A 53,089-nucleotide genomic window follows, 5' to 3' on the forward strand; every position below is an offset into this window, starting at 1 on the left:
CGCGCCCAGCGTGTCGGCGATACCCGCCCGCACGCTGAGCCCCAGATCGGTGCAATCGAGCGAAACCTGGTCGAGCAGCGCCGCCTCGCCGCCGAACAGATGCGCGCAGCCGGTCAGGTCGATCACCAGCGCGTCCGGCTCCTCGCGCGCGACCCAGGGTGAAAACTTGCCCGCCCAGCGGTGCAGCACCCCCAGGAACGCCGCCTCGCGGTGCGGATTGGCCAGCCGGGTCAGCAGATCGGCGGTGGCGGCATGGGCGTCGCGCAGCGGCTGGCCGGGATAGAGCCCCGCGGCGCTGGCCCGCAGCGACAGCGCCCCCAGCACCTGCGCATTGCCAAGATCGCGCACGGTGGCAAACGGCAGATCGCCCAGAAGCGGGTCTTGGCGGATCAGCCGTTCGGCCCCCAGCCGGGGAAACCAGAGGGAAAGGATGCGTCGGTTGGGCATGCGGGCAGCAGCTTTTTGTTCGCTATTTGTTCTATCTTTCGGTCTGCGCGGAGTCGAGTCTGCCCGCGCGGATGTCGCGAAAGACATTGCGTCCGGAAGTGGCCTCGGCCACCCTCGTGCGAAACCGCGACAACCCGGAGGAAGATGATGAAAACCCGTGCAGCCGTGGCGCTCGAGGCCGGCAAACCGCTTGAAGTGATGGATGTGAACCTCGACGGTCCCAAGGCGGGCGAGGTTCTGGTCGAGATCAAGGCAACCGGCATCTGCCATACGGACGAATTCACCCGCTCGGGTGCCGATCCCGAGGGCATCTTTCCGGCGATTCTGGGCCATGAAGGCGCGGGCGTGGTGATGGAGGTGGGCGCGGGTGTCACCAGCCTCAAGCCGGGCGATCACGTCATCCCGCTTTACACGCCCGAATGCCGCGAATGCGCGTCGTGCCTGTCGGGCAAGACCAACCTCTGCACCCGTATCCGCGCGACGCAGGGCAAGGGCCTGATGCCCGACGGCACGACGCGCTTTTCGATGCTGGATGGCACGCCGATCCATCACTACATGGGCTGCTCGACCTTCGCCAATCACACCGTCCTGCCCGAGATCGCGCTGGCCAAGGTCCGGCAGGACGCGCCGTTCGACAAGATCTGCTATATCGGCTGCGGCGTGACCACGGGCATCGGCGCGGTGATCAACACCGCGGGCGTCGAGATCGGATCGACGGCGGCGGTCTTCGGGCTGGGCGGGATCGGGTTGAACGTGATCCAGGGCCTGCGGCTTGCGGGTGCGGACAAGATCATCGGGGTCGACGTCAACAACGCCAAGAAACCGATGGCCGAGCATTTCGGCATGACGCATTTCGTCAACCCCAAGGAAATCCAGGGCTCGGTGGTGGACGAGATCGTCACCCTCACCAAGACGGATTTCGACCAGATCGGCGGGGTGGATTATTCCTTCGATGCCACCGGCAACGTGCAGGTGATGCGCGATGCGCTGGAATGCACGCATCGCGGCTGGGGGCAGTCGATCATCATCGGCGTGGCGCCCGCCGGGGCCGAGATTTCGACCCGGCCGTTCCAGCTGGTCACGGGCCGGGTCTGGAAGGGCACGGCTTTCGGCGGCGCCAGGGGGCGCACGGATGTGCCAAAGATCGTGGACTGGTATATGGACGGCAAGATCGAGATCGACCCGATGATCACCCATGTGCTGTCCCTCGACGAGATCAATCATGGCTTCGATCTGATGCATGAGGGCAAATCGATCCGCGCCGTCGTCACGTTCTGAGGGCTGCGCCGAGGTCCCGGATTTGATCCGGGACCTGCGGTTGGAAAGGGGGATGCCCGTGGTCCATGATACGACAGGCAGGAGTTGACATGACATACCGTTCGATCGGTCTGATCGCGGGGCTGGGCCTTGCCACCGCGCTTGCGGCGCATGAAGGCGTCAAAGACCCCGTCGTGGTCAAGCGTATGGCGCTGATGACGGACATCAAGGAAGACACCGCGGTCCTCGGGGGCATGGTCAAGGGGCGCGTTGATTTCGACGCCGCTCTGGCAGCCGAAATCAAGGCCGCGCTGGTCGATCATGCCCGGCTCATCCCGGAACATTTCGAGCCCAGGGCCGACGACCCGAAATCCGAGGCCATGCCGGATATCTGGCGCGACTGGAAGGATTTCGAGGACAAGTCCGAAGCAATGCGCATCGCTGCCGAGGAGCTGGATACCACGGGGTCGGAGGCGCTGCGTGCAAGCTTCGGGCAATTCGCCAGGTCCTGTCGGGCGTGCCACGAGAATTACCGAAGCGATGAATGAGCCTGCGCGCGCTGGCAACCTGTGCGTATGAGGCACCCAAGGGCACCTGCCCGCGCCACCGTGCAAGGCGTCCCCGGGGCGCATCCCGGCGCGACCATGGCCCGACCGCCAAAGCGCTGTATGGCGGCACAGGGTTTGACATCGCGGGTCGACTGCCTCAGGCGTATCCGGGCGCGACCTGCCCGCACGCCGTGTCTTATCCTGTGCGGGTGATGCGGTATGCGGCCTCTGCCAACCACGCCCGACAACCCAGCGAGAAAGGATAAGACCCCATGGCAAATTCCGAGCGTTCGACCCTTCTGGCGGTGTTGATCGACGCCGACAACACGTCGCCGAAATACGCCCGCGCCCTGTTCGAGGAAATCGCGACATTGGGCGAGGCCGCAGTGCGCAGGCTGTACGGCGATTTTTCCAGCCACCACATGACCGGCTGGTCCAAGGTCGCGGCAGAGCTTGGCCTCGTGCCGCACCATCAGCCCGCCAATACCGTCGGCAAGAACGCGTCGGATATCGCGCTGGTGATCGACGGGATGGACCTGATGCATTCGGGCCGGTTTGACGGCTTTGTCCTGGTCTCCTCGGACAGCGACTTCACGCGCCTTGCCTCGCGTCTGCGCGAACAGGGGCTCGAGGTCTACGGCATGGGCATGCAGAAAACCCCCGATGCCTTCCGCAAGGCCTGCAAGCGGTTCATCTACCTTGAAAATATCGGCGGAGTTGCAGAGGCGGCCAAAGGCGGTGCCCGCGAACCGGTGGCGCGCGGCAATCTGGAAGAGGCCCGCAACCTGATCTTCAATGCGATGGACGCGATCGAGCAGGACGACGAATGGTATACGCTGGGCCAGCTGGGTCAGTACCTGACGGCCTCGAACCCGGATTTCGACACCCGCACCTATGGCAAACGCAAGCTGTCGGACCTGATCTCGGACCTCAAGGTGTTCGAGACCAAGCGGTCGTCGGGCAACCAGATGCTTGTGCGACGCCTGGACTGACCGCGCGCCCGGTCAGCCCCCGGTCAACCCCCGGTCAGACCCGGGCCAGGACCCGGCCAGATTTCAGGCGGAAATCGCAGCGCCCGGCGCTGCCGTCGCGGGCAAGCGTCTTAGCGCCGGACGCCATATCGCGCCATGAAGACCTGCGTGGCCTCCCGGGCGTTCTGAAGCTTTTCGTCTTCGCTGACGCTGCCGCGGATGTTGAACAGGCGCGGCATGTGCAGGCCGGACTTGCACAGGTCCCCGAACTGGTAGGCCGCCCGTTCACGCTGCGCCTCGGGGATCGCGATATCCCCCCGGGCAATGGCCAGGTCGAACAGGATGAAGATGCCGTCGCGAAATCTCAGCGGGCCGCAGCGCCAGAATTCCTCGGCGAGGTCCGGAAAGCGGGTGGCTTCGGACACGCACATGCGGAAATTCTCGATCGCCATGGGCGAGAACGCGATATCGAGAAAGGCCTTGCCGGCATTGACGAACAGGTCCTCGGTGTCCAGCGACCGGTCGAGATGCATGATCGCCTCGTCCGCCTGTTCCTGGCACTGCTTGCGCGCGACCTCCATGAACAGAAGCTGCTTGTCGGGAAAGTACGAATAAAGCGTCGCCTTCGACACTCCGGCGGCGCGCGCGATATCGTCCACGCTCGCGCCGTCGAATCCGTCGCGCAGGAACACGTCACGCGCGCCATCGATCACCTGTTCGTATTTCCGACCCTTGCGGATCTTGTCGACCGACGCGTCCATGATTTCTCCCCGCGGTATGGAGGGGAGTATATGCCGTGCTGCCCGGTTTCCACAATCAGCACCGGGCGATCATCGGGTCTGTGCGGGTGTGACGTCGGGTTGCGGCACCGTCGGGGTGCCGGTCTCGGGGAACCAGAGGTTGGGAAGCTGCGGGGCGGCAATACCGGCGCTGACGGCGCTGGCCAGGGTTGCGGTCAGGATCAGGGGAAGAACGAAGCGCATGATATGTCTCCTTGTTTTCACACTCTTCAATCTAAACCGTTCAGTTCATTTTGCAATACTAATTTGAACCACTCAGTTTATTTTTGTGAATTATCGGGCTTGCAGCCGCACGCCGATGGCTTAAATTAGAATCGTTCTAAAACATGAGGGCCGTCATGCGCTTCATTCCCAACCGCCGCCGCTTTTCCGACCTGTCCGAGCAGGAAATCCTCGCGCTAGCGATCTCGTCCGAGGAAGACGACGGTCGCATCTACCGGATGTACGCCGAAACCCTGCGCGCGGATTATCCGGGCACGGCGCGGGTGTTCGATGGCATGGCACAAGAGGAAGACGGGCACCGCCAGGCGCTGATCGAGCTGCACCGAAAACGCTTTGGCGAGGTCATTCCCCTGATCCGGCGCGAACACGTCGCGGGATTTTACGCCCGCCGCCCGGTCTGGCTGGTGGAAAACCTCGGGCTCGAGCGTATCCGCTCCGAGGCGCGCCAGATGGAGCGGGACGCCGAGCGGTTCTACCACGAGGCCGCCAGCCGCACGCAGGACGCCGATACCCGCAAGCTTCTGGGCGATCTTGCGGCCGCCGAGGCGGGCCATCAGGTCAAGGCCGACACGCTCGAGCAGGAGCACCTGCCGGACGACGCCCGCGCCGCCGAGGATGACGGGGCCAAGCGGCAGTTTCTTCTGACCTGGATCCAGCCGGGGCTGGCGGGGCTGATGGACGGGTCGGTGTCGACGCTGGCACCGATCTTTGCCACGGCGTTTGCCACCCAGGACACCTGGACCACCTTCCTTGTGGGTCTGGCCGCAAGCGTCGGCGCGGGTATCTCGATGGGCTTTACCGAGGCCGCGTCGGACGATGGCGAGTTGTCGGGTCGCGGCTCTCCGGTCAAGCGGGGTATCTCGTCGGGGGTGATGACGACCGTGGGCGGGCTGGGGCACGCGCTGCCCTACCTGATCCCGAATTTCCAGATCGCGACAATCACCGCGATCATCGTCGTCTTCGTCGAGCTATGGGCGATAGCCTGGATCCAGAACAAGTTCATGGAGACGCCGTTTCTGCGCGCGGCCTTCCAGGTCGTTCTGGGTGGTGCGCTGGTCTTTGCCGCCGGTGCGCTGATCGGCTCTGGCTGAGGCTTGTTGACGCTGGCGGGTGCGGGTGGTCTCGTTCCGCACGAGAGGAGATCACCCCATGCCCCGCCCCGACCCGCCTGCCTACATGCCGCTGCCCTTGCCGGATCGGGTGCAGTTGCCCCCCGGCAAGGCCATCGCGGCGGCAGAAGCCTTTCGCGACTACATGAAGAAGCGCCATTCGGTGCGGGACTATTCCGACCGGTCGGTGCCGGGTGCGGTGATCACCGCCTGCATCGAGGCCGCGGCATCCGCGCCGTCCGGGGCCAACCGCCAGCCCTGGCACTTCGTGGCGATCAGCGATCCGGCGATGAAGGCCCGCATCCGCGCAGGCGCCGAGGACGAAGAGAGGCAGTTCTATGATGGCGGTGCCGGGGATGCCTGGCTGCAGGCGCTGGAACCCATCGGCACCGGTGTCGACAAGCCGCACCTGACGACCGCACCCTGGCTGATCGCGGTCTTCGCCGAGCGTTGGGGCGTCGATGCGGACGGCACGCGCCACAAGAACTACTACGTGCCCGAAAGCGTCGGCATCGCCACGGGCATGTTGATCACGGCGATCCATCACGCCGGTCTGGTCTGCCTTGAGCACACGCCCAATCCGATGAAATTCCTCAACGCGCTGTGCAACCGCCCGGAACGGGAAAAGCCGGTGATGATCCTGCCCGTCGGCTATCCGTCCGATGACGCGACGGTGCCCCGGGCGGCCAAGCGCAAGAAGGCTCTGGACCGGGTCATGACGGTTTTCAGCGACACCGCTTCGGGCGAAGTCGCAACCCGCGATTGACCCCGTTGGCCTGAGCGCCCAGAAAGAGCGGATGCTGGCCATCTTCCTCAAGACACTGCCGTTCTTCGCGCTGATCGGGCTTGGCTACGGGGCGGCGAGGACGCGTTTTTTCACCGAAGCGGCCAGCGCTGCCCTGACCAGGTTCGTGTTCTACTTCGCGCTCTCGGCGATGTTGTTCCGGTTCTCGGCGAACCTGTCCATCGCCGAGATTTTCGACGCCTGGCTTGCGGTGGCCTATCTGTGGGGCACCGCCTTCGTCTACGGGATTGCGCTGCTGGTGGCGTTCTGGCGCGGCGCCAAGGTCGAGACGGCGGCCATCGAGGCGCAATGCGCGGCCATCGGCAACACCGGTTTTCTGGGCGTGCCCATGCTGGCGCTGCTTTTGGGCGAGGCGGCGGTGGGGCCGATCATCCTGATCCTGTCCATCGACCTCATTGTGTTCTCCTCGGCGCTGGTAATCCTGATCGAGGGGTCGCGCGACGGGCGCATGAGCATCGGCGTGCTGCGCACCATCGGCCTGGGGCTGCTGCGCAACCCGATGATCGTGTCGATCACGCTGGGGCTTTGCGTCGCGGCGTCGGGGCTGGGGCTGCCGGGGCCGGTCAACGAGTTCATGGCGGTGCTCGGCAATGCCGCGACGCCCGGCGCGCTGTTTGCCATCGGGGCCTCGCTGGCGTCGAAATCCGCCGAGCGGCTGGTGATCGCGGGATGGCTCAGCTTTGCCAAGCTGATCCTGCATCCGCTGCTGGTCGCCGTGGCGGCGCTGCTGATCTTCCCGGTCGAGCCCTATGCCGCCATCGTCGCGGTCTCGGCGGCGTCGTTGCCGGTGGCGGGCAACGTGTTCATCCTGGCGCAGCATTACGGCACCTCGCCGCAGCGGGTCTCGGCGTCGATCCTGATCTCGACGGCGGCCAGCATCCTGACCGTGTCGGCGTGGATCGCCTGGGTCTCGGGCTGAATGTCCTTGCCGCCCGCCGCCCCGTCACGCTAGCCCTTGGGCCGAAGCAAAGAGGAGTGACGCGATGGACACGAAATCCGAGAACCGGTGCTACGAGGGCATGCAAGGCGTCTATTCCCATGCGTCAAAGGCCTGCGGCGGCGACATGACCTTCGGCCTCTTTCTGCCCGAAGAGTCCGCCGAGGCCCCGGTGCCGCTGCTGTGGTATCTGTCGGGCCTGACTTGCACCCACGAGAACGCCATGACCAAGGCAAGCGCGCAGGCTTGGGCCGCCGAGCAGGGCATCGCGCTGTGTTTCCCCGACACCTCGCCCCGGGGCGAGGACGTGGCCGATGACGAGGCCTTCGATCTGGGCCAGGGCGCCGGGTTCTACGTCAACGCGACGCAGGCCCCCTGGTCCGCGCATTACCGGATGTGGGACTATATCACCGACGAGCTGCCGACGCTTCTGGGTCGCAACTTCGCGCTCGACATGGAGCGGCAGGCGATCTGCGGTCATTCCATGGGCGGGCACGGCGCGCTGACCATCGCGATGCAGCATCCGGGCCGCTTCCGGTCGGTGTCGGCTTTTGCGCCCATCGCACATCCAACCGAAAGCGACTGGGGCAGGAAACAGTTCAGCGCCTATCTGGGCGACGACAAGGCCGCATGGCAGGCGCATGACGCGACACTTCTGATGCGCGAACGGGGCTTTGACGGGCCGGTGCTGATCGATCAGGGCACCGATGACGCCTTCCTCGACCTGCTGATGCCAGAGGCTCTGGCCGGGGCGATGGCCGCGCGCAGGCAGGACGGGACCTTTCGCATGCGAAAGGGTTATGACCACAGCTACTTCTTCATCTCGACCTTCATGGAAGACCATGTCGCCTTCCACGCCGAGGCGCTGTATCGGTGACGGTGCTTTACGTCGATGCCGATGCCTGCCCGGTCAAGGACGAGGCCGAACGGGTGGCGACGCGCCACAAGGTCGCGATGAAGCTGGTGTCGAACGGCGGTTTGCGGATGTCGCGCAATCCGCTGGTCGATGTGGTGATCGTGCCCGATGGTCCCGACATCGCCGACATGTGGATCGCCGACCGCGCGACGCGGGGCGATGTGGTGGTCACCGGGGACATTCCGCTGGCGGCGCGCGCCGTGGCCTCGGGCGCGCGGGTGCTGTCGCATAACGGCGAGGCCTATACCGAGGCCAATATCGGCCCGCGACTGGCACAGCGCGACCTGATGGCCGACCTGCGCGCCGCCGATCCGTTCCGACAGGGGGGCGGGCGGCCCTTTTCAAAGGCCGACCGCGCGCGGTTTCTGGACGCGCTCGAGCGCGAGATGCGTACGGCGCTGCGGGAGGGGGCGCAATGACGATACAGGCGGTCGTGTTCGACATCGGCAACGTGCTGATCGAGTGGCAGCCCGAGCGCTACTTCGATGCGCGGATCGGCCAGGACCGTCGCGAACGCCTGTTTGCCGAGGTCGACCTGCATCACACCAATGCGCTGATCGACCTCGGGCACGACTTTCGCGCGACGGTCTATGCGGCCGCGGCGGCGCATCCCGACTGGTCCGACGAGATCCGGCTCTGGCACGATGACTGGCACCGGATCGCGGGGCCCGAGATCCCGCATTCGCTGCGTCTGTTGCGGGCGCTGCGCAAAGGCGGTGTGCCGTGTTTCGCGCTGTCGAATTTCGGTGTCGGAACCTTCGAGGTGGGGCTCAGGGAATGGCCCTTCCTGGCCGAGTTCGATCAAAGCTATATCTCGGGGCACATGAAGATGGCCAAGCCCGACGCGGCGATCTACGCTGCGGTCGAGGACGCTTGCGGTATCGCGCCCGGGGCGCTGCTGTTCACCGATGATCGTGCGGAAAACATCGCGGCGGCCGATGCACGGGGCTGGCAGACGCATCTGTTCGACGGCCCCGCCGCCTTCGCGAACAGGCTGGTCCGCGAGGGATTGCTCGATCCGGAGGATGCCCGATGACAACACCGCTGGTCATTCCATTTGCCGAAGGCGAGGCGCGGCTCGACTGGCTGGGATTGTGCGCCGCTTTCGAGGCCGGGCATCGACTGCCCCGCGCCGAGATCGCCGATACGTTTCTTTATCGCGGCGGTGACACGCTGCTGAACCGCGCCGCCTGGATCGACGGGCTGGGAATCGCGGTCAAGGCGGCGACGATCTTTCCGGGCAATGCCGAAGCGGGTAAACCGGCGGTGAACGGTGCGGTCAACCTGATGTCGGACGGCGACGGCACGCTTGAGGCGCTGATCGACTTTCACCTCGTGACCAAGTGGAAAACCGCCGGAGACAGCCTGTTCGGCGCGCTGAAACTGGCGCGCCCCGACAGCCGCGACATCCTGATCGTGGGGGCGGGCACGGTGGCGCGGTCATTGATCGAGGCCTATGGCGCGGGCTTTCCCGGGGCGCGCTTCACGCTCTGGAACCGCTCTGCCGCCCGGGCCGAGGAAATGGCCGCCGAGGTCCCGGGCCTGCGCGTGGCCACCGACCTCGAAGCGGCGGTCGCGCGGGCCGATATCATCGCGTCGGCGACGATGGCGACCGCACCTGTGATCCGGGGCGACTGGCTGCAACCCGGCCAGCACCTCGATCTGATCGGGGCCTACCGCCCGGACATGCGCGAAGTGGACGATGCGGCGCTGCGGCGCGCGCGGATCTTCGTTGACAGCTTCGAGACCACGCTGGGCCATATCGGCGAGTTGAAGATTCCGCTGGAGGCCGGGGTGATCGCGCGCGACGACGTGCTGGCGGATTACTATTCGCCCTCGGCCTTCACCCGCGCCGAGGATGACATCACCCTCCTCAAGAACGGCGGCGGCGCGCATCTGGACCTGATGTGCGCGCGCTACATCCTCGATGCGTGGCGGGCGGGATGATCTGGTTTCTGCTGGTCGTCGGGGGATGTCTGGCCACTATCCCGGCGATCCTCGAACACCGGCGGCAGTCGATGGACGATGCCGCGCGCGCCGGTGCCCCGGGCGAGATCGTGACGCTGAGCCAGGGCGACACCCATTGCCAGTGGTTGGGGCGGGCACGGGGGCCGGTCGCGGTTTGTGTGCACGGGCTGACCACGCCGTCGCCCGCCTGGCACGGGCTGGCGCCCGAACTTGACCGGGCCGGGTTCCGGGTTCTGGTCTATGACCTCTACGGGCGCGGGTATTCCGATGCACCGAAAGGCCAGCAGAGCCCGCGCTTTTTCGTGCAGCAGTTGCGCGATGTGCTGGACCATTACGGGCTGGACGCGGATGTAACGCTGGTCGGCTATTCCATGGGGGGTGTCATCGTCACCGCCATGGCCGCAGAAGAGCCGGGCCGCTTCCGGCAGGTCGCCCTGGTGGCCCCGGCGGGCATGGGGACGGTGTCGACGCGGCTGCAACGCTTCTGTGTCGAGTGGCCGTGGATCGGCGACTGGCTGTTCAAGCTGGCCTTCCCCGAGGTGCATGCCAGAGGTATCGCGGACAGCGACGCCCCCGACGACATCCGCGCGATACAGCACGCCGAACTCGGGCGCCGGGGCTTCGTGCCCGCGGTGCTGTCGAGCTTGCGCCATTCGCTGCGCAAGCCCGCGCAGCACCTGCACCAGACGCTTGCCCGGTCCCGTGTGCCGGTGCTGGCGGTCTGGGGCGGGGCGGACCGGGTGATCCCGCTGAGCGGACCGGGGCAGTTGTCGCAGTGGAATCGCGATGCGCGCCAGGAGGTAATCGAGGATGCCGATCACGGCCTGCCCTTCACCCATCCGCAGGCACTGGGCACGGCGCTGGTGCGGCTGATGGCCGAGGCCCGGCTCAGCCCGCCGGAGTGATGACCGGGCGGCGGCTTTCGCGCACCGGCAGATGCACGATGGCCGACAGCGCGCCGACCCCGACACCGACCCACCAGACCATGGTGTAATCGCCTGTCAGGTCATACATCCGCCCGCCCAGCCAGACCCCGATGAAGCTGCCAAGCTGATGGCTGAAGAAGACGATACCATAGAGCGTGCCCATGTAGCGCAGCCCGTAGATATGCGCGATCAGCCCCGAGGTCAGCGGCACCGTCGCGAGCCACAGCGACCCCATCACCACCGAGAAGACGATGACCGTGGTCGGCGTGATCGGCAGCATGATGAAGGCCGCCGCCGCGATGGTGCGCCCCACATAGATGCCCGCCAGCAGGTATTTCTTGGGAAAGTGATTGCCAAGCCAGCCCGCGGTCAGGGTGCCCGCGATATTGGCCAGCCCGATGAGCGAAATCGCCACCGCCCCCAGCGCCGAGGTCGTGGTGATGCCGATGGCATGCAGCACGCCGCCCTGCAGGATCGGGCCGCACATTTCTGTCACCAGCGCGGGAAAATGCGCGGTGACGAAGGCCAGTTGATACCCGCAAGAGAAAAAGCCGATGAAGATCAGCGAAAAGGACGGATCGCGAAAGGCCCGGCCCAGGATCTGGCCCATGGTCTCCTCAAGCTCGGTGCGCGAGGCTTCGGGGGCGCGGATCATCGGCAGAAAGGCCAGGACGCACAGGATCATTGCTGCGAAGACCAGAAACACCGTCTGCCAGGCCAAAAACCCCAGCATCCATTCGGCCAGCGGCGCGCCGAACACCTGGCCCGCGCTACCGGCGGCGGTGGCGATGGCCAGCGACATCGACCGGTGCCTGTCGGACGCAGCGCGGCCCACCACCGCGAGGATCACGCCGAAGCCGGTACCCGCGATGCCGAAGCCGACCAGCACCTCCAGCGCCTGAAGGGTCTCGGGTGTGGTGGCATAGGACGACAGCACCAGCCCGATCGCATAGAGCACAGCCCCCAGCACGATGGCGCGCCGGTCGCCCAGCTTTTCCGCGAAGGCCCCGAACAGTGGCTGACCGATGCCCCAGGCGAGGTTCTGGATCGCGATGGCAAGAGAGAACTCGGTGCGCAGCCAGCCAAACTCGGCCGCGATGGGGATCTGGAAGACGCCAAAGCTGGCCCGGATCGCAAACGACACGAGGATGATGATGCAGCCCGCGATCAGGACGGGGCTGACAAGGGGGGCCTGGCGATCCATGGCCGCGAATCTACGGCGCGCACGCCATAGCGCAAGCAGGGTATTGTACCATTCGCGCGGCGATCAGGCCCGCAGGTGACGCGCCCGTGCGCCACGTTCGATGGCGGCGGCGTGCAGGCGGTCGATGTTCAGCTCGTAGCGGACTTCCTCGAGGAGGCGCAGTTCGGCATCCGAAAGGGTGCCATCGGCGGCAGCCACGTCGCAGGACAGCGCATAGGCGGTTTCGTGCAAGCGTTCGGGCAGCGCATCACGCATCAGGCCGAACAAAGCGTCCAGCCCGTCTTCCTGGTCGAACAGGTCGAAGACGGTTTGCGAAACGGTCTTTATCCGGTCCGAGTCGTAGTCCTGAAAAACCGGCAGGGTGTTCACGATGGTCTGGATCTTCACCAGTTCCGACGTCCGGATGTTTTCGTCCGAGGCGGAAACCGCCACCATCAGCGCGACAAGCGCGTCCTGGGGGGACATGGAGTGTTCGATGCTGTTGGCCATTCTTGATCCTCGTGGGGTTCCGCCTGTCTCTAGGTGAATATTGACCCCACCCCGCCCCCGCAATAGGAACCAGCGCTTGACGCACCGGGGTAATTCCGGCCGCGCTGACGAGGAGCAAGACTGATGTCCGATTTTCGCGATGCCGCGATGCATTCGAAGGCCTGGCCGTTCGAAGAGGCACGCCGTCTGCTCAAACGTCACGAGGCCGACAAGAGCGGCAAGGATTACGTGCTGTTCGAAACCGGCTATGGCCCCTCGGGCCTGCCGCATATCGGCACCTTCGGAGAGGTCGCGCGGACCACAATGATCCGCCGCGCCTTCGAGGCGATCTCGGACGTGCCGACGCGGCTGATCTGTTTTTCGGACGATCTCGACGGGATGCGCAAGGTGCCCGACAACGTGCCCGACCCGGAGGCGCTGAAAGAGCATCTGCAAAAGCCGCTGACCTCGGTGCCCGACCCGTTCGGCACGCATGACAGCTTTGGCGATCACAACAACGCCATGCTGCGGCGGTTTCTCGATACCTTCGGCTTCGAGTACGAGTTCTACTCGGCCACGGAATACTACCGGTCGGGCGCGTTCGACGCGGTGCTGTTGCGGGCCTGCGAACGCTATGACGACATCATGGCGGTGATGCTGAAATCGCTACGCGAAGAGCGGCGGCAGACCTATTCGATCTTTTTGCCGATGCATCCCGAAACCGGGCGCGTGCTGTATGTGCCGATCAAGCATGTGGATGCGGGCAAGGGCGAGATCACCTTTGACGACGAGGATGGCCGCGAATGGACGCTGCCAGTGACGGGCGGCAACGTGAAGTTCCAATGGAAGCCCGATTTCGGCGCGCGCTGGGCGGCGCTGGGCGTCGATTTCGAGATGTACGGCAAGGATCATTCCACCAATACGCCGATCTACGACCGCATCTGCGAGATCCTTGGCGGCAGGAAACCCGAGCATTTCACCTATGAGCTGTTCCTCGATCAGGGCGGTGAGAAAATCTCGAAGTCGAAGGGCAACGGGCTGTCGATCGACGAATGGCTGACCTATGCCTCGACCGAAAGCCTGTCCTATTACATGTTCCTCAAGCCCAAGACCGCCAAGCGGCTGAGCTGGGACGTGATTCCCAAGGCGGTGGACGAATATCACCAGCAATTGCGTGCCTTTCCGGGGCAGGACGCCAAGGGGCAGGCCGCCAACCCGGTCTGGCATGTTCACGGCGGCGATGTCCCGGCGTCCACCATGGTGGTGCCGTTCTCGATGCTGCTGAACCTGGTGTCAGTATCGGGCGCAGAGACCAAAGAAACGCTTTGGGGCTTTATCGCGCGCTATGCGCCCGATGCCTCGCCCGAACACAATCCCGACCTCGATCAGGCGGCGGGCTTTGCGATCCGCTATTTCCACGACTTCGTCAAACCCGGAAAGGTGTTCCGCGCACCGGATGAAAGGGAAGATGCGGCGCTGCGCGATCTGGCGGCGCGGTTGCAGGCGCATGACGGGCCGACGGATGACGAGACGCTGCAAAGCCTCGTCTTTGCGGTTGGCAAGGAGCACGGGTTCGAGCCGCTGCGCGACTGGTTCAAGGCGCTTTACGAGGTGCTGCTGGGCGCGTCGCAAGGCCCGCGCTTTGGCGGGTTCATCGCGCTTTATGGCATCGACGAGACGGTGCAGCTGATCGAACGCGGTCTGCGCGGCGAACTGGGCTAGGGGCGCCTTTCGGGTGGCGGGTGAAACTTTTCGCCCCACGCTTGCGTGATTTTGTGCATGGCAAGGGCGCGCTACCTTGTCTTTCGCTGACACAGGAGATGCCCCATGCCCGCCCGTATCCTTGCCGCTTTCGTTGCCCTTTTTCTTGCGCTGCCGGTCTGGGCGCAGGATGTCGTGGCCCCGGTCCCCGGGATCGAGGCCACCATATCGAACCAGATGCAGGCGTTTCGCGACCGCGATGTCGATGCGGCCTTCGGTTACGCCAGCCCGATGATCAAGGGTATCTTCCAGACCCCGCAGAACTTCGGTGTGATGGTCGAGCAGGGCTATCCCATGGTCTGGACACCGTCGGAGGTGGATTTCGGCGATCTGCGGCGCGAGGATGGCGCGCTTTTCCAGAATGTCATCGTCACCGATCGGGCGGGCCGGGTGCATGTGCTGGCCTACAAGATGATCGAGACCGACAGCGGCTGGCTGATCGACGGTGTGCAACTGTTGCGCCAGCAGGGCTTCGCCGCCTGAGACCCGCGCGGGTGGCCTGACGCGGCGCAACGCGCGCCCCTCCAAGCCCGCGTTAAGACCCTTGCCGCTACCCCTTGTCGCGAAATGCGGCCTGCACACCGTTGGGTCGCGCACGCGGAAAGGGACAGCGATGAACAAGGCGATAACCGATGGCGTGGTGCTGATGCCGACCCCCTTCTCGGAGGGGCTGAACGTCTGGTCGAGCGGGGATGGCACACCCGGCTCGGACACCTATGCCAGCACGGCCACGGCCTCATTCGTCGCGGCGGATCAGGACTTCGCGGGCTGCCTTGAGTTGCTCAAGACCGCGTCCACCCAGAAGATCCGTTACATGGGCGAGGTGCCGATCGAGCCGGGTTGCTACCTGCGGGTGACGGCGCGGGTCAAGGCGATCTCGGGCAGTCTGCCGTCGGTGCGGATCGCCGCTTGGGCCGGCAACAGCAGCGGCAACGCGGTCACCGGCATCGATCTGGTGGCCGACGAGGTGGCGATCCCGACCTATGGCCAGATCGTCGAGGTCAGCGCGATCATCGGGTCGGGCAATCGCGGCGGTGTCGACATGGTCTGGGGTCGCACGCCCACCTACGGCCATTTCGGACTGGATTTCACCGGCGCGTCGGGCGGTCTGCTGCGGGTCGATGACATCGTGATCGAGGATGTCACCTCGGTCTTTCTGCGCGAGATGCTGGGCTATGTGGACGTGCGCGATTACGGCGCGCGGGGCGATGGCGTGACCGATGACAGCGCGGCCTTCATCGCCGCCGATCAGGTCACCGGCGGGCGCACGCTGTTCGTGTCGCAGGGCAACTATTTCCTGGCCGAGGATGTCATTCTCAACAGCGAGGTGATCTTCGAGGGCACGGTCAGCATGCCCAGCAATCGCCGCCTGTCGCTGACCAAGAATTTCAGCCTGCCGTCCTATATCGACGCGTTCGGCGACGAAGAGGTGGCGCTGAAGAAGGCGTTGCAGGCGCTGATGAATGATGCCGACCATGAAAGTCTCGACATGGGCGGGCGTCGGGTGACGCTGTCCGGGCCGCTCGATGTGCAGGCGGCGGTGGCCAACCGCACCAGCTATGCGCAGCGCCGGGTGCTGCGGAACGGGCAGTTGCAGGCGACCGAGACGGGCGACTGGACCGAAACGGTCGTCACCAGCCAGGCCAGCTATTCGCCGTCCAACCAGTTTCGCCTGACCAACGTGACCAACATCGCCAACATCAAGGTCGGCAGCCTTGTCGAGGGGGCGGGTGTGGGCCGCGAGATCTATGTGAAGTCGATCAACGTGGGGGCCGGAGACCTGACCCTGTCGCAGCCCCTGTCGGATGCCACGGGGACGCAGACCTACACCTTCACGCGGTTCAAATACATGCTCGACTTTTCGGGCTTCGACCGACTCGACGTGTTCCAGGTCGAGGATATCGAGTTTCAGTGCTCGATCGAGGCGAACGGCATCCTGCTGGCCCCGGAAGGCACCATCATGGTGGTGCGCGAATGCGTGTTCAACCGGCCGAAGTTCCGCGGCATCTCGAGCCCCGGGGAGGGCTGTCAGGGCATGCTGATCGAGCATTGCCAGTTCATCAGCCACGAGGGCGGAGAGCTGACCCAGAACCGCCGGTCGGTGGCGATCAACGTCAACGCCAACGACGTCAAGGTCCGCGATTGCCGGGCGTCGCAGTTCCGGCATTTCCTTGTCGCGTCGGGCGCGCAGAACATCATCACCGGCAACCACTTCTTTCAGGGCGACACCGCGTCGAACGGCATTCGCAGCGCGGGCATCGTGATGGCGCTGCGGGCCTGCAACAGCCAGATCTCGCACAACTACATCGACAACTGCTTTGTCGAGTGGACCAACGAGCGCGAGCCGGAGCCGGATTTCACCGGCGGGTTCGGGTTTGCGGGCCTGTCGATCACCAACAACGTGTTCCTGTGCTCGAACGTCGCGACGACCTTTTCCTACATCGTGGTAAAGCCCTATGGCACCGGGCATTTCCTCAACGGGTTCAACGTGTCGGGCAACACCTTCCGGGCGTCCTCGGGCAAGATCGACCGGGTCGAACGGGTGGATACATCGTTTGCCAATCTAGAATACGGCAACATGAAGCGGGTCACCTTTTCAAACAACACCTACGCCAACATCGAGAAGGCATCGCAGAACCCGCTGATCGTGCGGCATGACCAGAACAGCCATTCCGACACCTGGGTGGTCGAGACCGGCGGTGAGTTGCCGTTCGACGGCTGGGCACAGGAGGTGGACGCGGTCACGCATATGTCGCGGCTGCGCAACAGCGCCAATGTCAGCGAATGGCAGATGCCCTATTGCTCGGTCCGCGAGGGCGGGCAGAACAATCGCGTGCATCTGATCTACGGAACGCCGGTGCTGGGCGATGCGAACGTGACGATCCGCATGGACTGAATGTCCCTTGTGGAACGTGGGGGCCGTCCGGACATGCCGGGCGGCCCGATGTGCTGTCAGGCGGTCAGATCCCGCGCCGTGAGGCGGAAGGCCTTGCCGAAGCCGCCGTTCAGGTAGGCGGCATGCACCGCGAAGCGCAGCAGCGAGAAATCGGCGAACCCGATATAGAGCTTCGCCTTGGGCGCGTGGCGCAGGTAATGCGCCGCAAGATCAGGATGGTCCGGGTGGTCATGCGGAATGAACGCCGCGCGGGCCTGAAGCGTCAGGCGCGGATGGGTCAGCGGATCCCCCCTTGGGCCAGGCTCGCCCAGAAGCACCGAGCAGACCGGATTGGCCCGCAGCGCCCGGGAATGGGCAGACAGGTCCGACACGAGGCTGAGCGGCAGTGCGTCCGGGCCGGGCACCAGCGCGATGCGCGTGACCATCGGCGCGCCGGTTTCGACCTCGATCGTGCCAAGCGCGCCGAACCGCGCCGCCGCGATCAGATCACGGGCCAATGCGCGGGCGGTGTCGTCGGTGGGGCGGATCGGATCGATTTTGTCGGCACACATGGGGGCAGCCTAGGGGGCGGTCAGAACTGCGTCCAGACGCCCAGTTTCAGACCCATGCTTTCGTCGCCGACAACGCCATAGGTGGCCCCGACCTCAAGCTCGACCTGTCGCCAAAGCGGCGTGACGACGGATGGCACGACCCGCAGGAACGGATCGTCACCGGCCTGCCGGCCTGCCTGAAGCTGCAGCATGACCTTGTGCCGCCGGACCGTGCGGCCATAGGTCATGTCGAGCTTCACGTCGGTTTCGCCCGCGTCGAAGTAGCGCTCGGCGTTGAGATCGGCGTTGAACCAGCCGCCGTCCCAGCCATGACCCAGGCTCAGGCCCGGACGTATCACCGCCCGGCCCGCGATCTCGCCCAGTCCCAGTTCGCCCGCGATCTTCAGCCAGGCCTCGGGCCGGGACAGCGGACGCCGCACGAACGCCACGAGTTTCGCATCCCCCGACACCGACCGCCCCATGTCGAGCCCGATGGTCCAGCGCGGGGTCGCGCCGTATTCGACATAAAGCGTGTCATAGCGCGATTGCGGCGCAAGGGTGTAGGGCCCGACCGGCCTTTGCGGCCAGGACAGATAGCTGACTGAAGACAGGAAGACGGTACCGACCTCGCGCGGCCAGGCGCCGGCCAGCAGCGGACCGGGCAGCAGCAGCACAAGGGTCAGGCAAAGCGTACGCAACATGGCCTTACCCTGCGGATCGAGGGTTAATGGCGCGTTAATCACGCATTAACGCCGGGTTTCAGGCCCGTGGTGGCCATTCCAAAACGGCAAGTGCAATGTGTCGGCGGAATTCCGTCTGGGGGACGATTCGCAATGACCGGCTCGATCATTACCGTGGCGCAGCAAAAAGGCGGCTCGGGCAAGACGACGCTCACGGCCAATCTGGCGGTGGGCTTTCTGAGGCAGGGCAAGACCGTGGCGCTTGTCGACACCGATCCGCAGGGCAGCCTCGGGCGGTGGTTCATGACCCGCCTCGAGATGCATCCCGAAGCGGCAGAGGGCCTTGAGTTTGCGACGTCCTCGGCCTGGGGGATCACCTATGAGACCCGCAAGCTCGCGGCCATGTGCGACGTGGTGATCGTCGATACGCCGCCCAAGGCCGACAGCGACCTGCGCCCGGCGCTGCGGGTGGCCGATGTGGTGCTGGTGCCCGTGGCCATGAGTCACGTGGACCTCTGGGCCACCGAAGGCGTGCTCGATCTGGCCCGCCGCGAGAACAAGGAAGCGCTGGTGGTGATGAACCGCACGCGCGCCCGCACCCGTCTTGCGGGCGAGGTGGCCGAAGCGGCCGCGGCGCTTGACGCTGTGATGGCCGGGGCGCAGCTTGCCAACCGTACGATCTATGCCGAGGCGATGGGTCAGGGCCTGTCGGGTGCCGAGGGCCGCAAGACGCCCGCCCGCGCCGAGGTCGACGCGCTGGCCCTTGAGGTGGCGGAGCTTCTGGCAAAGGGGTAAACCGAGCCACGCGCTGACTTCACCGGAGTGACCATGACCGACCTTGCCGCCCTTGCCGATCTGATCCGCGCCGACACCGCGACGCGCGGCAAGGCGATCTCGAAGCTCGGGTATTTCTGCGCCCCGTTCCAGCCACCTTCGGGGCCATTCTCGGACCGGGTGATCAAGGTCTATCGCGGCGCGGCGGACGCGGCGCAACTGGACCGGCTGGCGCGGGCGCATGACGACTACGTGCGGGTGCTGCGGCAATGCGAGGTGCCGCTGCCCGACACCGAGTTCCACCTTGTCGATCTGGACGGCACCGGGGCCAGGACGCCGGTGATCGTGCAGGAGGCCTTGCCGCTCGACAGTCTGATGCGGCCGCGGATGCGCGACGGCAGCAAGGCAGACACGCTGGCGATGATGCAGGCGGCGGGCGAGGTCATCGCGACCTTCTGGTCCCGCGCCGAGGCGGTTGATGCGCGCGTCGGTTTCCACCCGTCGATCCGCAACTTCGCGATCCGCGACGGGCGCGCGATCTTTTTCGACACCTTCCCGCCGCTGATCGACTACAGCCGCGACGAGATGGGCAAGTTGCTGCTGCAGTTTTCCGACAAGTGGCTGATGCGGTTTGTCGGGCCGCTGCTGCAAGGCAAGGTGACCGGCATTCAGGACGAATGGTATTCGCCGCCCGAAACCCTTGTGGGGCTGGTCGGATCGGCCTGCCGCCTGAGACCGGAATACGCCGAGGACTACCTGGAATGGGGCCGCGCCTTTGCCCGCAGCCACATGGCGCAATGGGCCGATACGGCGATCGAGGGCCTGGACGGACCACCGCAGCTGCCCGGCTATTGGACCGGCTTCCGCAAGCTTCTGGGCCTTCAGGGCGAACCCAATGTCTGACAGCCTGACGGCGCTTTACGAGGCGCGGCTGGCCTCGGGGGCGTTGCATGAGGACGCCGCGCAGCGCGACGTGCTGCCCGAGTTCGACCGCATCGCCGAGGCGCTGAACACGCCGGAAAAGAAGGGCCTGTTCCGCAAGCCGCCACCGCCGCCGAAGGGCCTTTACCTTTGGGGTGGGGTCGGGCGCGGCAAGTCCATGCTGATGGACCTGTTCATCGAAAGCCTCGATGTGCCCGCCCGCCGCGTGCATTTCCACGCCTTCATGCAGGAGGTGCAGAACGGCGTTCACGCCGAGCGCAAGAAGGGCACCGAAGACCCCATAGCACCGGTGGCCAAGGCCGTGTCGGACAGCGTCAAGGTGCTGGCCTTCGACGAGATGCAGATCACCGATATCGCCGATGCGATGATCGTCGGGCGCCTGTTCGAAAAGCTGTTCGCGGCGGGATGCGTGGTGGTCACGACCTCGAACAGGGTGCCGGACGATCTTTACAAGAACGGGCTGAACCGGCAGCTTTTCCTGCCCTTCATCGCGCTTCTGAAAGAGCGGATGGTGGTGCACGAACTGGTCGCGCACCGGGATTACCGGCAGGACCGGCTGCAGGGCACGGACACCTATTTCACCCCCAACGACGCCGCGGCCCGCGCCGCGATCGACGCGCTGTGGGACCGGCTGTCGGGCGGGTCCGAGCAAGAGCTGGTGTTGCACGTCAAGGGCCGGGAGTTGCACTTGCCGAAATATGCCAACGGGGTGGCCCGGGCGCGCTTTTTCGACCTCTGCGGCAAACCGCTGGGGCCTGCGGACTACCTCAAGCTGGCCGAAACGGTGCGGGTGCTGATCCTTGAAAACGTGCCGCAGCTTGGCCGGTCGAACTTCAACGAGGCGCGGCGTTTCGTGACCCTGATCGACGCGCTTTACGAGGCGAAGACAAAGCTGATCCTGTCCGCCGCGGCCCTGCCGGAATACCTTTATGTCGAGGGTACGGGTGCCTTCGAGTTCGAACGCACCGCAAGTCGGCTGCGCGAGATGCAGTCGCAAGACTGGGGTCTGCCCGAGGAGCAGTGAGGCGCGCACGGGCACAAAAAAAGGGGTCCCGAAGGACCCCAGATGCTGCTGCTCGACTCGGCTTTTCGACCGCCTGTTCTTGTCGTCGGACATGGGGCTCCGGGCGTCCGACCGCGACAACGCGGGCGGGTCGATCTGTTCCGGTGGTTCGATGTCCTGTCCCTCGGGGTTGATCGTCTGATGGTCGCGATCTGGGCCCCCTGTATGTCACGAATCATAGCGTGAGTTTTATGCAACCGTCAACATATAGTATCACCGTCAAGGGGTCGTTTTTGACAATCCTGCGATATCAACAGGTTGTGTCTTTGTGGTCCTACCGTTCCGGCAGGAACAGCACCTGGCCGGGGCTGAGATCGCGCGGATCGTCCAGCTGGTCGGCGTTCGCGGCATAGAGCGGACCGGTCATGTTGGCGTCGCCATAGATCGCGCGGGCGATGCTGACGAGGCTGTCGCCCTCCAGCACCACGTATTGCCGCTGACCGGTCTCGGCAGCGGCGGGGCTGGCGGGCGACGCCGTGGGGGCGAGCGACTTCTGCACCACCGCGTGCAGCAGGCTTCCGGGGCGGCCAGGGGCGACGTTGCGCCCGGTGGCCGCGTTGATCCGCGCGATGGCGGTCCAGGTGAGCTGCCGCATGTCGTCCGGGGCAACCGCGCCGGTCGGCGGCAGGGCCGTCGGTGCGAAAGAGCCATCGTTGCGGGACACGGTGCCGCTTGCGACGGGGGCGGGCGGTGCCTGCGCGATCGGCGCGGGCTGCGGGATCTGCGCGGCGGGCGCAGGTGGCGCGGTCGCGGCGATCCGGTTCGAAGGGGTCGCGCCCGGCTGCATCAGGATCAGAATCGCCGTGATGGCGAGAAACCCCGAGATATAAAGCGCGACGCGGATCATCCTAGCTTCCCGATCCCGCTGACAGGCCAAGACCGGTCCAGACGTCGAGACCGCCGCGATAATAGTGCATCGCGGATGCCGGGTAGCCGGCTTCGAACAGGGCGCGGACCGCCGCCACCGGGGCCGGATCGAGCGGCCCCTGACCGAAGATCACCAGCGCATACGTGGTCTCCTGCCCCGGCGCGAGGCCGAGAGCTGCCAGCAATTCGACGCGATAGGGGTTGTCGGCGCGCAGGGTTGCGGCGGGCAGGCTGATCGCGCCGGGCAGGGTGCCCTGGCCGTAAGCCTCGGGCGTGCGCGCGTCGATCAGCAGACCGGTCATCTCGGTTGCGGGCCCGGCAAGGAAGGCGATCAGCTCAGCCTCGCCCATGGGGGCGACGCCGGGGGCGGCCTCGATCGGTTGCAGGCAGGCGGGCGGACAGGCCGGACCGGTGCGTGCGACCGTCACGGACAGGCCCGCGATTTCGGTGTCAAGGCGGGGCAGCGTCGGGGTCAATCCAGCGTCCTGCGCAAGAACCGGATGCGCAAGGCAGGCAAGGGCTGCGGCACGGGCAGCGGCAGGGATAAAACGCATGGACCAAACCTTTCGGGAGAAGAACGTCACCCGACACTGGGAAATTACCACCGGATATAGACGAAGGGCATCCCTTGCGTCAACAAATAGTGATTCGGTCGATCTGTTGTGGGCTAGCTGTGTTCCCGCAGGATCGCACCGGCCAGATAGAGCGAGCCGCAGATCAGGATGCGCGCTTGCGGCGTGACTTTGACGATCGCGGCCACCGCTTCGGCGGGGCTGGTGGCGATCTCGACGGGCAGACCCGCGCGGGTTGCGTGGGCGGCGGTGTCCTCGGCGCTGAGGGTGTTGGCCTCGCCGGGGATCGCCACCGCCTGCACGCCCCGGACCTGCCCGTCGAAGGCGCGCAGATAGCCGGTCACGTCCTTGGTATTGAGCATGCCGCAGACTAGGTAGGTGGGCCGCGCGCCAAGCTGCGACAGGTGTTCGGCCAGCGCCGCGCCCGCCGCCGGGTTGTGGCCGCCATCGAGCCAAAGCTCGGCGGTGCCCGCCAGCGTGACCAGCGGGCCATGCCGCAGACGCTGCATCCGGGCGGGCCATTCGGCGCGGGTCACCGCCGCCTCGAAAGCGGCCTCACCGCAGCCAAGGTGCCGCAACGCCGCAAGGGCCGCACCGGCATTGTCGAACTGGTGGCGTCCGGGCAGGACCGGAGGCGGCAGGTCAAGCAGACCGGTTTCGTCCTGAAACACCAGTCGGCCATGTTCTTCGGTGACGTGCCAGTGCTGGCCATGGGCAAGCAACGGCGCGCCCAGCGCCGCGGCCCGTGCCTCGATCACCTCGGCGGCGGCGTCCTCTTGCGGGCCGACCACGCAGGTCACGCCGCGCTTGATGATCCCGGCCTTCTCGCCCGCGATCCTGGCCAGCGTGTCGCCCAGATAGCTTTCGTGGTCCATCGACACCGGCGTGATCACCGTCAGCGCGGGCCGGTCGACGACGTTGGTCGCATCGAGCCTGCCGCCCAGTCCGGTCTCGAGCAGCACGTATTCGGCGGGGGTGCGCGAAAACGCCAGCAGGGCGGCGCAGGTGGTGATCTCGAAATAGGTGATCGGGTCGCCGCCATTGACGGCGTAGACCTCGTCCAGAAGATCGGTCAGCGCGTCTTCGGTGATCAGCGTGCCTGCAAGGCGGATGCGTTCATGAAAGCGCGCAAGATGCGGCGAGGTATAGGCGTGTACGCGCTGCCCCTCGGCCTCGAGCCCGGCGCGGATCATCGCCTGGGTCGAGCCTTTGCCATTGGTCCCGGCAAGATGAATGACCGGCGGCAGGTCGCGTTCGGGATGGCCAAGCTTTGCCAGCAGGGCCCAGACCCGATCCAGCACCAGATCCATGTATTTGGGGTGCAGCGCCATCATGCGCTGCAGGATGTGATCCGACGCGCCGTCGGTCATCCCCGCCGCGACTCGGGGGCCTTGCCGGTGGTCGAGGCGTTGGCGGCGGCATCGGCATCGGTCGCAGGGTCTGCGGGCGGCGGCAATTCGCCCCAGATCGGCGGTGTCATCTGCATCAGCATGCGCAGGATCGTCACCAACTCCTCGCGCAGCTTGCGGCGGTCGGTAACCCGGTCGAGCATGCCATGCTCGAGCAGGTATTCGGCGCGCTGGAAGCCTTCGGGCAGCTTTTCGCGGATGGTCTGTTCGATCACGCGCGGACCCGCAAAGCAGATCAGCGCATTGGGTTCGGCGATCTGGATGTCGCCCAGCATGGCGTAGGACGCGGTGACGCCGCCGGTCGTCGGATGGGTCAGCACGACGATGTAGGGCAGGCCCGCCTCGCGCAGCATCTGGATCGCAACGGTGGTGCGCGGCATCTGCATCAGCGACAGGATGCCTTCCTGCATGCGCGCGCCACCGGCAGCCGAGAACAGCACCAGCGGTCGGTGCAGGCGCACGGCCTCCTGGGCAGCGGCGATGATGGCGTTGCCCACATACATCCCCATGGAGCCACCCATGAAGCTGAAATCCTGGGCGGCGGCGACGATGGGCGTGCGCCCGACCTCGCCGCTGGCGACAAGCATCGCCTCTTTTTCGCCGGTGGCCTTCTGCGCCGCGCGCATCCGGTCGGGGTATTTCTTCTGGTCGCGGAAATGCAGCGGATCATGCACCGGTTCTGGGACCTTCACCTCGGTGAAGTTGCCGGTGTCGAACAGCGCCCGAAAGCGGTCGCGCGGCGTGATGTTCATGTGATGACCGCAGGTGGCGCAGACATGAAGGTTGTCCGCCAACTCGCGGTGAAACAGCATGGTGCCGCATTCGTCGCACTTGGTCCAAAGGTTCTCGGGCACTTCGCGCCGCGAGAAGATGGAGTTGATCCGCGGGCGGACGTAGTTGGTGATCCAGTTCATAAAACGGCTCTGGCGCTGCGTCGGTCGCTTTCGACTTATGACGTGGGCGGGGGAATTGCAATCGCGGCGGGTCTGGCGGACGTCAGAGCCGCAATGCCAGCCGCGCCGCGAGCCAGGTCACGATCAGCCCGGCGAAGTCCACCGGCAGGGCGGCGGCGATGGCGTCCTCGTCCCCGGGCGCGAAGGGCAGCGTGAACAGCGACAGGCCCGACAGCATCCCGTCGAGCGAGATGATCAGGATCGCCATGACGTTGTTGGCGAAATGCAGCGCGATGGCCGGGCCAAGGGTGCCGCTGCGGGCGGTCAGATCACCCGCCAGCGCGCCGAACAGCCCCGCCCAGAGCGCAATGCCCAGCGCATTGTCACCGAAGGTCCCGGCGGCATAGTGGCCCAGCGCAAAGAGCGCCGCCTGAGGGCCGATCCACAACAGCGGCGAACGGAACCGGGCGGCAAGCTGGCTCTGGATATAGCCGCGAAACAGCACCTCTTCGGCACCGGTCTGGATCAGCACGCCCAAAAGCCCCAGCGGCAACAGCATCAGCCAGGCGCCCGGGGCCATGTTCAGGGTGATGTCGCCGGTGATACCCCAGTTCAACATGGCCAGCAGCAGCGCCTGGACAAGGATGATGGCCACGACGGCCCGTCCGCCCTGACGCAGCGCCAGACCGTAGGGTCCGATCACGCTGGCCGGGCTGCGCCCGTGCAGCAAGCGCGCGGCGACCAGCGTACCGAGCGCCATGGTGCCCATGGCAACAAACAGCATCATCAGCCCGGCGGGGGTGGAGCCGGTCACGATGGTCGTGACAAAATCCGGCCCCGCCATCGCGACCGCGCCCAGAAGCAGCATCTGGCTGGCCAGCATGGCGATCACGGCGGTCAGGATCAGCCCGGCCAACAGCCGCCAAAGCTGCGGCCTGGCGCGGGCATCCGCGATCATGGGGGCGTAGGCGGCGTAATTCATCGGGTAATTCTCAAACTGATCGGTTGCGCGCGGCGCGCAAGGGCTGTCCGCAGCGCATCGCCGCATGTTGGCAATTCGCCCATCCGGGCACAACCGGCAAGCGCCCGGCGGCAAGATCATGCGGGCGGGGCGGGCGTCGTTTGGCCAAAAGCGGTGGTGCGCCTTGGGATCGCGGCGATGCGTGCTAGTCTTGAACCATGCGCACACCCGACCTGCACCTTGTCGCCTGGGATTTCGACGGCGTCCTCAACGATGGCATCCGCGATGGCCGCTTCGTCTGGGCCGACCGGTTCGAGGCCGATTTCGGGCATCCGCTGGCGTCCTTCCGGGCGCTTTTCAGTGCTGCGCGCTTCGATGCGGTTGTCACCGGGCGCGAGGACCTGCGCGATGCGGTGCAGGACTGGGCCGATCAGGTGGGTTATCCGCACGGGCCGGATCCGGTGCTGCGCTACTGGTTCGAGAAGGATGTGCATCCGGTGCCCGCGATGCTGGCGCGGCTCGGTGCGCTGAAGGCGCGCGGCGTCCGGCAGGTCATCGCCACCAACAACGAGGCGCGGCGCGCGCGCTTCATCGAACAGGACATGGGCTATGGCGAAAGGGTCGAGCGGATCTTCGCGTCGGGCCACATCGGCGTGCGCAAGCCGTTCGACGGGTTCTATCACCACATCGCAGAGGCGACCGGGGTGGACCCGGCGCGGATCCTTCTGGTCGATGACATGGCGGAAAACGTCGCGGCCGCGCGCAGGCTGGGCTGGCAGGCCTTTCATCTGACCGACATCCACGACCCCGCCCTGGACGATGCGCTGGGCCTGTGACCGTGCTGCGACCGGGGCGCGGGGCGACGGGCAAGGGGCTGACGACTCCGTCCCGAGCTGGCGCGCAGCCGCGCCTCTCTGCCGCCGTGCTGCCTTCTTTCTTGTGAAGCCTCCGGCGCTTTTGTATGCCCAATCCCAAGCCGCGAAACATCCGCCCCGGGAGACCACCATGCTCAAGCGCCCCTTCGACAAGTCAAAATTGCCCAGCCGCCATGTCACCGAAGGCCCCGAGCGGGCGCCGCATCGGTCCTACTATTACGCGATGGGCATGTCCGAGGCCGAGATCCACCAGCCTCTGGTTGGCGTCGCGACCTGCTGGAACGAAGCGGCCCCCTGCAACATCGCGCTGTCGCGTCAGGCGCAGGCGGTGAAGATGGGCGTGAAAGCCGCCGCCGGCACCCCGCGCGAGTTCACCACCATCACCGTCACCGACGGCATCGCCATGGGCCACGAGGGCATGCGGTCGTCGCTGGCCAGCCGCGAGGCGATCGCCGACACGGTCGAGCTGACCATGCGGGGCCATTGCTATGACGCGCTTGTGGGTCTTGCGGGCTGCGACAAGTCGCTGCCGGGCATGATGATGGCGATGGTGCGGCTGAACGTGCCGTCGGTATTCATCTATGGCGGCTCCATCCTGCCGGGCCGGGCCCCGTCGGGGGCGGATGTGCCGGCCGATTTTGCCAATCGCGACCTGACCGTGCAGGACATGTTCGAGGCAGTGGGCCGCCACCAGAACGGCGAGATGTCGGATGCGGCACTCGATGTGCTGGAGCGGGTGGCCTGCCCCTCGGCCGGGGCCTGCGGCGGGCAGTTCACCGCCAACACCATGGCCTGCGTTTCGGAAGCCATCGGTCTGGCGCTGTTCAATTCGTCGGGCATGCCCGCGCCCTACGAGAGCCGCGACCAGTATGGCGAAGCCTCTGGCGAGGCGGTCATGGACCTGGTCGAAAAGAACATCCGCGCCCGCGACGTGGTGACCCGAAAGGCGCTTGAGAATGCCGCGCGCGTGGTCGCCTGCACCGGCGGCTCGACCAATGCGGGCCTGCACCTTCCGGCCATCGCGCACGAGGCGGGGATCGAGTTCTACCTCGACGATGTCTGCGAGATCTTCCGCGACACGCCCTATTTCGTCGATCTCAAGCCCGGCGGGCAGTTCGTCGCCAAGGACCTCTACGAGGCAGGCGGCCTGCCGGTCGTGATGAAGGAATTGCGCAAGGCGGGGCTGATCCATGAGGACTGCATGACCGCGAGCGGTCGCAACATCGGCGAAGAACTGGACCGCACCACCCGCGAGGCCGATGGCAAGGTGATCCACGCCATCGCCAACCCGATCACCAAGACCGGCGGCGTCGTGGGTCTCAAGGGCAACCTCGCGCCGGAGGGGGCCATCGTGAAGGTCGCGGGTATCGCGGCGGAAGATCAGGTCTTCACCGGCCCGGCACGTGTCTACGAATGCGAAGAGGATGCCTTCGAGGGCGTCAAGAAGCGCGAATATCGCGAAGGCGAGGTCATCGTCATCCGCAACGAAGGCCCCGCGGGCGGCCCCGGCATGCGCGAGATGCTGTCGACCACCGCGGCGCTGTCCGGTCAGGGCATGGGCAAGAAGGTCGCGCTGATCACCGACGGGCGCTTTTCCGGCGCAACGCGCGGCTTCTGCGTCGGGCATGTGGGCCCCGAGGCGGCGCAGGGCGGCCCCATCGCGCTGTTGCGGAACGGCGACTTGATTACCATCGACGCGGTCACCGGCGTGCTGTCGGTGGACCTGTCGGACGACGAGCTTGCGACCCGCCGCGAAGCCTGGGCCGGACCGCGGCCGACGATCTACGCGTCCGGCGCGCTGTGGAAATTCGCCAAGCTGGTCGGCGCGACCTACAAGGGCGCGGTCACCCACCCCGGCGGGGCTGCCGAAAAACACGTCTATATGGATCTCTGATGACCGCACGTGCTGGACAAGTCGTGGCCGTCGTTGCGGCATTGGCGCTGAGCGGCTGCGCGGTATCGCCGGACGGTGATTTCGACATGCCCAAGGGCTTCCTGTCGGGGTTCCAGAGCCCCGGCTCGGAAGGTGGCAACGCGGCGCTGGCCCAGCCCGATGCCGCGCGGTCGCTGGTCGAAACGGTCGCCGTTGCCGGCGGCGACGTGGTGGTCGCTGCACCGTTCGGCTATTGCGTCGACCCAAGCACGCTGGAAAGCGGACGCAATGGCGGCTTTGTGGTGCTGGCAAGCTGCAACATCCTGTCCGGCGGTGCCTCGGGGGCATCGGTGCCCCCGGCGCTGATCACCGTGACGGTTGGCCGGGCCGAACGGAACGCCGTGCGCCCGGATGCGGCGACGCTGGCCCGGCTTGCGGACGCGCCCTTGCTGCAGATGCGCGATGAGGACGGGCTGTCGCTGGCCTTTCTGGGCAGCGGCGGCGACGCGCTGTTTTCCGGCGGCAACCCAAGGTACTGGCGCGGCGCATTCCTGCAAGGATCGCGTCTGGTTGGCCTTGCGGTCTACGCCCCCGCGGGCAGCGGCATCGACGGCGAGGACGGCGCGCGGCTTCTCGAAGCGACGTTCCGGCGCATTCGCGAAGAGAGCCCGCGCAATGCGACGCCGGTATCCGGCGCACCGGACAACGGGTCGCGCGGCTGACGATTGTTCAGGATTTGGAAACAGTTTGTCATAGAATAAAAAACAAAGACATACTGGGCGCGACAGGGTCGCGGTGACAGGGGCAGATGGCAAACCGACAGGGTACACTCGACGGATTACTGCAACGGATGACGCTGCGGCGACTGAAGCGCGTGGCCAGGGGGGCCGCGACCGCCGATCTGCGCCAACTTCGGCGCGAACGGGCGCAGGCGCGGCAGCTCAAGTCCGAGATCGACGAGATCATGCATGTTGCCGACAGCCGCCTGGCGTTGCCGCTGATCGGCAACCAGACCTTTCCCAGGCCGCATGACGCGGACTGGGCATGGCGGCCCGAGCTGTGGACCGGCCCGTTGCCCCGTCGCGGCATGTCGTCGGTGCAATCGAAATCCATGCTGGGGCGCGAGGCAACGCTGTTTCACGACTGCATCCATTCCGAGCTGACGCTGCGCCAGCTGCGCAATATCCGCGAGGCGGACCTCGCGCCGTTCGGTCTGCGCCTCGATGTGTTCAAGTTCGACGGCTCGTACCTGTCGCTGTCCATCGACCTGCCGGAAGAGGCCGCGCAGGGGCTCAAGCGGCGCCATCTGATCCGGCTCGAGACCATCGTCGAGATGGAAAAGCCGATCGAGATCTTCGCGCGGCTCAACATCAAGCACGGTCCCAACACCGAGCAGCTGGTGCGCGAGATGCCGTTGCACGAGGATGCCGTGATGATCGAGTTCGACCTTGCCTATACCAAGCTCAACGAAAAGCGGGTCGAGAAGCTTTGGCTCGACATCATCTTCGAGGGGCCGCAAATGAACCAGGTGACGCTGCGCGATCTGACCTTCAGCCGCCGCCCGCGCGCCGAGCTTTGAGGGGGCCATGAGATGACGGTCTATACGCTCACGAAAACCCGTTTCAAGGAAGGCGTCTGGGAGGGGCTGCTGACTGCCGAGACCCAGGATGCCCCGACGCCCGAGGTGGCGGTATCGCTGGCCGACATGCCGGTGGGCGGCGTCAAGGTGAGCGCGCTGGGCGTGGCGGGCCAATGGCTGCTGGAAATCCCGGTGCCGATCGAGGCCATGGGCGACGGGGTGCAGACGATTCTGGTGACCGATGCCAATGCCGACGTGACGCTGGGGGCGTTCACGATGATCGCGGGCGATGCGCTGGCGGAAGATATCCGCGCCGAGATCGAATTGCTGCGCGCCGAACTGGACATGCTGAAACGCGCGTTCCGACGGCATTGCCTCGAGACCACCTGAGCTGCGATTGGCGGGGCTGGAGACGGGTAACTGGCTGTCTGCAAGCGTTCCGGGCCGGGTCGCGATTGCCGCAAAGGCGGCGTCCGATTGACGCGCGCGGCACGATGAGAGAGCGTGGCGCGGTCCCCGACCCCGGAAGGTTTTCCTGCCCATGTCCCCGCTGCGCGGCATATCGCTGAAGATCGGCTCGGTCGTGTTGTTCGTCGCAATGGCGGCGCTGATCAAGGCGACCTCCGACGAGGTGCCGCCCGGCGAGGCGGTGTTCTTCCGGTCGGCCTTTGCGCTGCCGGTGATCCTGGGCTGGCTGGCCTGGCGGGGCGATCTGGGCACCGGTCTAAGGACGCGCGATCCGCTGGGCCATCTCTGGCGCGGCTTCATCGGCGTGTCGGCGATGGGCTGCACCTTTGCCGGGCTGGGCCTGCTGCCGTTCCCGGAAGTGACGGCCATCGGCTATGCCGCGCCGCTTCTGACGGTGATTTTCGGCGTTGTGCTTCTGGGCGAACGCATCCGGGGATTTCGCATGAGCGCGGTCGCCCTCGGGCTGATCGGGGTCCTTATCGTGATCTGGCCCCGGCTGAGCCTTGACGAGGTGAACCGCGCCGCGACCATCGGGGCGGGTGTGGTGCTGCTGTCGAGCGTGTTCCGGGCTCTGGCGCATATCCAGATCCGCAGGCTGGTGCGCGCGGAAGAGACCTCGGCCATCGTGTTCTATTTCTCGATAACCTCGTCGCTGTTTGCGCTGATGACGGCACCGTTCGGCTGGGCCTGGCCCAGCGCGACGGGTGCGCTGATGCTGATCGGGGCGGGGCTGTTGGGCGGGCTCGCGCAGATCCTGCTGACCACCGCCTACCGGTATGGCGAGGCGGGTCTGCTGGCGCCGTTCGACTATGCCTCGATCCTGTTCGCGCTCTTGATCGGTTACGCGGTGTTCGGCGAAGCGCCGACGGGTTGGATGCTTGTCGGTGCGGCGATCGTCGTGCTGGCCGGGATCCTGATCATCTGGCGCGAGCGCCAGCTGGGCCTGAAGCGCGGCCGCGCCCGCAAGAGCGGGTTGACGCCGCAGGGGTGACCGGGTCGAGCGCGCGTGCCGCGCGCGCAGGTCTGGCCCGCTGATCCTTGGATCATCGGTCAGCTGGGGGCGCGGCCCCCAGACCCCCGGCGTTTTTTGCGGAAAGATGAAGGCAAGGGCGGCGATCAGAGGTCGAGCATTTCGGCGGCGCGGTAGGCGGGCCAGAGCAGCGCGCGGCGGAACCGTCCCAGGGGGAAGCGCCCGGGCGGGCTGGCCATGGTCGCCGGGATGGCCGGATCGCGGTTCAGGACAAGATCGGCGGCGAGCGTGCCTGCATGGCTTGCCATGGCGACGCCGTTGCCGTGATAGCCCATGGCCGCGAAGAGGCCCGGGTGACCGGGCAGCGCGCCGACGAAGGGCGTCAGGGCGGCCATCAGGCAAACCAGACCGGACCATTCGTGGGTGACTGTGACATCGGCCCAGTGCGGGAACAGCCGGGCGAAGTCGCGTCTGATCTTGCGCGAGGTCGCGCGCTGCGCCCCGGCGCGCGCGGTCAGGCCGCCGCGCATGCCGAAGAGGAAGCGGTTGTCCGGCAGCAGGCGAAAATAGTGCAGCAGTTCGCGGCTGTCATAGGCCATTTGTCGCGAGGTCCAGCCCTGACGGTGGCGCTCGGTCGGGGTGAGGGGGCGGGTGACGATGATCGACGATTGCACCGGCAGGGTCCGCGCGCGCATCCAGTCGGGCAGGTCTTCGGAGCTGTAGCCATTGGTGGCCAGCAGAACCCGGTCGGCCGAGAGCGTGCCGCCGGGCGTGGTCAGCCGCCATTTTCCCGCCTGCCGGGTCAGGGCGGAGACCGGGCTTCGGCCGTGGCAGGACACGCCTGCGGACAGGGCGGCACGGGCGAGGCCGTGGTGGTATTTCCGAGGATGCAGCGCAAAGCCCAATGGCGTCGTCAGCGCACCGAAAAAAGCGCCGCCGAGGCCCGCCGCGTGCAGGTCCTGCGCCCCGATGATCTGCGGGGTGACGCCGTAGGCGGCTTCGATGTCCCGGGCGGCGGCCCCGAAGCGGCGGGCGACGCGCGGGGTGTGGGCCAGCAGGGTCTCGCCGTGGGAATGGGTATCTGCGACGATGTGGTGGCGGGCGAGGGCCGCGGCGACGGTCTCGATCGCGGCTTTTTCAGTGGCGCGCCACTCGGCCAGACCGGTATCCCCGAACCGGCGACGCAGAAGCGCTGCGGGGGCCTTGGCGCCGCCGAGACAACAAAAGCCGCCATTGCGTCCGGACGCGCCCCAGCCCGGGGTTTCGGACTCGAGCAGGGCGACGTCCACGCCCGCCGTCGCGAGCCGCAGGGCTGCCGACAGGCCGGTATAGCCGCCGCCGATGATCGCGACATCGCAAGCCTGTGTGCCTTTGAGGGCAGGCCAGTCGGGGGCCGTGACGCCTTCTGTCCAGTAGCAGCGTTCGGGCGTGGCATAGGCGGCGGGCTCGTAGAGGCGCGTCATTCGGTGGCGCGCTGGGCGCTTTGTTCGTCACGGGCCTGCGCCACCATCGCGCGTTTCGAAATGAGCGAGGCGGTGATCACGCCGACGGTCACGATGGCGATCATGAGGGTCGACAGGGCGTTGATCTCGGGGCTGACGCCCAGACGCACCGCCGAGAAGATCTTGATCGGCAGGGTGGTCGCCGAGGGGCCGGTGGTGAAGCTGGCGATGACCAGGTCGTCAAGCGACAGGGTGAAGGCCAGAAGCCAGCCCGAGATGACCGCGGGCGCGATGATCGGCAGGGTCACCAGGCGAAAGGCCTGAAACGGAGAGCAGCCGAGATCGAGCGCGGCCTCTTCCAGCGCCCGGTCGAAGCTGGTCAGGCGCGAGGAGACCACCACCGAGACGTAGCACATCGAGAAGGTGGTATGCGCCAGCACGATGGTGAAGACGCCCCGGTCGAGACCGATGCCGATGAAAAGCAGCAGCAGCGACAGGCCGGTGATCACTTCGGGCATCACCAGGGGGGCATAGATCATGCCGGAAAACAGCGTGCGCCCGGCAAAGCGTCCGGCCCGGACCAGCACCGTGGCGGCCATGGTGCCGAGGATGGTGGCCAGGGTCGACGAGAAGATCGCGACCTTGATGGTGACCCAGGCGGCATCGAGGAATTCCTCGTTGCGCAGCAGTTCGCCGTACCACTTGGTCGAAAACCCGGCCCAGACCGTGACCAGTTTCGATGAGTTGAAGCTGTAGATCACCAGAATGACCATCGGCAGGTAAAGAAAGGCAAAGCCCAGGGTCAGCGAGGTGGCGTTGAACCAGGAAAACTGTTTCATGTCCGCCCCTCCGCGAAAGCCTGCGCGGGACGGGGCATGGCGCGGCGGAACCCCGCGTCGCGCGCCGCAACGATACCTGTCGCGATACACGCGCTCATCCCTCGGCCTCCCGCGCTTTCTGCTCGTTACGCTGGAACAGCACGATGGGGATGATCAGGATCAGCAGCAGGATGATCGCCACCGCAGAGGCCACCGGCCAGTCGCGGTTCGAGAAGAATTCCTCCCACAGCACCTTGCCGATCATCAGCGTGTCCGATCCGCCCAGCAGCGACGGGATCACAAATTCGCCGATGGCGGGAATGAAGACCAGGAAACATCCGGCGATGATGCCGCTTTTCGACAGCGGAACGGTGATCAGCCAGAAGGCGCTCAGGCGCGAACAGCCGAGATCCTCGGCGGCTTCCAAGAGCGATGTGTCCATCTTTTCAAGCGCCGCGTAGATCGGCAGGATCATGAAGGGCAGGTAGGTGTAGACGATACCGATATAGACCGCCGTGTTGGTCGACAGGATCTGTAGCGGATCCGAGATCACGCCAAGGCCAATCAGGACCTGGTTCAGCACCCCTTCGGAGGACAGGATTCCCATCCACGCATAGACGCGGATCAGGAACGAGGTCCAGAACGGCAGGATCACCAGCATCAACAGCGTCGGTCGCCATTCCGGCGTCGCCCGCGCCATCGCATAAGCGATGGGGTAGCCCACGGCGAGGGTGATCAGCGTCGAGACCAGCGCGATGCGCAGCGATGACAGATAGGCCTTCCAGTACAGATCGTCCGAGGCGAGAAAGGCGTAATTCTCGAAGTCGAGGGCGGTGAAGAAGTCGCGGATGCCAGACCATCCGGCGCTGAAATCAAGCGTCGGCGCGTAGGGCGGGATCGCCAGCGCGATGTCCGAGAGCGAGATCTTCAGGACGATCACGAAGGGGATGAGAAACAGCGCCAGGAGCCACAGGTAGGGCAGCCCGATCAGAAGCAGTCTGCGCATCGCTCAGCCCTCCAGGATCACACCGGAGGTTTCGGTGAATGACAGCCAGACCCGATCCTCCCATGTGATATCGCGATTGACGAGACGGCGGGTATTGGCGGTCTGGGCCTTGAAGATGCGGCCATCGGCGATGCGGACGTGATAGGTCGAGATATTGCCGAGATAGCCGATATCGATGACCTCGCCCGCAAGCGCGTTGCGCCGGTCGGCGGGCTTTTCGCGCGCGATGGCGACCTTTTCGGGACGGATGGCAAAGGCCACCCTGTCGCCCGTGGCCAAGGGCCCGCGCGGCGTGGCCCAGATCGGCGGCTGGCCCTCGGCCCAGTCGATGCACGCGCGGTCGCCGTCAAGCGTGGCGGTGCCCTCGACGATGTTCACATCGCCGATGAAGTCGGCCACGTAGACCGAATTCGGGGCTTCGTAGATCACATCCGGCGTGGCGACCTGAACGATGCGCCCCTCGTCCATCACCGCGACGCGGGAGGCGACGGTCATCGCCTCTTCCTGGTCATGGGTGACGATGACGAAGGTGGTGCCGGTCTTTTCCTGGATATCCATCAGTTCGAACTGGGTCTCCTCGCGCAGCTTCCGGTCGAGCGCGCCCAGCGGCTCGTCCAGCAGCAGCAGCTTCGGGGCCTTGGCCAGAGACCGGGCCAGGGCGACACGCTGGCGCTGACCGCCCGAGATCTGGTTCGGCTTGCGGCTGGCGAACTTGCTGAGCCGCGTCAGGCGCAGCATCTCGTCGACCCGTGCCGAGATCGCGTCCTTGTCCCGCGACTCGCGCTTGAGGCCGAAAGCGATGTTTTCCCAGACGGTAAGATGCGGAAACAGCGCATAGCTCTGGAACATCATGTTCACCGCGCGCTTGTTGGGGGGAATCGGCGCGATGTCCTGTCCTGACAGCTCGATGGTGCCCTCGGTCGGCGCTTCGAAACCCGCGAGCATGCGCATCATCGTGGTCTTGCCGCAGCCCGAGGGACCGAGCAGCGCGAAGAACTCCTTGGCGTAGATATCGAGGGTCAGATCGTCGATGGCGACGAAGGTCCCGAACCGTTTGGTGACGCCGCGAAAGCGAATGAGCGGTGTCTCGTTCGGATCGTCCCAGGGGGCAAAGACGGTCTGGTTCATGGCGCATCCTGTACGGCAAAGACGGGGACTGGGACGGGGACGGTCAGGCAGGGAAGAGATCGGAAAAAAGGCCCGCACCGGGGGGCGGTGCGGGCCTTGGGGCCGTCGGTCAGACGCCTGACTTGATCTGCGTCCACAGGCGCGTCACCGTGCGCTGTACGCGCGGCGGATAGGGCGTGGTGGTGAACAGGTTGTCGAGCGCCGCGGGCGAGGGGTAGATCGCCGGATCGCCAATCACGTCCTCGGACAGGAATTCCTGCGACGCCTCGTTGCCGTTGGCGTAATAGACGTAGTTCGACGCCGCGGCCATGTTCTGCGCGTCCATGATGAAGTTCAGGAAGACATGCGCTTCCTCGGGATTCGGCGCATCGACCGGAATCGCCATCTGGTCAAACCACATCTGCGCGCCCTCGTCTGGGGCATTGTAGGCGATCTCGACGCCGTTGTCGGCCTCGGCGGCACGGTCACGGGCCTGCAGGATGTCACCCGACCAGCCCACCGCGACGCAGATGTCGCCATTGGCCAGCGCGTTGATGTATTCCGACGAATGGAATTTCTGGATATAGGGGCGGATCGGTCCGAAGACGTCCCCGGCCTTGGCGATCACGTCCGGGTCGTGGCTGTCGGGGTTTTCGCCGATGTAGTTCAGCGCCGCCGGGATCATCTCGGCCGGGGCGTCGAGGAAATGCACCCCGCAGGCCGCGAGCTTTTCCATGTTGGCCGGATCGAAGACCAGATCCCACGAGGTGATCGGCGCGTCGTCGCCCAGCACTTCCTTGACCTTGGGAACGTTCACACCGATGCCGGTGGTGCCCCACATGTAGTTGATCGAATAGGCGTTGTCGGGATCGTAGGTCGCGGTCCGCGTCTTGATCACGTTCCACATGTTGTCCAGATTGCCAAGCTTGGCGGTATCGAGCTTCTGGAACGCGCCGGCCTGGATCTGGCGCTGCAGGAACGTGCCCGTCGGCACCACCACGTCATATCCGGACGAGCCTGCCAGCATCTTGGTTTCGAGGACTTCATTCGAATCGAAGACGTCATAGATCAGCTCGATGCCGGTCTCTTCCTCGAACTTGGTCAGCAGGTCTTCGTCGATATAGTCGGACCAGTTGTACACCCGCACTTCCTGAGCGGCGGCAGGGCCCGCGACAAGCGCAAGCGCGGCCACAGCGATCAGTTTTTCGATTTTCATTCTTCGAGCTCCCATAAGTCTCACGGGAGTCGTTGCTCCCGGGTCCTTGAATTTGATCAAAATTTGCCGATGCTGGCAACTACGCGATGTTTCCATGTGCTCGTCAGGCATGCAAGGCGGGTTGTGATCGGCGCGAAACTGGACAGGGAATGCCATGAAACCAGCACAGAACACCACGGTTGCGGGGCCGGGAGCGACGGTGATGCCGGTCCACGAAAAAACCTATCGGCAGGTGCGCGACCTGATTCTTTTTGGCGATCTCGCGCCCGGGCAGCCGGTCACCATCCAGGGTCTGACCGACCGAATCGGGGTCGGCATGACCCCCGTGCGCGAGGCGCTCAGGCGGCTGACTGCCGAAGGCGCGCTCAATTTTCAGGGCAACCGGCGGATCGCGGTGCCGATCCTCGATGCGCCCGCAATCGAGGAATTGTCGGTGGCGCGACTGGCGCTGGAGCCGGAACTGGCCCGCCGCGCAACCGACCGGATCGATGCGGATGGGATCGCGGCGCTGCGCGCGGTGGACAACGCGCTCGATGCGGCCATCGCGGCGGGCGACATCCCCGGATACCTGGCCTGCAACCACCGGTTTCACGCCACCATCTACGGATATGCCGGTGCGCCGATCCTGACCGGGCTGGTCGAGACGCTTTGGCTGCGCTTCGGGCCGTCGCTGCGGGTCGTCTGCGGGCGTCTCGGCACGCAGGGTCTGCCGGATCGTCACAAGGATCTGCTGGCCGCCCTTGGTCAGGGGGACCGCGACCGCGTGGGGCAGGCGATGGCCGCCGACGTGGCGCAGGGCATGGAGCAGATCGCCCTCGGCCTCACCACCCCGTGAGGGTCGTCATTGACCCCTCAATAATTTGATCATATTTTCCGGAGCACGCATGTCGCGCAAAATTCGCCCCATTCGAAAGGTCCGATCATGGCCCAGATCTCGAACATCGCCCCGACCGAGGAATTGCAGGCGCTGGATGCCGCGCATCACATGCATCCCTTCACCCACGGTGCGGAACTGGGCGCGAAAGGCGCGCGCATCATCACCCGCGGCGAGGGCTGCTGGCTGATCGATTCGGATGGCAATCGCATCCTCGACGGGATGGCCGGGCTCTGGTGCGTCAATCTGGGGTACGGGCGGCAGGAACTGGTTGACGCGGCAACGCGGCAGATGTCGGAACTGCCGTTTTACAACACCTTTTTCCAGACCAGCCACGTGCCGGTGATCAAGCTGGCCGAAAGGCTGGCGCAACTGGCGCCGGGCGATCTGAACCATGTGTTCTTCGCGGGCTCGGGGTCGGAAGCGAACGACACCAACCTGCGCATGGTGCGCACCTATTGGGAGCTGAAGGGCCAGCCGGACCGCAAGGCCGTGATCTCGCGCTGGAACGCCTATCACGGGTCCTCGGTCGGGTCGGGGTCGCTGGGCGGCATGAAGGGGATGCACGCCCAGGGCGGCATGCCGATCCCCGACATCCACCATATCGACCAGCCCGACTGGTGGGCCGAGGGCGGCGACATGAGCCGCGCGGAATTCGGCCGCGCGCGGGCGCGATTGCTGGAGGACAAGATCCTCGAACTGGGCCCCGAGACCGTCGCGGCCTTCATCGCCGAGCCGGTACAGGGCGCGGGCGGCGTCATCATCCCGCCCGAGACCTACTGGCCCGAGATCAGCCGCATCGTGCGGAAATACGGCATCCTTTTGATCGCCGACGAGGTGATCTGCGGCTTCGGACGCACCGGCCACTGGTTCGGGTCGCAGGCCATGGGCATCACGCCCGACATCATGACGATCGCCAAGGGCCTGTCCTCGGGGTATCTGCCGATCGGCGGTTCCATCGTGTCATCGGAGATCGCACGCGTGATCGGGGACGCGGAATTCAACCACGGCTACACCTATTCGGGCCATCCGGTGGCGGCGGCGGTGGCGCTCGAGAACCTGCGCATTCTGGACGAGGAAGGCATCGTCACCCGGGTGCACGACGAGACCGGGCCCTATCTGAAAGCCCAGTTCGAGACGCTGCTGGACCATCCGATGGTCGGCGAGGCGCGGATCATCGGCATGATGGGATCGATTGCGCTGACCCCGGACAAGGCCAGCCGGGCGAAGTTCAAGGGCGCGGAAGGCCAGATCGGGCTGATGACCCGCGAGCGCTGTTTCGCCAACAACCTGGTGATGCGGCATGTGGGCGACCGGATGATCATCTCGCCGCCGCTGGTGATCTCGAAGGACGAGATCGACATGCTGATCGCGCGCGCCCGCAAGAGCCTTGACGAGGCGATGGCGGCGGCCAAGGCCGACGGGCTGTTCGAGGCCGCCTGACCGGGTGTCTGGCGGGGCGCGTGATCCGGCGGTCGCGCGGGGCCGGGGGCCCCGCGGCATGTCGTGTCAGCGGCGCGGGGCGCGCCGCTTCCGGTGTGCCTGCGGCGCGCGTTTATCCGGAAAGATGAAGTCCGAGGATCGGTGCCCGGCAGGGGAGGGCGAGGCCGGGGTGGCGCGGTCGACAGGCGGGGGGGACTGTGCCGCTACCAGCGGTTGAGGGCGTCTTCGTCCTCGTCCCGCGCGGCGACCCAGCCGGTGCCCTCGCTGGTGTGTTCCTTCTTCCAGAACGGGGCGCGGGATTTCAGGTAGTCCATCAGGTATTCCGCCGCGTCGAAGGCGTCCTGGCGGTGCCGAGCGGCGGTGGCGACCATCATGATCTTCTCGCCCGGGGTCAGCGGACCGTAGCGGTGGATCACCAGCACGTCGCCCAGCGACCAGCGCGTCCGCGCCTCGGTGGCGATGGCGGTCAGCGACTTTTCGGTCATGCCGGGGTAATGCTCGATCTCCATCCGGTCGAGATCGCCCGTGTCGGAGTTGCGCACCACGCCGGTGAACGAGACCACCGCGCCCATGTCGCTTCGGCCCGCGGCGAAGGCGTCAAGCTCGGCCCCGGTATCGAAGCCGTCCCGTTGCACCGAGATCCGCATCAGCCGCCGGTCATCGGCGGGAAGAACGCCACTTCGCGCGCGCCTTTCAGCGGGGCGTCGAAGTCGGTCAGTTCCTGGTCGACCGCGACCCGGAGCGCCGAGAGGTCGGCGAAGGCGGCGGCGTAGCGGTCTTCGCGGGCGCGCAGTTCCTCGACCAGCTCGGCGACGGTGGCGGCCTCGGTCTCGACCCGGTCCTTCGGAACCCCGATCCGTTCGCGGACCCAGGCAAAATACAGCACGTCCATCAGCGATCCTCGGTCAGGTGGGGCCTGGCCTTGACGAAATAGTCCCAGCCGGTGATTGCGGTCAGGATGGCGGCGATCCAGAGCAGCACGATGCCTGCATTGCCGGTCCAGATCATACCGGTCTGCTTCCAGCGAAGGCCAAGCTCGTCGCTGACTTCGCCCGAAAGCACGCCGGAGATGATGTCGGCATCCATGCCGATGGTCGAGGCGACGAGGAAATGTTCGAAGATGCCCTGCGCGAAAAGCACGGCGATGGCGACCATCTGCATCGTCGTCTTCCACTTGGCCAGGCGCGTCACCTTGAGCGTGCCGGACAGGTGGCCGAGATATTCGCGCAGACCCGACACGAAGACCTCGCGGAACAGGATCAGGGTCGCGGGCAGTACCAGCCAGGGCGACATCGACGAATAGCCCACGATGACCATCAGCGCGATCACCACCATCGCCTTGTCGGCAATCGGATCGAGCATCGCGCCGATCTTGGTCTCTTCGCCCCAGGACCGCGCCAGGTAGCCGTCGAACCAGTCGGTGACGGCGGCGCCGAGAAACAGGATCAGGGCGCACCAGTCGGCGAAAGGCCGTGAGAAATAGAGGAACATGACGGCGACACCGGGCGCCGCCAGAAGACGGATCAGGGTGAGGATGTTTGGCAGGGTCCAGCGCATGAGGCATTCCTAGCGCGGCTGCCGCGCGGCGGAAAGGTGGAAGTTTCGCCGTCAGTCGCGGGCGCGGCGGGCGAGCCGGTCCAGAAACAGCGCGCGGGCGGCGGGCAGCGGTCTTTCGCCCAGCGATGGTGCGAGATGGCGGGTCAGGAAATGGCCGGTGGTCCCCAGCGCCTCGAGCACCTCGGCATCGCCGCCCGTCCCGGCGCCCAGCATGACCGGCGGCAGGGGCAGCAGGCGCGGCGCCCAGTCGCCCGCCCCCGACCGCGACACGGCGCGACCGGTCCGGGGCGACACGAAGGCCAGATCGTTGGCGCGACCGGTGACGGCGCAGGCGCGCAGATCGAGGCCGAAGCCCATTTCGTCCAGCAGGGCCATCTCCCAGCGCAGATAGGCCAGCGGCCAGAGATCCGGCTGGCGCAGCAGTTCCAGCAGCGTGGTGGTGCGGGTGTAGAGGTCCTTGTGGGCCTCGCGCTCGGGCAGGGTGAAGGACAGCAGCGCGACCAGCGCGTTGAGACCCGACAGCGCTATGCGGTCGGCCATGGCATCCGCCGCCCGAGAGCGTTTCAGCTCGACTGTATAGGTGCCGATGTGATCCTCGAGCCGGGCGCGCCAGTGCAGGTCCAGCTCTGCGCCGGGTTGCAGGATCGGTGCCAGCTTGCGGCTGGTGGCGCCGCGCAGCACGCCCACATGCCGTCCGCGGTCCTCGGTGAAAACCTCGAGGATCGCCGAGGTTTCGCCGTGCCGCCGGGTCGCCAGAAGTATACCTGTGTCGCGCCAATCCATAACTTGTGACTATTGGCACGCTTGAAGACTGCGGCAAAGACTGCACATTGACGGCAATGACGCTTCACGCCCGCCTTTCCGCAGCCCTGATCGTGGCCCTGGCCTTCGCGGCCCTTGGCCTGCAGCTTTATGTCGGCCTCGAGCGACGGCCCGACCGGACGGTCGCGGGCGAGTTGTGGCGCATGGCGCGGTATTTCACCAACCTGACCACGTTGATGGTGCTGGCGCAATATCTGCGCATCACCGCTCTGGGGCGGGCCAGCGCGGGCTGGACCGGGGCGATCACGCTTTGGGCGCTGATCGTGGGCGCGGTCTATCACGGGCTGCTGGCGCGGGAACTCGACGGGCTTCGGTTGGTCGCGGACCAGATGCTGCACAGCGTGGTGCCGCTGGCGGTGGCGCTGTGGTGGCTGGCCTTCGGACCCAAGGCCAGCCTGCGACCGGTGCATGCGCTGCTGTGGCTGCTCTGGCCCGCGGGCTACGCGCTTTATGCGTTGGGGCGGGGCACCTTCATCGACCGCTATCCTTATTTCTTTGTCGATCCGACGCAGGTCGGCTGGGACGGTGTGGTCCTGTGGCTGGCGGGGCTGGGGGTGGTGTTCTGGATCGCGGGTCTGGGGCTGGTCGCGCTGGGGCGCTGGCTCAGCCGAGACCGTCCGCGTCAAGAAGATGTCGCCCTTGGCGGTCCTCGACCTCGATGACCCAGAGATCGGGATCGAAGCCGCGCTGCTTCGCGATGGAGGCGTCGACCTCGGCCTCGTCGCCCGCCGCCAGTTCCTGCCAGACCCGGTCGCCGGTCGCGAGGTCGAAGCTGCGCGTGAAGGCGCGGGCCTGACCGTCCAGCGTGGCGCACTTTACCAGCACCGCACCGGCGGTGTCGTCGCCATGGGCCACGACGTAGCAGGGGATGTCCTGCAGCGCCAGCCGCCGCCGGTAGGCATCGACCCAGAAGCGCGCGGTCAGCCGTGGCTCAGCCATCGCCGTCCCGGAAATCAAGCCCCATCTCGGAATAGCGCGCCGCTTCCTCGAGCCACTTTTCGCGCACCTTGACCTGCATGAACAGGTGTACCTTGCGACCGAGGAATTCCTCGAGCTCTTCGCGGGCGGCCTTCGAAATGGCCTTGATCGTTTCGCCCTTGTTGCCAAGGATGATGCCCTTGTGGCCGTCGCGTGCCACGTAGATGATCTGGTCGATGCGCGCGGTGCCGTCCTTGCGCTCTTCCCAGTTCTCGGTCTCGACGGTCAGCTGGTAGGGCAGTTCCTGGTGCAGCCGCAGGGTCAGCTTTTCGCGCGTCATCTCGGCGGCGATCATGCGCATCGGCAGGTCGGCGATCTGATCCTCGGGGTAGAGCCACGGACTTTCGGGCAGCGACGCGGCCAGCCAGCTGCGCAGGTCCTTCACACCATGGCCCTTCTCGGCCGAGATCATGAAGGTCTCGGCGAAGCTGAAGCGCTGGTTCATGTCGGCGCTCAGCTTCAGCAGCACCTCGGATTTGACCCGATCGATCTTGTTGATGGCCAGCGCCACCGGGCGGCCATGCCCGACGGTGTCGAGCTGTTCGAGGATCGCGGCCACGCCGTCGGTCACGCCGCGATGCGCCTCGATCAGAAGCACCACGATATCCGCGTCGGCGGCCCCGCCCCAGGCGGCGGCAACCATCGCGCGGTCAAGCCTGCGGCGCGGCTTGAAAAGGCCCGGCGTGTCGACGAAGACAAGCTGGCTCTCGCCCTCCATGGCGACGCCGCGAATGCGCGCACGGGTCGTCTGCACCTTGTGCGTTACGATCGAGACCTTGGCCCCGACCATCTGGTTGAGCAGCGTGGACTTGCCCGCGTTGGGTTCGCCGATCAGCGCGATGAAGCCTGCGCGTGTGGTCATCTGTGGTGGTCCTCAAGGGATGAAGTCTGGGCGTTTAATCCAGATCGGGGTCCGGGGCCAGCCTTTCCGCTGCGCCACAGGGTGTAGCTGCCCGAGACGACGATCAGCGCGGCCCCGACCAGCATAAGCGCGTCGGGGTGTTCGCCGAACAGGACATAGGCAAATCCCAGCGCCACGATCAGCCGGGAATAGCGAAACGGGGCCACGACGGAAACCTCGCCGGTGCGCATCGCCCGGGTCAGGGCGGAATAGCCCAGAATGCCGGCCAGCCCGGTCCCGAACAGGCAGGCCCAGGCCGTGGGTGTGGGCGCGGCAGGCACCGCGCCTTCCCAGATCAGGATGATCACCCCCGCCAGCGTGACGGTCACGAAGCCCAGGATGCCAAGCTGTCCGGCGGTCACCTCGGGCGGGCTGGTGCGGGTGGCCAGATCGCGGCAGGCAAAGCCCAGCATGCCGAGGATCGGAAAGATCGCCTCGGGGCCGAAGGCATCGCCCGAGGGACGCAGGATCAGCAGAACGCCCGCAAAGCCGATGGCCAGCGCGCTCCAGCGTCTGGGGCCGACCTGTTCCTTGAGGACAAGCGCCGCGCCGAGCGTGACCACCAGCGGTGCGGCCTGAAGGATCGCCGAGGTGGTCGACAGCGGCGTATAGGCGAGGCTCAGCGCGAAAAAGAGCCGGCCCATGACCTCGAACCCCGAGCGGGTCATCAGACGCGGTTGCAGATAGGCGGGCGACCAGAGGGGCGTGCGCGTGGCGCGGGTCAGGATCAAAAACGCCGAAAGGCCGATCAGCCCGAAGATCAGCGTGCCCAGCCCCGGTGACACGGTGGCGGTCGCGGTTTTGAACAGCGCATCCTCGATGGCAAAGCCGATCATGGCGGCAACCATGAAAAGCGATCCGCGCAGGTTGTCGGTCATGGGGCGGGCTCCGCGCTCTGGTTGGGGGCTCTGTCTCGCGGAACCGGGCGAAACGCAAGCGGGGCGCATGCGGCGGGCCGCGGCGGGTCAGGGCCAGGGGCCGCAACGGGCCTGCCGCGCGGCGCGTGTTGCCCTGTCGGCGGCGGTGTGGTGCAGCCCCGATGGGCGCGGGCGCATCGGGCGGCGCGCGACCTAGGCCGCGCCGCCGGTTACCGCGTCGAGAAGCGTCTGCGCCGCCGCCTGTTCGGCCTGCCTTTTGGACCCGGCACGCGCGGCGGCCATCTCTCCGCTTTCCAGCCGGGCCTCGATGGTGAAGACCGGCGCATGATCCGGGCCGTCGCGCCCGGTCTCGACATAGGCGGGCGGCGGCAGGCCCCGCGCCTGGGCCCATTCCTGCAGCGCCGTCTTGGCGTCGCGGGCGTCTTCCTCGACCCCGTCGATGCGGTGGCCCCAAAGGCGCAGCACCATGGTCTTGGCGACCTCGAAACCCTGATCGATATAGACCGCCGCGATCACGGCCTCCATCGCGTCGCCCAGCAGCGCCAGCTTGCGCCGCCCGCCCGACAGCCGCTCGGAGCGGCCGAGTTTCAGGGCGTCGCCAATGCCGATCTGGCGGGCGACGTCGGCGCAGGTCTCCTTGCGCACAAGGGCGTTGTAGCGCGGTGCCAACTGCCCTTCGGAGGCGGCGCGGTCGCGGTCAAGCAGCGCCTCGGACATCACCAGCCCCAGCACCCGGTCGCCGAGAAATTCCAGCCGCTGGTTGTCGGCCCGGTTCGGTCCGGACATCGACGCATGGGTCAATGCCTCGCGGAGCAGATCCGGACGCTTGAACCGCACGCCCAGCCGGGTTTCGAATTCCGCAAGTTCGGCCGACCGTTTCACTCCAGCGCCTCGAAGAACCGGTCCTTCCGCCAGGTCCAGAAATACAGCATCGAGCTGCCCGCCGACGAAAAGATCACCCGGTCGGCGCGGCCCACGAGGTTTTCATAGGGCACGAAGCCGACGCCGCCCGCGACGCTGGGCACGCGGCTGTCCGAAGAATTGTCCCGGTTGTCGCCCATGAAGAAGAAATGCCCTTCGGGGACGGTGTAGACCGGCGTGTTGTCGGCGCTCTGGTTGCCGATGTTCAGGATCGAGTGGCTGACTCCTTCGGGCAGCGTCTCGATGAACTTTTCCTTGATGCAGGTGCCGCCATCGCCCACCGGGCCGTTGGCGCAGCGGGGCCGGATGGCCTGCGGGCCCTGCGGCTTGGCGACCTCCTCGAAGGTGCCGTTGGCGGTGACCTCGACGGGGGTGTCGTTGATGATCACGCGGCCATCGCGGACCTGCACGGTGTCGCCCGGCAGACCGATCACGCGCTTGATGAAATCCGACCCGTTGACCGGATGGCGGAACACCACGATATCGCCGCGCTCGGGCTCGGCGCCGAGAAAGCGGGTATTGTCGCCATCGGCCCAGCCGCAGATGTCGGTGGCGTCGATGTTGATGCCGACAGAGGGGATGCGGACGGATGGGCAGGACGCGTAGGAATAGCCGTAGGCCATCTTGTTGACGAACAGGAAATCGCCGATCAGAAGCGTGTCCTTCATCGACCCCGAGGGGATCCAGAACGGCTGGAAGAACAGCGTCCGGAAGACGCCCGCGATCAGCAGCGCGTAAATGACGGTTTTGATGGTCTCGAGAATGCCGCCTGAAGCCGATTTGGCTGCCATGATCTGCCCCTTTACCTGACGTGCGCTAAGTGCCGACCGGGGCCGCGCAAGTCAAGCGAGAGGGCGCAGTCAGGCACGCGGGTCTTGTCAGACGCGCGGGCGCGCCTCGATCACCACGAAGGCCTGCGCCCAGGGGTGGTCGTCGGTCAGGGTCACGTGGATGATCGCCTCGTGCCCCGGCGGCGTCATCGCGATCAGCCGGTCGCGGGCCCAGCCGGTGACCTCCATCACCGGCTGACCGGTGCGCAGATTGCTTACCGCCATGTCCTTCCAGGCGATGCCCATGCGCAGGCCGGTGCCGAGCGCCTTGGAACACGCCTCTTTCGCCGCCCAGCGTTTGGCATAGGTGCCCGCGGTGTCGGCGCGGCGCTCGGCCTTCTGCTGCTCGTCCTCGGTGAAGACACGGTTGCGAAAGCGGTCTCCGAAGCGGTCCAGCGTGCCCTGGATCCGCTCGATATTGGCCAGATCGGTACCAACGCCCAGAATCATGCGCCGCTCGCGTAGATGTGGCGCACTTCGGCAATCCGCAGCCCGCCCTGCCAGGCAAAGGGGGTGTCCGCGGCGCGGGCGAAATCGTCGATGGTCAGGCCCGGAAACCGGAAGAAGGCGGGGGCTTCGGCTTGCGTCATGGCAAAGAGCAGCCGGTCGATCCCGGCCCAGCGCATCGCCGCAAGGCACATCTCGCAGGGCTGCATGGAGGCGATGAGCGTCGCACCCGACAGGTCCCGCCGTCCAAGTGCCGCGGCGGCGCGCGCCATGGCCACGATCTCTGCATGACGCGACGGGTCGTTGTCGCGGTCGACCTCGTTGCGGTCGAGCGTGACGATGCGGTTGCCCGCGACCACCGCGGCGGTGAAGACCGGGCCTGCGCCCGCCGCGTCGAACAGCGCGCGCGCCTTCGCGATCACCGCGTCGAGCGCGGCCTCTTCGGTCGCGGTCAGCGTCAGGGTCCGGGTCATCGGGCCGCACCGGCACATGCGACGACGCCCGCACGGGCGGAGAAGCGGCTCATGCCCGGGCCTCGTCCATCCGGCGGCGCATCTCGGCGATGGCCGCTTCCAGCCCGAGGAAAATCGACTCGGCAATCAGGAAATGCCCGATGTTCAGCTCCATCACCTCGGCGAAGGCGGCGACGGGCTTGACGATGTCGAAGGTCAGTCCGTGACCCGCGTGCACTTCGAGGCCCAGCCCGTCGGCGTAGCGGGCCATGTCGCGCAGCCGCGCAAGCTCCGCGTCGCGTGCCGCGATCTCGCCGGCGTAGTGATGGTCGCAATATGCCCCGGTATGCAGCTCGATCACCTCGGCGCCGATGCGATGCGCGGCGTCGATCTGTCCCTGGTCGGCGGCCACAAACAGCGACACCCGGCACCCGGCCTCGCGCAGGGGGGCGATGAAATCGGCCAGCCGGTTCTGATCCTTGGCCACTTCGAGGCCACCCTCGGTGGTGCGTTCTTCGCGCTTTTCCGGCACGATGCAGACCGCGTGCGGCACGTGCCGCAACGCGATCTTCTGCATCTCGGGCGTTGCCGCCATCTCGAAATTCAGCGGCACCGATAGTCCCGCCATCAGGGCCTCGATATCGGCATCGCGGATGTGACGGCGGTCTTCGCGCAGATGCGCGGTGATGCCGTCCGCCCCGGCCGCCTCGGCCAGCTGGGCGGCGCGCAGCGGGTCGGGATAGGCGCTGCCGCGCGCGTTCCGCACGGTGGCGACGTGGTCGATATTGACCCCGAGCCTCAGTGGCCCCTTGAACTCAGCCATTCTCGTCTCCGTTCTTGATCCTGCTGCCGCAAGCTAGGGTGTGGTCGCGCGCATTGAAACGGGAATCACCGCTTCAGATCCCGCGGCGTCGCCGCGTCCGCGGCCTTGGCCTTCTTCTTGGACTTGAGCGCGGCAAGCTTGGCGGCGATGCGCCCCTTGCGCCGGTTCTGATAGGCGCGGATCAGCGGCAGCGAGATGTAATAACAGCCCAGCCCGGCCACGATGCCGGGAATGATGCCGCCCACCATATAGGGATAGAAGACTTCATCGTAGAACACCGACAGCCTGCTCCAGTCCGCCACGTCGGGGGTGAACATGGCGCGGAAATTGTCCCACAGGTCCTGTCCGGCATCGGTGAACTTCTTGCCCACCCAGCGGTGATTCTCGGGGTCGCTTTCGACGCCCAGCAGCCAGTTGCCGGTCTGCAGGGAGATCACGGCAATCGGCACATAGGTCAGCGGATTGCCGAAGAACGTCCCCAGAAGGGCTGCCACGATATTGCCGCGCAGGGCCAGCGCCAGAAAGGCCGCGATAAAGAAATGCAGGCCATAGAACGGCGTGAAGGTGGTGAACACGCCCGCGAACAGCCCGCGCGCGATCTTGTCGGGCGGATCGGGCAGGCGCTGCAGACGATGCCGGACATAGCGCGCAGCCCGCGCCCAGCCCCCTTTTGGCCAGAGCGCGCGCAATCCCCGTTTCCACAGCGGTTGTTGGTCGCGACGCCTGAAGACCACGGGCGCATCACCTCATTACTACACAACGGCCGCGTGGGCCGGTTCCATTCGGGTCCTGTCGCGCCAGCGTTCGACCTGCGCGACATCGCTTTCCGCCTCCAGCGCCGAGATCACCGAGTGCAGATGCTCGGCATCGCTGAGTTCGACATCGACCTTGAGCCGATAGTAATCGGGCTTTCGGTCCTTGAAGTGAAGGTCCGAAATATTGGCTTTGCGTTCTCCGATCAACGTGCAGACCCGTCCCAGCACGCCCGCATCGTTGCCGATCGTCAGATCGAGCGCCACCGGATAGATCGCCGGGTGCCGGCCGTCGGCCCAGTGCAGGTCCAGCCAGCGGTCGGGTTCGTCCTCGACATCGACCAGCTTTGGGCAGTCGATGGCATGCACGACCACGCCATGCCCGCGCCGGACGATGCCGACGATCCGCTCTCCGGGCAGGGGCTGGCAGCAGCCCGCGCGGTGAAACGCCTGATCATGCGCGAGCCCGATGACCGCGCGCTTGGTGTCGACCATCGCGTGCCGCTTCGGCGTCAGGTCGGGATAGACCGACGCAACCACGTCCCGGGCCGAGATATCCGCCGATCCAAGCCGCGCCAGCAGCGTTTCGCCATCCGGCAGGCGCAGGGTCTTGGCGGCCTTCTCGAGCACCTTGTCAGAGGATTTCTTGCCGACATGCTCGAACGCCGCGCGCGCGATCTCGCGGCCCAGCTTGACAAAGCGTTCCTTGCGGATCTCGCGCAGGGCACGGCGGATCGCCGACTTGGCCTTGCCGGTCTTGGCGATGTCGAGCCATGTGGCCTGCGGCATCTGGCCCTCGGCGGTGATGATATCGACCGACTGGCCGTTCTTCAGCCGGGTCCAGAGCGGCACCCGCAGCCCGTCTACCTTGGCGCCGACGCAGGCCGACCCGATGCGGGTGTGGATGGCGTAGGCAAAATCCAGCGGCGTCGCGCCCTTGGGCAGCTTGACCACCTCGCCCTTGGGCGTGAAGCAGAACACCTGGTCGGAATACATCTCGAGCTTGACTGCCTCGAGAAACTCGTCGTGATCCTCTTCGGCGATGAACTGTTCGGTCAGCGACGCGATCCACTTGGCGGGATCGACGGCAAAGGGGTTCTTGGCGCGCACACCGTCGCGATAGGACCAGTGCGCGGCGACGCCGGTTTCGGCGACCTCGTGCATCTGGCGGGTGCGGATCTGCACCTCGACGCGCTTGCCGTCGCGCCCCGACACGGTGGTATGGATCGATCGGTAGCCGTTGGTCTTGGGCTGGCTGACATAGTCCTTGAACCGCCCCGGCACGGCGCGCCAGCGGTGGTGGATCGCCCCGAGCGCGCGGTAACAGTCCATTTCGGAGCGGGTGATGACCCGGAACCCGTAGATGTCCGACAGCCGCGAGAAGGACAGGTCCTTCTCCTGCATCTTGCGCCAGATCGAATGCGGTTTCTTGGCCCGCCCGAAGACCTCGGCCTCGATGCCCGCGGCCTCGAGCTCGTGGCGCATGTCGGCGGTGATCCGCGGGATCACGTCACCGGTTTCGCGCTGCAGGGTGATGAAGCGGCGGATGATCGAGGTGCGGGCCTCGGGGTTGATCACCCGAAAGGCCAGATCCTCAAGCTCTTCGCGCATCCACTGCATGCCCATGCGCCCGGCCAGCGGCGCGTAGATCTCCATCGTTTCGCGGGCTTTCTGAAGCTGCTTGTCCTCGCGCATGGCCTTGATCGTGCGCATGTTGTGCAGCCGGTCGGCAAGCTTGACCAAGATGACCCGCAGATCCTTGGACATCGCCATGAAGAGCTTGCGGAAATTCTCGGCCTGCTTGGTCTCGGTCGAGGACAGTTGCAGGTTGGTCAGCTTGGTCACCCCGTCGACCAGCATCGCCACCTCGTCGCCGAAGCGCGACGCGATCTGCGAATAGGTGGACTTGGTGTCCTCGATGGTGTCGTGCAGCAAGGCGGTCACGATCGTGGCATCGTCGAGTTGCTGTTCGGTCAGAAGCGCCGCGACGGCCACGGGATGCGTGAAATAGGGTTCGCCGGACTGGCGCGTCTGGCCCTCGTGCATCGCGAGCCCATAGTCATAGGCCGCGCGGATCAGTGCCGCGTTCGTCTTGGGATTATAATTGCGGACCAGCGCAATGAGGTCTTCGGCGGCGATCATACGCCTCTATCCTTCCGGCCTTCCGGCGCGCGCCCGCGAGGACTGCGCCTCAGCGCTCGCCCTGTGCCTCCATCAGTGCACGCAGGAGTTTTTCTTCCGACATGTCGTCTTCTTGCGGCTTGTCCGGCTCCGCCCCCATCAGAAGCGCCATGGCGTCTTCCTCGGGCTCGTCGACTTCGATCTGGGTCTGGTTCGCCTCGATGATGCGCTCGCGCAGATCGTCGGCGGACTGGGTCTCGTCCGCGATCTCGCGCAGGGCGACGACCGGGTTCTTGTCGTTGTCGCGGTCCACGGTGATCGCGCCACCGGCGGAAATTTCGCGGGCGCGATGTGCTGCAAGCAGAACCAGCTCGAAGCGGTTCGGGACCTTGTCAACGCAATCTTCAACCGTCACGCGGGCCATTAGTATCTCCAGTCTTCGGTCTGACGTCAGAAAGCCCGTGTCTAACGCGCGACAAGAGGCTTGACAAGCGGCGTTTTCCCTACATCGGAGCGACCTCCCGGCGCTGCCCGGGCGGCAGATCGGCGGCCAGTTCGCGCAGGCTGCGCCCGAGCAGCGGATGCACCCAGCCGGGCGCGATGTCGCAGAGCGGCACCAGCACAAAAGCGCGATCCTGAAGCCGTGGATGCGGCAGCACCAGCGTTTCCGGCGCGCTTTGCATTTGAGTGTCGGGCGGCAGGTCGCGCCAGGCGGTTTGCGTTACGTCATTCGGGGCCACCGTCCGGCCCACGGCGATCAGGTCCAGGTCCAGTGTACGCATGCCCCAGCGGGTCTCCCTGCGGCGACCGAAGCGGGCCTCGATCCGGTGCAGATGGCCCAGAACTTCGGCTGCATTCATCGTGTCCGGCACCCGGAAAACCGCCGCGGCATTGACGTAATCCGGCCCGGCACCCGCGGGAAAACAAGGCGTTAGGAAAAATCGGCTGACCGCGCGCAATTCCAGCGGCCCGGCTGCCAGCGACGCGATCGCATGCGACAGTGTGACTGACGGTGCCGCGCCCTCAAACGGCAGGTTCGCACCGAGTGCGACCAACGCATCCTGTCGGGTCGTCATGGTGGGTCATATCCTTTCGGGTAGGGGGGCATTCTTATGCGAAGGCGACACGTTCTTGTCGTAACCCCTACGCTGCCTAAATAGGCGTATACTGACAAACAGTGATTCTTTTCCTGTTACCGATTCAGCGACGTCAATTCATTGATGAGGCGATTTATGTTTTACAAGGACGAACGGCTGGCGCTGTTCATCGATGGCTCGAATCTCTATGCGGCGGCAAAGGCGCTGGGGTTTGACATCGATTACAAGCTGCTCAGACAAGAGTTCGTGCGTCGTGGACGCATGGTCCGGGCCTTCTACTACACAGCGCTGTTAGAAAACGACGATTACTCGCCAATCCGCCCGCTGGTGGACTGGCTGCATTACAACGGCTTCACGATGGTCACGAAACCGGCCAAGGAATATACCGACAGCCAGGGGCGCCGAAAGGTGAAGGGCAACATGGATATCGAGCTTGCGGTCGATGCCATGGAACTGGCTCCGCGTGTCGATCATATCGTGCTGTTTTCGGGCGATGGCGACTTCAAGCCGCTGGTGGCCAGCCTGCAGCGGCAGGGCGTCCGCGTGTCGGTCGTGTCGACGATCCGTTCGCAGCCGCCGATGATCGCCGATGAATTGCGCCGTCAGGCCGACAATTTCATCGAACTCGATGAATTGCGCGACGTGATCGGGCGACCGCCCCGCGACATGCAGTCCATGGAATCGTTGCAGCCCGCCACCGCATCCTGACCGGCCCGGCGCGGTCCCGATGGACGCATCGCTTGCCGCGCTCGCGGGGCTGTTCGGCGTGGCCTTCGCCGCGGCGACCGTGCTGCCCTTCCAGTCCGAGATCGTCTTTGTCGGCATGCAGATCAAGGACGTGGCCGCGGTGTGGCTTCTGGTCGCCGTGGCGTCGGTCGGCAACATTCTGGGTGCCGTGGTCAACTACGGGCTT

61 protein-coding genes (2 of these 61 cut by a window edge) are annotated in these 53,089 nt (G+C 66.0%); 28 read left to right on the forward strand and 33 right to left on the reverse strand.

The window, feature by feature from the left end:
* Positions 1-447, reverse strand: partial view of a Y-family DNA polymerase gene (locus tag ACXYMN_RS06275; RefSeq protein ID WP_459012648.1) — the start only. Its footprint begins 1,209 nt before the window's first position; the window shows 447 of its 1,656 coding nt (coding positions 1-447); the start codon lies at positions 445-447; the stop codon falls past the left edge of the window.
* Between the two features lie 147 nt (positions 448-594).
* On the opposite strand from ACXYMN_RS06275, the gene ACXYMN_RS06280 reads away from it, so the two are divergent.
* From ACXYMN_RS06280 to ACXYMN_RS06290, 3 genes are all read left to right on the forward strand, one after another.
* Complete coding sequence (locus ACXYMN_RS06280) at positions 595-1,725, forward strand: S-(hydroxymethyl)glutathione dehydrogenase/class III alcohol dehydrogenase (protein ID WP_459012650.1); 1,131 nt, start codon at positions 595-597, stop codon at positions 1,723-1,725.
* Between the two features lie 89 nt (positions 1,726-1,814).
* Positions 1,815-2,252, forward strand: a complete 438-nt coding sequence (locus ACXYMN_RS06285; protein ID WP_459012651.1) for a c-type cytochrome — start codon at positions 1,815-1,817, stop codon at positions 2,250-2,252.
* A 272-nt stretch (positions 2,253-2,524) separates the two neighbouring features.
* Positions 2,525-3,244 carry an NYN domain-containing protein gene (locus tag ACXYMN_RS06290; protein ID WP_459012652.1) on the forward strand — a complete coding sequence of 240 codons (720 nt, stop codon included), beginning with the start codon at positions 2,525-2,527 and terminating at the stop codon, positions 3,242-3,244.
* A gap of 110 nt (positions 3,245-3,354) precedes the next feature.
* On the opposite strand, the gene ACXYMN_RS06295 is transcribed toward ACXYMN_RS06290, so the two are convergent.
* Positions 3,355-3,984, reverse strand: coding sequence for a TetR/AcrR family transcriptional regulator (locus ACXYMN_RS06295; RefSeq protein WP_459012653.1), 630 nt, complete (start codon positions 3,982-3,984; stop codon positions 3,355-3,357).
* Between the two features lie 69 nt (positions 3,985-4,053).
* On the reverse strand, positions 4,054-4,206 hold the full coding sequence (locus ACXYMN_RS06300) for a hypothetical protein (RefSeq protein ID WP_459012654.1): 153 nt from the start codon (positions 4,204-4,206) through the stop codon (positions 4,054-4,056).
* A 155-nt stretch (positions 4,207-4,361) separates the two neighbouring features.
* On the opposite strand from ACXYMN_RS06300, the gene mbfA reads away from it, so the two are divergent.
* The 8 genes from mbfA to ACXYMN_RS06340 all read left to right on the forward strand — a co-directional run bounded on the left by mbfA (position 4,362) and on the right by ACXYMN_RS06340 (position 10,885).
* On the forward strand, positions 4,362-5,336 hold the full coding sequence (mbfA, locus tag ACXYMN_RS06305) for an iron exporter MbfA (RefSeq protein WP_459012655.1): 975 nt from the start codon (positions 4,362-4,364) through the stop codon (positions 5,334-5,336).
* A gap of 58 nt (positions 5,337-5,394) precedes the next feature.
* Positions 5,395-6,120, forward strand: a complete 726-nt coding sequence (locus tag ACXYMN_RS06310; protein WP_459012656.1) for a nitroreductase family protein — start codon at positions 5,395-5,397, stop codon at positions 6,118-6,120.
* A gap of 31 nt (positions 6,121-6,151) precedes the next feature.
* Positions 6,152-7,078: an AEC family transporter gene (locus ACXYMN_RS06315; protein WP_459012657.1), complete on the forward strand. Its 927-nt coding sequence runs from the start codon at positions 6,152-6,154 to the stop codon at positions 7,076-7,078.
* 64 nt (positions 7,079-7,142) lie between these two features.
* The gene (fghA, locus tag ACXYMN_RS06320; RefSeq protein WP_459012658.1) at positions 7,143-7,973 is read left to right on the forward strand and encodes an S-formylglutathione hydrolase; all 831 of its coding nucleotides are present in this window, start codon (positions 7,143-7,145) and stop codon (positions 7,971-7,973) included.
* The gene (locus ACXYMN_RS06325; RefSeq protein ID WP_459012659.1) at positions 7,970-8,431 is read left to right on the forward strand and encodes a YaiI/YqxD family protein; all 462 of its coding nucleotides are present in this window, start codon (positions 7,970-7,972) and stop codon (positions 8,429-8,431) included. The genes fghA and ACXYMN_RS06325 overlap by 4 nt, the downstream gene beginning before the upstream one ends.
* A complete protein-coding gene (locus tag ACXYMN_RS06330; protein ID WP_459012660.1) occupies positions 8,428-9,048 on the forward strand; it encodes an HAD family hydrolase in 621 nt (206 codons plus the stop codon). The genes ACXYMN_RS06325 and ACXYMN_RS06330 overlap by 4 nt, the downstream gene beginning before the upstream one ends.
* On the forward strand, positions 9,045-9,959 hold the full coding sequence (locus tag ACXYMN_RS06335; RefSeq protein WP_459012661.1) for an ornithine cyclodeaminase family protein: 915 nt from the start codon (positions 9,045-9,047) through the stop codon (positions 9,957-9,959). The genes ACXYMN_RS06330 and ACXYMN_RS06335 overlap by 4 nt, the downstream gene beginning before the upstream one ends.
* Positions 9,956-10,885: an alpha/beta fold hydrolase gene (locus ACXYMN_RS06340; protein ID WP_459012662.1), complete on the forward strand. Its 930-nt coding sequence runs from the start codon at positions 9,956-9,958 to the stop codon at positions 10,883-10,885. Before ACXYMN_RS06335 ends, ACXYMN_RS06340 begins: the two co-directional genes overlap by 4 nt.
* Here the strand turns inward: ACXYMN_RS06340 and ACXYMN_RS06345 are convergent.
* Both ACXYMN_RS06345 and ACXYMN_RS06350 read right to left on the reverse strand, forming a co-directional pair.
* The gene (locus tag ACXYMN_RS06345) at positions 10,869-12,110 is read right to left on the reverse strand and encodes an MFS transporter (protein ID WP_459012663.1); all 1,242 of its coding nucleotides are present in this window, start codon (positions 12,108-12,110) and stop codon (positions 10,869-10,871) included. The genes ACXYMN_RS06340 and ACXYMN_RS06345 overlap by 17 nt on opposite strands.
* A 63-nt stretch (positions 12,111-12,173) precedes the next feature.
* The gene (locus tag ACXYMN_RS06350) at positions 12,174-12,599 is read right to left on the reverse strand and encodes a tellurite resistance TerB family protein (protein ID WP_459012664.1); all 426 of its coding nucleotides are present in this window, start codon (positions 12,597-12,599) and stop codon (positions 12,174-12,176) included.
* 123 nt (positions 12,600-12,722) lie between these two features.
* Between ACXYMN_RS06350 and ACXYMN_RS06355 the strand changes: the two genes are divergently transcribed.
* The 3 genes from ACXYMN_RS06355 (at position 12,723) to ACXYMN_RS06365 (ending at position 17,235) form a co-directional block, all read left to right on the forward strand.
* Positions 12,723-14,300, forward strand: a complete 1,578-nt coding sequence (locus tag ACXYMN_RS06355; protein ID WP_459012665.1) for a lysine--tRNA ligase — start codon at positions 12,723-12,725, stop codon at positions 14,298-14,300.
* A gap of 105 nt (positions 14,301-14,405) precedes the next feature.
* Complete coding sequence (locus ACXYMN_RS06360) at positions 14,406-14,822, forward strand: DUF4864 domain-containing protein (protein WP_459012666.1); 417 nt, start codon at positions 14,406-14,408, stop codon at positions 14,820-14,822.
* A 130-nt stretch (positions 14,823-14,952) separates the two neighbouring features.
* The gene (locus ACXYMN_RS06365; protein WP_459012667.1) at positions 14,953-17,235 is read left to right on the forward strand and encodes a glycosyl hydrolase family 28-related protein; all 2,283 of its coding nucleotides are present in this window, start codon (positions 14,953-14,955) and stop codon (positions 17,233-17,235) included.
* A gap of 56 nt (positions 17,236-17,291) precedes the next feature.
* Here the strand turns inward: ACXYMN_RS06365 and ACXYMN_RS06370 are convergent, their stop codons facing one another.
* Positions 17,292-17,786 (reverse strand): HugZ family pyridoxamine 5'-phosphate oxidase, encoded by a 495-nt coding sequence (locus ACXYMN_RS06370; RefSeq protein WP_459012669.1) that lies wholly within the window; start codon positions 17,784-17,786, stop codon positions 17,292-17,294.
* 20 nt (positions 17,787-17,806) lie between these two features.
* On the reverse strand, positions 17,807-18,466 hold the full coding sequence (locus tag ACXYMN_RS06375; protein ID WP_459012671.1) for a hypothetical protein: 660 nt from the start codon (positions 18,464-18,466) through the stop codon (positions 17,807-17,809).
* Between the two features lie 132 nt (positions 18,467-18,598).
* Between ACXYMN_RS06375 and parA the strand changes: the two genes are divergently transcribed.
* The 3 genes from parA to zapE are packed head-to-tail and all read left to right on the forward strand — an operon-like array spanning position 18,599 to position 21,185.
* On the forward strand, positions 18,599-19,240 hold the full coding sequence (parA, locus tag ACXYMN_RS06380) for a ParA family partition ATPase (protein WP_459012672.1): 642 nt from the start codon (positions 18,599-18,601) through the stop codon (positions 19,238-19,240).
* 33 nt (positions 19,241-19,273) lie between these two features.
* On the forward strand, positions 19,274-20,122 hold the full coding sequence (locus ACXYMN_RS06385) for a DUF6206 family protein (RefSeq protein ID WP_459012673.1): 849 nt from the start codon (positions 19,274-19,276) through the stop codon (positions 20,120-20,122).
* Complete coding sequence (gene zapE, locus ACXYMN_RS06390; RefSeq protein WP_459012674.1) at positions 20,115-21,185, forward strand: cell division protein ZapE; 1,071 nt, start codon at positions 20,115-20,117, stop codon at positions 21,183-21,185. The genes ACXYMN_RS06385 and zapE overlap by 8 nt, the downstream gene beginning before the upstream one ends.
* A 313-nt stretch (positions 21,186-21,498) precedes the next feature.
* Here zapE and ACXYMN_RS06395 read toward each other — a convergent pair whose 3' ends face one another.
* From ACXYMN_RS06395 to ACXYMN_RS06415, 5 genes are all read right to left on the reverse strand, one after another.
* Positions 21,499-22,071 carry a LysM peptidoglycan-binding domain-containing protein gene (locus tag ACXYMN_RS06395; RefSeq protein WP_459012675.1) on the reverse strand — a complete coding sequence of 191 codons (573 nt, stop codon included), beginning with the start codon at positions 22,069-22,071 and terminating at the stop codon, positions 21,499-21,501.
* A gap of 1 nt (position 22,072) precedes the next feature.
* Positions 22,073-22,645 carry a rhodanese-like domain-containing protein gene (locus tag ACXYMN_RS06400; protein ID WP_459012676.1) on the reverse strand — a complete coding sequence of 191 codons (573 nt, stop codon included), beginning with the start codon at positions 22,643-22,645 and terminating at the stop codon, positions 22,073-22,075.
* Positions 22,646-22,758: 113 nt separating this feature from the next.
* Positions 22,759-24,033 (reverse strand): bifunctional folylpolyglutamate synthase/dihydrofolate synthase, encoded by a 1,275-nt coding sequence (locus ACXYMN_RS06405; protein ID WP_459012678.1) that lies wholly within the window; start codon positions 24,031-24,033, stop codon positions 22,759-22,761.
* On the reverse strand, positions 24,030-24,986 hold the full coding sequence (accD, locus tag ACXYMN_RS06410; RefSeq protein ID WP_459012679.1) for an acetyl-CoA carboxylase, carboxyltransferase subunit beta: 957 nt from the start codon (positions 24,984-24,986) through the stop codon (positions 24,030-24,032). Before accD ends, ACXYMN_RS06405 begins: the two co-directional genes overlap by 4 nt.
* A gap of 82 nt (positions 24,987-25,068) precedes the next feature.
* Positions 25,069-25,947: a CPBP family intramembrane glutamic endopeptidase gene (locus tag ACXYMN_RS06415; protein WP_459012681.1), complete on the reverse strand. Its 879-nt coding sequence runs from the start codon at positions 25,945-25,947 to the stop codon at positions 25,069-25,071.
* Positions 25,948-26,144: 197 nt separating this feature from the next.
* On the opposite strand from ACXYMN_RS06415, the gene ACXYMN_RS06420 reads away from it, so the two are divergent.
* The 6 genes from ACXYMN_RS06420 (at position 26,145) to ACXYMN_RS06445 (ending at position 31,712) form a co-directional block, all read left to right on the forward strand.
* Positions 26,145-26,762 (forward strand): HAD family hydrolase, encoded by a 618-nt coding sequence (locus ACXYMN_RS06420; RefSeq protein ID WP_459012682.1) that lies wholly within the window; start codon positions 26,145-26,147, stop codon positions 26,760-26,762.
* Between the two features lie 169 nt (positions 26,763-26,931).
* The gene (gene ilvD / locus ACXYMN_RS06425) at positions 26,932-28,695 is read left to right on the forward strand and encodes a dihydroxy-acid dehydratase (protein ID WP_459012683.1); all 1,764 of its coding nucleotides are present in this window, start codon (positions 26,932-26,934) and stop codon (positions 28,693-28,695) included.
* Positions 28,695-29,396 carry a dihydroxy-acid dehydratase gene (locus ACXYMN_RS06430; protein ID WP_459012684.1) on the forward strand — a complete coding sequence of 234 codons (702 nt, stop codon included), beginning with the start codon at positions 28,695-28,697 and terminating at the stop codon, positions 29,394-29,396. Before ilvD ends, ACXYMN_RS06430 begins: the two co-directional genes overlap by 1 nt.
* 86 nt (positions 29,397-29,482) lie before the next feature.
* Positions 29,483-30,253: a DUF6478 family protein gene (locus ACXYMN_RS06435; RefSeq protein ID WP_459012685.1), complete on the forward strand. Its 771-nt coding sequence runs from the start codon at positions 29,483-29,485 to the stop codon at positions 30,251-30,253.
* A 12-nt stretch (positions 30,254-30,265) separates the two neighbouring features.
* Positions 30,266-30,643: a hypothetical protein gene (locus tag ACXYMN_RS06440; RefSeq protein WP_459012686.1), complete on the forward strand. Its 378-nt coding sequence runs from the start codon at positions 30,266-30,268 to the stop codon at positions 30,641-30,643.
* Positions 30,644-30,794: 151 nt separating this feature from the next.
* A complete protein-coding gene (locus ACXYMN_RS06445) occupies positions 30,795-31,712 on the forward strand; it encodes a DMT family transporter (protein WP_459012687.1) in 918 nt (305 codons plus the stop codon).
* A gap of 125 nt (positions 31,713-31,837) precedes the next feature.
* On the opposite strand, the gene ACXYMN_RS06450 is transcribed toward ACXYMN_RS06445, so the two are convergent.
* From ACXYMN_RS06450 to ACXYMN_RS06470, 5 genes are all read right to left on the reverse strand, one after another.
* Entirely contained in the window at positions 31,838-33,154 is a 1,317-nt protein-coding gene (locus tag ACXYMN_RS06450) for an NAD(P)/FAD-dependent oxidoreductase (protein WP_459012688.1), read from the reverse strand.
* A complete protein-coding gene (locus tag ACXYMN_RS06455) occupies positions 33,151-33,972 on the reverse strand; it encodes an ABC transporter permease (RefSeq protein WP_459012689.1) in 822 nt (273 codons plus the stop codon). Before ACXYMN_RS06455 ends, ACXYMN_RS06450 begins: the two co-directional genes overlap by 4 nt.
* 94 nt (positions 33,973-34,066) lie before the next feature.
* On the reverse strand, positions 34,067-34,957 hold the full coding sequence (locus ACXYMN_RS06460) for an ABC transporter permease subunit (protein WP_459012690.1): 891 nt from the start codon (positions 34,955-34,957) through the stop codon (positions 34,067-34,069).
* Positions 34,958-34,960: 3 nt separating this feature from the next.
* A complete protein-coding gene (locus ACXYMN_RS06465) occupies positions 34,961-36,085 on the reverse strand; it encodes an ABC transporter ATP-binding protein (RefSeq protein ID WP_459012691.1) in 1,125 nt (374 codons plus the stop codon).
* A 109-nt stretch (positions 36,086-36,194) separates the two neighbouring features.
* A complete protein-coding gene (locus ACXYMN_RS06470) occupies positions 36,195-37,280 on the reverse strand; it encodes a polyamine ABC transporter substrate-binding protein (protein ID WP_459012692.1) in 1,086 nt (361 codons plus the stop codon).
* Positions 37,281-37,434: 154 nt separating this feature from the next.
* On the opposite strand from ACXYMN_RS06470, the gene ACXYMN_RS06475 reads away from it, so the two are divergent.
* Together ACXYMN_RS06475 and ACXYMN_RS06480 are read left to right on the forward strand one after the other, a co-directional pair.
* Positions 37,435-38,115 (forward strand): GntR family transcriptional regulator, encoded by a 681-nt coding sequence (locus tag ACXYMN_RS06475; RefSeq protein WP_459012693.1) that lies wholly within the window; start codon positions 37,435-37,437, stop codon positions 38,113-38,115.
* 87 nt (positions 38,116-38,202) lie between these two features.
* Positions 38,203-39,597: an aspartate aminotransferase family protein gene (locus ACXYMN_RS06480; RefSeq protein ID WP_459012694.1), complete on the forward strand. Its 1,395-nt coding sequence runs from the start codon at positions 38,203-38,205 to the stop codon at positions 39,595-39,597.
* Positions 39,598-39,800: 203 nt separating this feature from the next.
* Here the strand turns inward: ACXYMN_RS06480 and ACXYMN_RS06485 are convergent, their stop codons facing one another.
* Genes ACXYMN_RS06485 through recO form a run of 4 tightly spaced genes read right to left on the reverse strand, consistent with a single transcriptional unit; the run spans position 39,801 to position 41,937 of the window.
* Positions 39,801-40,244 (reverse strand): molybdenum cofactor biosynthesis protein MoaE, encoded by a 444-nt coding sequence (locus tag ACXYMN_RS06485; RefSeq protein WP_459012695.1) that lies wholly within the window; start codon positions 40,242-40,244, stop codon positions 39,801-39,803.
* Complete coding sequence (moaD, locus tag ACXYMN_RS06490; protein WP_459012697.1) at positions 40,244-40,489, reverse strand: molybdopterin converting factor subunit 1; 246 nt, start codon at positions 40,487-40,489, stop codon at positions 40,244-40,246. The genes ACXYMN_RS06485 and moaD overlap by 1 nt, the downstream gene beginning before the upstream one ends.
* Positions 40,489-41,154 (reverse strand): CDP-diacylglycerol--glycerol-3-phosphate 3-phosphatidyltransferase, encoded by a 666-nt coding sequence (gene pgsA / locus ACXYMN_RS06495; protein ID WP_459012698.1) that lies wholly within the window; start codon positions 41,152-41,154, stop codon positions 40,489-40,491. Before pgsA ends, moaD begins: the two co-directional genes overlap by 1 nt.
* Before the next feature lie 51 nt (positions 41,155-41,205).
* Positions 41,206-41,937: a DNA repair protein RecO gene (recO, locus tag ACXYMN_RS06500; protein ID WP_459012699.1), complete on the reverse strand. Its 732-nt coding sequence runs from the start codon at positions 41,935-41,937 to the stop codon at positions 41,206-41,208.
* 56 nt (positions 41,938-41,993) lie between these two features.
* Between recO and ACXYMN_RS06505 the strand changes: the two genes are divergently transcribed.
* On the forward strand, positions 41,994-42,638 hold the full coding sequence (locus ACXYMN_RS06505; RefSeq protein WP_459012700.1) for a Pr6Pr family membrane protein: 645 nt from the start codon (positions 41,994-41,996) through the stop codon (positions 42,636-42,638).
* Here ACXYMN_RS06505 and ACXYMN_RS06510 read toward each other — a convergent pair.
* The 12 genes from ACXYMN_RS06510 to folK all read right to left on the reverse strand — a co-directional run bounded on the left by ACXYMN_RS06510 (position 42,580) and on the right by folK (position 52,155).
* Positions 42,580-42,915 carry a DUF1491 family protein gene (locus ACXYMN_RS06510; RefSeq protein ID WP_459012701.1) on the reverse strand — a complete coding sequence of 112 codons (336 nt, stop codon included), beginning with the start codon at positions 42,913-42,915 and terminating at the stop codon, positions 42,580-42,582. The genes ACXYMN_RS06505 and ACXYMN_RS06510 overlap by 59 nt on opposite strands.
* Positions 42,908-43,816: a GTPase Era gene (gene era / locus ACXYMN_RS06515; protein ID WP_459012702.1), complete on the reverse strand. Its 909-nt coding sequence runs from the start codon at positions 43,814-43,816 to the stop codon at positions 42,908-42,910. Before era ends, ACXYMN_RS06510 begins: the two co-directional genes overlap by 8 nt.
* A complete protein-coding gene (locus ACXYMN_RS06520; RefSeq protein WP_459012704.1) occupies positions 43,813-44,733 on the reverse strand; it encodes a DMT family transporter in 921 nt (306 codons plus the stop codon). The genes era and ACXYMN_RS06520 overlap by 4 nt, the downstream gene beginning before the upstream one ends.
* A gap of 192 nt (positions 44,734-44,925) precedes the next feature.
* On the reverse strand, positions 44,926-45,615 hold the full coding sequence (gene rnc, locus ACXYMN_RS06525) for a ribonuclease III (protein ID WP_459012705.1): 690 nt from the start codon (positions 45,613-45,615) through the stop codon (positions 44,926-44,928).
* Complete coding sequence (lepB, locus tag ACXYMN_RS06530) at positions 45,612-46,445, reverse strand: signal peptidase I (RefSeq protein WP_459012706.1); 834 nt, start codon at positions 46,443-46,445, stop codon at positions 45,612-45,614. Before lepB ends, rnc begins: the two co-directional genes overlap by 4 nt.
* An 87-nt stretch (positions 46,446-46,532) precedes the next feature.
* Positions 46,533-46,934: a holo-ACP synthase gene (gene acpS / locus ACXYMN_RS06535; RefSeq protein WP_459012707.1), complete on the reverse strand. Its 402-nt coding sequence runs from the start codon at positions 46,932-46,934 to the stop codon at positions 46,533-46,535.
* Entirely contained in the window at positions 46,931-47,404 is a 474-nt protein-coding gene (locus ACXYMN_RS06540) for a nucleoside deaminase (RefSeq protein ID WP_459012708.1), read from the reverse strand. Before ACXYMN_RS06540 ends, acpS begins: the two co-directional genes overlap by 4 nt.
* A gap of 49 nt (positions 47,405-47,453) precedes the next feature.
* Complete coding sequence (locus tag ACXYMN_RS06545) at positions 47,454-48,206, reverse strand: pyridoxine 5'-phosphate synthase (RefSeq protein ID WP_459012709.1); 753 nt, start codon at positions 48,204-48,206, stop codon at positions 47,454-47,456.
* Positions 48,207-48,271: 65 nt separating this feature from the next.
* Positions 48,272-48,940, reverse strand: coding sequence for a DUF2062 domain-containing protein (locus ACXYMN_RS06550; RefSeq protein WP_459012710.1), 669 nt, complete (start codon positions 48,938-48,940; stop codon positions 48,272-48,274).
* Positions 48,941-48,958: 18 nt separating this feature from the next.
* Complete coding sequence (locus ACXYMN_RS06555) at positions 48,959-51,100, reverse strand: RelA/SpoT family protein (protein ID WP_459012711.1); 2,142 nt, start codon at positions 51,098-51,100, stop codon at positions 48,959-48,961.
* Between the two features lie 49 nt (positions 51,101-51,149).
* Entirely contained in the window at positions 51,150-51,503 is a 354-nt protein-coding gene (gene rpoZ, locus ACXYMN_RS06560; protein WP_459012712.1) for a DNA-directed RNA polymerase subunit omega, read from the reverse strand.
* Between the two features lie 79 nt (positions 51,504-51,582).
* Entirely contained in the window at positions 51,583-52,155 is a 573-nt protein-coding gene (gene folK / locus ACXYMN_RS06565; protein ID WP_459012713.1) for a 2-amino-4-hydroxy-6-hydroxymethyldihydropteridine diphosphokinase, read from the reverse strand.
* Positions 52,156-52,311: 156 nt separating this feature from the next.
* Here folK and ACXYMN_RS06570 point away from each other — a divergent pair, with 156 nt between their 5' ends.
* Together ACXYMN_RS06570 and ACXYMN_RS06575 are read left to right on the forward strand one after the other, a co-directional pair.
* A complete protein-coding gene (locus tag ACXYMN_RS06570; RefSeq protein WP_459012714.1) occupies positions 52,312-52,884 on the forward strand; it encodes a LabA-like NYN domain-containing protein in 573 nt (190 codons plus the stop codon).
* A gap of 19 nt (positions 52,885-52,903) precedes the next feature.
* Positions 52,904-53,089 carry the 5' end (the start) of a YqaA family protein gene (locus tag ACXYMN_RS06575; RefSeq protein ID WP_459012715.1) on the forward strand. The gene runs 255 nt beyond the window's last position, so the window shows 186 of its 441 coding nt (coding positions 1-186); it begins with the start codon at positions 52,904-52,906; its stop codon lies beyond the right edge, outside the window.

The sequence above is a fragment of the Roseivivax sp. CAU 1753 genome (assembly GCF_054482575.1).

Excerpts from the sequence above, each read along its gene's own strand:
- zapE (WP_459012674.1), top strand. The coding sequence starts at position 20,115 with ATGTCTGACAGCCTGACGGCGCTTTACGAGGCGCGGCTGGCCTCGGGG.
- ACXYMN_RS06310 (WP_459012656.1), top strand. The coding sequence starts at position 5,395 with ATGCCCCGCCCCGACCCGCCTGCCTACATGCCGCTGCCCTTGCCGGAT.
- ACXYMN_RS06370 (WP_459012669.1), bottom strand. The coding sequence starts at position 17,786 with ATGTGTGCCGACAAAATCGATCCGATCCGCCCCACCGACGACACCGCC.
- ACXYMN_RS06430 (WP_459012684.1), top strand. The coding sequence starts at position 28,695 with ATGACCGCACGTGCTGGACAAGTCGTGGCCGTCGTTGCGGCATTGGCG.
- ACXYMN_RS06300 (WP_459012654.1), bottom strand. The coding sequence starts at position 4,206 with ATGCGCTTCGTTCTTCCCCTGATCCTGACCGCAACCCTGGCCAGCGCC.
- acpS (WP_459012707.1), bottom strand. The coding sequence starts at position 46,934 with ATGATTCTGGGCGTTGGTACCGATCTGGCCAATATCGAGCGGATCCAG.
- ACXYMN_RS06340 (WP_459012662.1), top strand. The coding sequence starts at position 9,956 with ATGATCTGGTTTCTGCTGGTCGTCGGGGGATGTCTGGCCACTATCCCG.
- rpoZ (WP_459012712.1), bottom strand. The coding sequence starts at position 51,503 with ATGGCCCGCGTGACGGTTGAAGATTGCGTTGACAAGGTCCCGAACCGC.
- ACXYMN_RS06545 (WP_459012709.1), bottom strand. The coding sequence starts at position 48,206 with ATGGCTGAGTTCAAGGGGCCACTGAGGCTCGGGGTCAATATCGACCAC.
- ACXYMN_RS06465 (WP_459012691.1), bottom strand. The coding sequence starts at position 36,085 with ATGAACCAGACCGTCTTTGCCCCCTGGGACGATCCGAACGAGACACCG.
- fghA (WP_459012658.1), top strand. The coding sequence starts at position 7,143 with ATGGACACGAAATCCGAGAACCGGTGCTACGAGGGCATGCAAGGCGTC.
- ACXYMN_RS06505 (WP_459012700.1), top strand. The coding sequence starts at position 41,994 with ATGACGCTTCACGCCCGCCTTTCCGCAGCCCTGATCGTGGCCCTGGCC.
- ACXYMN_RS06400 (WP_459012676.1), bottom strand. The coding sequence starts at position 22,645 with ATGCGTTTTATCCCTGCCGCTGCCCGTGCCGCAGCCCTTGCCTGCCTT.
- ACXYMN_RS06470 (WP_459012692.1), bottom strand. The coding sequence starts at position 37,280 with ATGAAAATCGAAAAACTGATCGCTGTGGCCGCGCTTGCGCTTGTCGCG.
- ACXYMN_RS06365 (WP_459012667.1), top strand. The coding sequence starts at position 14,953 with ATGAACAAGGCGATAACCGATGGCGTGGTGCTGATGCCGACCCCCTTC.
- ACXYMN_RS06415 (WP_459012681.1), bottom strand. The coding sequence starts at position 25,947 with ATGAATTACGCCGCCTACGCCCCCATGATCGCGGATGCCCGCGCCAGG.
- ACXYMN_RS06295 (WP_459012653.1), bottom strand. The coding sequence starts at position 3,984 with ATGGACGCGTCGGTCGACAAGATCCGCAAGGGTCGGAAATACGAACAG.
- ACXYMN_RS06315 (WP_459012657.1), top strand. The coding sequence starts at position 6,152 with ATGCTGGCCATCTTCCTCAAGACACTGCCGTTCTTCGCGCTGATCGGG.
- ACXYMN_RS06345 (WP_459012663.1), bottom strand. The coding sequence starts at position 12,110 with ATGGATCGCCAGGCCCCCCTTGTCAGCCCCGTCCTGATCGCGGGCTGC.
- accD (WP_459012679.1), bottom strand. The coding sequence starts at position 24,986 with ATGAACTGGATCACCAACTACGTCCGCCCGCGGATCAACTCCATCTTC.
- moaD (WP_459012697.1), bottom strand. The coding sequence starts at position 40,489 with ATGGACGTGCTGTATTTTGCCTGGGTCCGCGAACGGATCGGGGTTCCG.
- ACXYMN_RS06385 (WP_459012673.1), top strand. The coding sequence starts at position 19,274 with ATGACCGACCTTGCCGCCCTTGCCGATCTGATCCGCGCCGACACCGCG.
- ACXYMN_RS06285 (WP_459012651.1), top strand. The coding sequence starts at position 1,815 with ATGACATACCGTTCGATCGGTCTGATCGCGGGGCTGGGCCTTGCCACC.
- ACXYMN_RS06405 (WP_459012678.1), bottom strand. The coding sequence starts at position 24,033 with ATGACCGACGGCGCGTCGGATCACATCCTGCAGCGCATGATGGCGCTG.
- era (WP_459012702.1), bottom strand. The coding sequence starts at position 43,816 with ATGACCACACGCGCAGGCTTCATCGCGCTGATCGGCGAACCCAACGCG.
- ACXYMN_RS06475 (WP_459012693.1), top strand. The coding sequence starts at position 37,435 with ATGAAACCAGCACAGAACACCACGGTTGCGGGGCCGGGAGCGACGGTG.
- ACXYMN_RS06520 (WP_459012704.1), bottom strand. The coding sequence starts at position 44,733 with ATGACCGACAACCTGCGCGGATCGCTTTTCATGGTTGCCGCCATGATC.
- ACXYMN_RS06450 (WP_459012688.1), bottom strand. The coding sequence starts at position 33,154 with ATGACGCGCCTCTACGAGCCCGCCGCCTATGCCACGCCCGAACGCTGC.
- ACXYMN_RS06290 (WP_459012652.1), top strand. The coding sequence starts at position 2,525 with ATGGCAAATTCCGAGCGTTCGACCCTTCTGGCGGTGTTGATCGACGCC.
- pgsA (WP_459012698.1), bottom strand. The coding sequence starts at position 41,154 with ATGCGCTGGACCCTGCCAAACATCCTCACCCTGATCCGTCTTCTGGCG.
- lepB (WP_459012706.1), bottom strand. The coding sequence starts at position 46,445 with ATGGCAGCCAAATCGGCTTCAGGCGGCATTCTCGAGACCATCAAAACC.
- ACXYMN_RS06510 (WP_459012701.1), bottom strand. The coding sequence starts at position 42,915 with ATGGCTGAGCCACGGCTGACCGCGCGCTTCTGGGTCGATGCCTACCGG.
- ACXYMN_RS06360 (WP_459012666.1), top strand. The coding sequence starts at position 14,406 with ATGCCCGCCCGTATCCTTGCCGCTTTCGTTGCCCTTTTTCTTGCGCTG.
- parA (WP_459012672.1), top strand. The coding sequence starts at position 18,599 with ATGACCGGCTCGATCATTACCGTGGCGCAGCAAAAAGGCGGCTCGGGC.
- ACXYMN_RS06460 (WP_459012690.1), bottom strand. The coding sequence starts at position 34,957 with ATGCGCAGACTGCTTCTGATCGGGCTGCCCTACCTGTGGCTCCTGGCG.
- mbfA (WP_459012655.1), top strand. The coding sequence starts at position 4,362 with ATGCGCTTCATTCCCAACCGCCGCCGCTTTTCCGACCTGTCCGAGCAG.
- ACXYMN_RS06480 (WP_459012694.1), top strand. The coding sequence starts at position 38,203 with ATGGCCCAGATCTCGAACATCGCCCCGACCGAGGAATTGCAGGCGCTG.
- ACXYMN_RS06330 (WP_459012660.1), top strand. The coding sequence starts at position 8,428 with ATGACGATACAGGCGGTCGTGTTCGACATCGGCAACGTGCTGATCGAG.
- ACXYMN_RS06395 (WP_459012675.1), bottom strand. The coding sequence starts at position 22,071 with ATGATCCGCGTCGCGCTTTATATCTCGGGGTTTCTCGCCATCACGGCG.
- ACXYMN_RS06280 (WP_459012650.1), top strand. The coding sequence starts at position 595 with ATGAAAACCCGTGCAGCCGTGGCGCTCGAGGCCGGCAAACCGCTTGAA.
- ACXYMN_RS06375 (WP_459012671.1), bottom strand. The coding sequence starts at position 18,466 with ATGTTGCGTACGCTTTGCCTGACCCTTGTGCTGCTGCTGCCCGGTCCG.
- ilvD (WP_459012683.1), top strand. The coding sequence starts at position 26,932 with ATGCTCAAGCGCCCCTTCGACAAGTCAAAATTGCCCAGCCGCCATGTC.
- ACXYMN_RS06335 (WP_459012661.1), top strand. The coding sequence starts at position 9,045 with ATGACAACACCGCTGGTCATTCCATTTGCCGAAGGCGAGGCGCGGCTC.
- ACXYMN_RS06485 (WP_459012695.1), bottom strand. The coding sequence starts at position 40,244 with ATGCGGATCTCGGTGCAACGGGACGGCTTCGATACCGGGGCCGAGCTT.
- folK (WP_459012713.1), bottom strand. The coding sequence starts at position 52,155 with ATGACGACCCGACAGGATGCGTTGGTCGCACTCGGTGCGAACCTGCCG.
- ACXYMN_RS06440 (WP_459012686.1), top strand. The coding sequence starts at position 30,266 with ATGACGGTCTATACGCTCACGAAAACCCGTTTCAAGGAAGGCGTCTGG.
- ACXYMN_RS06455 (WP_459012689.1), bottom strand. The coding sequence starts at position 33,972 with ATGAAACAGTTTTCCTGGTTCAACGCCACCTCGCTGACCCTGGGCTTT.
- ACXYMN_RS06570 (WP_459012714.1), top strand. The coding sequence starts at position 52,312 with ATGTTTTACAAGGACGAACGGCTGGCGCTGTTCATCGATGGCTCGAAT.
- recO (WP_459012699.1), bottom strand. The coding sequence starts at position 41,937 with ATGGATTGGCGCGACACAGGTATACTTCTGGCGACCCGGCGGCACGGC.
- ACXYMN_RS06435 (WP_459012685.1), top strand. The coding sequence starts at position 29,483 with ATGGCAAACCGACAGGGTACACTCGACGGATTACTGCAACGGATGACG.
- ACXYMN_RS06420 (WP_459012682.1), top strand. The coding sequence starts at position 26,145 with ATGCGCACACCCGACCTGCACCTTGTCGCCTGGGATTTCGACGGCGTC.
- ACXYMN_RS06445 (WP_459012687.1), top strand. The coding sequence starts at position 30,795 with ATGTCCCCGCTGCGCGGCATATCGCTGAAGATCGGCTCGGTCGTGTTG.
- ACXYMN_RS06350 (WP_459012664.1), bottom strand. The coding sequence starts at position 12,599 with ATGGCCAACAGCATCGAACACTCCATGTCCCCCCAGGACGCGCTTGTC.
- ACXYMN_RS06355 (WP_459012665.1), top strand. The coding sequence starts at position 12,723 with ATGTCCGATTTTCGCGATGCCGCGATGCATTCGAAGGCCTGGCCGTTC.
- ACXYMN_RS06555 (WP_459012711.1), bottom strand. The coding sequence starts at position 51,100 with ATGATCGCCGCCGAAGACCTCATTGCGCTGGTCCGCAATTATAATCCC.
- ACXYMN_RS06540 (WP_459012708.1), bottom strand. The coding sequence starts at position 47,404 with ATGACCCGGACCCTGACGCTGACCGCGACCGAAGAGGCCGCGCTCGAC.